52 protein-coding genes and 1 tRNA gene (1 of these 53 running past the window's edge) are annotated in these 57,671 nt (G+C 63.5%); 15 read left to right on the forward strand and 38 right to left on the reverse strand.

Features of this window, described 5'->3' with window-relative positions:
* The 10 genes from Q0799_RS01805 to Q0799_RS01850 form a co-directional block, all read right to left on the reverse strand.
* Positions 1 to 593 (reverse strand): response regulator (locus tag Q0799_RS01805; protein ID WP_298393576.1); only part of this gene is annotated, 593 nt, incomplete at its 3' end.
* A gap of 22 nt (positions 594 to 615) precedes the next feature.
* Positions 616 to 1,425, reverse strand: coding sequence for a CheR family methyltransferase (locus Q0799_RS01810; RefSeq protein ID WP_298393578.1), 810 nt, complete (start codon positions 1,423 to 1,425; stop codon positions 616 to 618).
* On the reverse strand, positions 1,425 to 1,934 hold the full coding sequence (locus tag Q0799_RS01815; RefSeq protein ID WP_090426276.1) for a chemotaxis protein CheW: 510 nt from the start codon (positions 1,932 to 1,934) through the stop codon (positions 1,425 to 1,427). Before Q0799_RS01815 ends, Q0799_RS01810 begins: the two co-directional genes overlap by 1 nt.
* 10 nt (positions 1,935 to 1,944) lie before the next feature.
* Positions 1,945 to 4,398, reverse strand: coding sequence for a methyl-accepting chemotaxis protein (locus Q0799_RS01820; protein ID WP_298393583.1), 2,454 nt, complete (start codon positions 4,396 to 4,398; stop codon positions 1,945 to 1,947).
* A 39-nt stretch (positions 4,399 to 4,437) separates the two neighbouring features.
* Positions 4,438 to 6,642, reverse strand: a complete 2,205-nt coding sequence (locus Q0799_RS01825; RefSeq protein ID WP_298393585.1) for a chemotaxis protein CheA — start codon at positions 6,640 to 6,642, stop codon at positions 4,438 to 4,440.
* Positions 6,643 to 6,653: 11 nt separating this feature from the next.
* The gene (locus Q0799_RS01830; protein ID WP_028995923.1) at positions 6,654 to 6,959 is read right to left on the reverse strand and encodes an STAS domain-containing protein; all 306 of its coding nucleotides are present in this window, start codon (positions 6,957 to 6,959) and stop codon (positions 6,654 to 6,656) included.
* A 10-nt stretch (positions 6,960 to 6,969) separates the two neighbouring features.
* Complete coding sequence (locus tag Q0799_RS01835) at positions 6,970 to 8,250, reverse strand: methyl-accepting chemotaxis protein (protein ID WP_298393587.1); 1,281 nt, start codon at positions 8,248 to 8,250, stop codon at positions 6,970 to 6,972.
* Between the two features lie 10 nt (positions 8,251 to 8,260).
* Positions 8,261 to 8,626 (reverse strand): response regulator, encoded by a 366-nt coding sequence (locus Q0799_RS01840; protein ID WP_028995925.1) that lies wholly within the window; start codon positions 8,624 to 8,626, stop codon positions 8,261 to 8,263.
* A 154-nt stretch (positions 8,627 to 8,780) separates the two neighbouring features.
* Positions 8,781 to 9,620: an HDOD domain-containing protein gene (locus Q0799_RS01845; RefSeq protein ID WP_298393590.1), complete on the reverse strand. Its 840-nt coding sequence runs from the start codon at positions 9,618 to 9,620 to the stop codon at positions 8,781 to 8,783.
* A gap of 83 nt (positions 9,621 to 9,703) precedes the next feature.
* Positions 9,704 to 10,327, reverse strand: a complete 624-nt coding sequence (locus Q0799_RS01850) for a TetR family transcriptional regulator (protein ID WP_298393592.1) — start codon at positions 10,325 to 10,327, stop codon at positions 9,704 to 9,706.
* Between the two features lie 131 nt (positions 10,328 to 10,458).
* On the opposite strand from Q0799_RS01850, the gene Q0799_RS01855 reads away from it, so the two are divergent.
* The 3 genes from Q0799_RS01855 to Q0799_RS01865 are packed head-to-tail and all read left to right on the forward strand — an operon-like array spanning position 10,459 to position 16,127.
* The gene (locus tag Q0799_RS01855) at positions 10,459 to 11,580 is read left to right on the forward strand and encodes an efflux RND transporter periplasmic adaptor subunit (protein WP_298393594.1); all 1,122 of its coding nucleotides are present in this window, start codon (positions 10,459 to 10,461) and stop codon (positions 11,578 to 11,580) included.
* A 9-nt stretch (positions 11,581 to 11,589) separates the two neighbouring features.
* A complete protein-coding gene (locus Q0799_RS01860; RefSeq protein ID WP_298393596.1) occupies positions 11,590 to 14,709 on the forward strand; it encodes an efflux RND transporter permease subunit in 3,120 nt (1,039 codons plus the stop codon).
* Positions 14,706 to 16,127, forward strand: coding sequence for an efflux transporter outer membrane subunit (locus Q0799_RS01865; protein WP_298393598.1), 1,422 nt, complete (start codon positions 14,706 to 14,708; stop codon positions 16,125 to 16,127). The genes Q0799_RS01860 and Q0799_RS01865 overlap by 4 nt, the downstream gene beginning before the upstream one ends.
* Positions 16,128 to 16,141: 14 nt before the next feature.
* On the opposite strand, the gene Q0799_RS01870 is transcribed toward Q0799_RS01865, so the two are convergent.
* From Q0799_RS01870 to rnr, 7 genes are all read right to left on the reverse strand, one after another.
* On the reverse strand, positions 16,142 to 16,708 hold the full coding sequence (locus tag Q0799_RS01870) for a biliverdin-producing heme oxygenase (RefSeq protein WP_298393600.1): 567 nt from the start codon (positions 16,706 to 16,708) through the stop codon (positions 16,142 to 16,144).
* Positions 16,701 to 18,164 carry a GAF domain-containing protein gene (locus Q0799_RS01875; protein ID WP_298393602.1) on the reverse strand — a complete coding sequence of 488 codons (1,464 nt, stop codon included), beginning with the start codon at positions 18,162 to 18,164 and terminating at the stop codon, positions 16,701 to 16,703. The genes Q0799_RS01870 and Q0799_RS01875 overlap by 8 nt, the downstream gene beginning before the upstream one ends.
* Positions 18,157 to 22,623, reverse strand: coding sequence for an EAL domain-containing protein (locus Q0799_RS01880; protein ID WP_298393604.1), 4,467 nt, complete (start codon positions 22,621 to 22,623; stop codon positions 18,157 to 18,159). The genes Q0799_RS01875 and Q0799_RS01880 overlap by 8 nt, the downstream gene beginning before the upstream one ends.
* A gap of 56 nt (positions 22,624 to 22,679) precedes the next feature.
* Entirely contained in the window at positions 22,680 to 23,567 is an 888-nt protein-coding gene (locus tag Q0799_RS01885) for a DMT family transporter (RefSeq protein ID WP_298393606.1), read from the reverse strand.
* 4 nt (positions 23,568 to 23,571) lie between these two features.
* Complete coding sequence (gene rlmB, locus Q0799_RS01890) at positions 23,572 to 24,303, reverse strand: 23S rRNA (guanosine(2251)-2'-O)-methyltransferase RlmB (protein WP_298393608.1); 732 nt, start codon at positions 24,301 to 24,303, stop codon at positions 23,572 to 23,574.
* Positions 24,304 to 24,369: 66 nt separating this feature from the next.
* Positions 24,370 to 24,909: a hemerythrin family protein gene (locus tag Q0799_RS01895; protein ID WP_298393610.1), complete on the reverse strand. Its 540-nt coding sequence runs from the start codon at positions 24,907 to 24,909 to the stop codon at positions 24,370 to 24,372.
* A gap of 119 nt (positions 24,910 to 25,028) precedes the next feature.
* The gene (gene rnr / locus Q0799_RS01900) at positions 25,029 to 27,269 is read right to left on the reverse strand and encodes a ribonuclease R (RefSeq protein ID WP_366940760.1); all 2,241 of its coding nucleotides are present in this window, start codon (positions 27,267 to 27,269) and stop codon (positions 25,029 to 25,031) included.
* 40 nt (positions 27,270 to 27,309) lie between these two features.
* Here rnr and Q0799_RS01905 point away from each other — a divergent pair.
* Both Q0799_RS01905 and Q0799_RS01910 read left to right on the forward strand, forming a co-directional pair.
* Positions 27,310 to 27,394: transfer RNA gene (locus tag Q0799_RS01905), tRNA-Leu, on the forward strand.
* 185 nt (positions 27,395 to 27,579) lie between these two features.
* Entirely contained in the window at positions 27,580 to 27,957 is a 378-nt protein-coding gene (locus Q0799_RS01910; protein WP_298393612.1) for a hypothetical protein, read from the forward strand.
* Between the two features lie 52 nt (positions 27,958 to 28,009).
* Here Q0799_RS01910 and Q0799_RS01915 read toward each other — a convergent pair whose 3' ends face one another.
* The 20 genes from Q0799_RS01915 to Q0799_RS02010 all read right to left on the reverse strand — a co-directional run bounded on the left by Q0799_RS01915 (position 28,010) and on the right by Q0799_RS02010 (position 47,291).
* Positions 28,010 to 29,317: an adenylosuccinate synthase gene (locus Q0799_RS01915; protein WP_298393614.1), complete on the reverse strand. Its 1,308-nt coding sequence runs from the start codon at positions 29,315 to 29,317 to the stop codon at positions 28,010 to 28,012.
* Positions 29,318 to 29,325: 8 nt separating this feature from the next.
* Positions 29,326 to 30,480: an ATP phosphoribosyltransferase regulatory subunit gene (locus Q0799_RS01920; protein WP_298393616.1), complete on the reverse strand. Its 1,155-nt coding sequence runs from the start codon at positions 30,478 to 30,480 to the stop codon at positions 29,326 to 29,328.
* Positions 30,477 to 30,662, reverse strand: a complete 186-nt coding sequence (locus Q0799_RS01925; protein WP_028995939.1) for a DUF2065 domain-containing protein — start codon at positions 30,660 to 30,662, stop codon at positions 30,477 to 30,479. Before Q0799_RS01925 ends, Q0799_RS01920 begins: the two co-directional genes overlap by 4 nt.
* Positions 30,663 to 30,671: 9 nt before the next feature.
* The gene (hflC, locus tag Q0799_RS01930) at positions 30,672 to 31,541 is read right to left on the reverse strand and encodes a protease modulator HflC (RefSeq protein ID WP_298393619.1); all 870 of its coding nucleotides are present in this window, start codon (positions 31,539 to 31,541) and stop codon (positions 30,672 to 30,674) included.
* The gene (hflK, locus tag Q0799_RS01935; RefSeq protein ID WP_298393621.1) at positions 31,541 to 32,851 is read right to left on the reverse strand and encodes an FtsH protease activity modulator HflK; all 1,311 of its coding nucleotides are present in this window, start codon (positions 32,849 to 32,851) and stop codon (positions 31,541 to 31,543) included. The genes hflC and hflK overlap by 1 nt, the downstream gene beginning before the upstream one ends.
* 37 nt (positions 32,852 to 32,888) lie before the next feature.
* Positions 32,889 to 34,043, reverse strand: coding sequence for a GTPase HflX (hflX, locus tag Q0799_RS01940; protein ID WP_298393623.1), 1,155 nt, complete (start codon positions 34,041 to 34,043; stop codon positions 32,889 to 32,891).
* A gap of 60 nt (positions 34,044 to 34,103) precedes the next feature.
* Positions 34,104 to 34,340, reverse strand: a complete 237-nt coding sequence (gene hfq / locus Q0799_RS01945; RefSeq protein WP_011288708.1) for an RNA chaperone Hfq — start codon at positions 34,338 to 34,340, stop codon at positions 34,104 to 34,106.
* Between the two features lie 88 nt (positions 34,341 to 34,428).
* Positions 34,429 to 35,760 (reverse strand): ribosome biogenesis GTPase Der, encoded by a 1,332-nt coding sequence (der, locus tag Q0799_RS01950; protein ID WP_298393626.1) that lies wholly within the window; start codon positions 35,758 to 35,760, stop codon positions 34,429 to 34,431.
* Positions 35,757 to 36,920 carry an outer membrane protein assembly factor BamB gene (bamB, locus tag Q0799_RS01955; RefSeq protein WP_298393627.1) on the reverse strand — a complete coding sequence of 388 codons (1,164 nt, stop codon included), beginning with the start codon at positions 36,918 to 36,920 and terminating at the stop codon, positions 35,757 to 35,759. Before bamB ends, der begins: the two co-directional genes overlap by 4 nt.
* Positions 36,917 to 37,558: a tetratricopeptide repeat protein gene (locus Q0799_RS01960; protein WP_298393629.1), complete on the reverse strand. Its 642-nt coding sequence runs from the start codon at positions 37,556 to 37,558 to the stop codon at positions 36,917 to 36,919. Before Q0799_RS01960 ends, bamB begins: the two co-directional genes overlap by 4 nt.
* Before the next feature lie 5 nt (positions 37,559 to 37,563).
* Complete coding sequence (gene hisS, locus Q0799_RS01965) at positions 37,564 to 38,853, reverse strand: histidine--tRNA ligase (RefSeq protein WP_298393631.1); 1,290 nt, start codon at positions 38,851 to 38,853, stop codon at positions 37,564 to 37,566.
* Positions 38,850 to 40,079, reverse strand: a complete 1,230-nt coding sequence (ispG, locus tag Q0799_RS01970; RefSeq protein WP_298393633.1) for a flavodoxin-dependent (E)-4-hydroxy-3-methylbut-2-enyl-diphosphate synthase — start codon at positions 40,077 to 40,079, stop codon at positions 38,850 to 38,852. The genes hisS and ispG overlap by 4 nt, the downstream gene beginning before the upstream one ends.
* Positions 40,080 to 40,082: 3 nt before the next feature.
* Positions 40,083 to 40,967 (reverse strand): helix-turn-helix domain-containing protein, encoded by an 885-nt coding sequence (locus tag Q0799_RS01975; protein ID WP_298393635.1) that lies wholly within the window; start codon positions 40,965 to 40,967, stop codon positions 40,083 to 40,085.
* Complete coding sequence (gene pilW, locus Q0799_RS01980) at positions 40,964 to 41,788, reverse strand: type IV pilus biogenesis/stability protein PilW (protein WP_298393637.1); 825 nt, start codon at positions 41,786 to 41,788, stop codon at positions 40,964 to 40,966. The genes Q0799_RS01975 and pilW overlap by 4 nt, the downstream gene beginning before the upstream one ends.
* A complete protein-coding gene (gene rlmN, locus Q0799_RS01985; RefSeq protein WP_298393639.1) occupies positions 41,785 to 42,876 on the reverse strand; it encodes a 23S rRNA (adenine(2503)-C(2))-methyltransferase RlmN in 1,092 nt (363 codons plus the stop codon). Before rlmN ends, pilW begins: the two co-directional genes overlap by 4 nt.
* Before the next feature lie 54 nt (positions 42,877 to 42,930).
* The gene (ndk, locus tag Q0799_RS01990) at positions 42,931 to 43,359 is read right to left on the reverse strand and encodes a nucleoside-diphosphate kinase (protein ID WP_298393641.1); all 429 of its coding nucleotides are present in this window, start codon (positions 43,357 to 43,359) and stop codon (positions 42,931 to 42,933) included.
* A 72-nt stretch (positions 43,360 to 43,431) separates the two neighbouring features.
* Complete coding sequence (locus tag Q0799_RS01995) at positions 43,432 to 44,106, reverse strand: hypothetical protein (RefSeq protein WP_298393643.1); 675 nt, start codon at positions 44,104 to 44,106, stop codon at positions 43,432 to 43,434.
* 110 nt (positions 44,107 to 44,216) lie between these two features.
* On the reverse strand, positions 44,217 to 45,500 hold the full coding sequence (locus Q0799_RS02000; RefSeq protein ID WP_298393645.1) for a TRAP transporter large permease: 1,284 nt from the start codon (positions 45,498 to 45,500) through the stop codon (positions 44,217 to 44,219).
* 3 nt (positions 45,501 to 45,503) lie between these two features.
* The gene (locus Q0799_RS02005) at positions 45,504 to 46,217 is read right to left on the reverse strand and encodes a TRAP transporter small permease (RefSeq protein WP_298393647.1); all 714 of its coding nucleotides are present in this window, start codon (positions 46,215 to 46,217) and stop codon (positions 45,504 to 45,506) included.
* Between the two features lie 69 nt (positions 46,218 to 46,286).
* Positions 46,287 to 47,291 (reverse strand): TRAP transporter substrate-binding protein, encoded by a 1,005-nt coding sequence (locus tag Q0799_RS02010; RefSeq protein ID WP_298393650.1) that lies wholly within the window; start codon positions 47,289 to 47,291, stop codon positions 46,287 to 46,289.
* Positions 47,292 to 47,417: 126 nt separating this feature from the next.
* On the opposite strand from Q0799_RS02010, the gene Q0799_RS02015 reads away from it, so the two are divergent.
* The 6 genes from Q0799_RS02015 to Q0799_RS02040 all read left to right on the forward strand — a co-directional run bounded on the left by Q0799_RS02015 (position 47,418) and on the right by Q0799_RS02040 (position 53,842).
* A complete protein-coding gene (locus Q0799_RS02015) occupies positions 47,418 to 49,397 on the forward strand; it encodes a PAS domain S-box protein (protein ID WP_298393652.1) in 1,980 nt (659 codons plus the stop codon).
* Positions 49,394 to 49,996 (forward strand): response regulator, encoded by a 603-nt coding sequence (locus Q0799_RS02020; RefSeq protein WP_298393654.1) that lies wholly within the window; start codon positions 49,394 to 49,396, stop codon positions 49,994 to 49,996. Before Q0799_RS02015 ends, Q0799_RS02020 begins: the two co-directional genes overlap by 4 nt.
* A 101-nt stretch (positions 49,997 to 50,097) precedes the next feature.
* Positions 50,098 to 50,424, forward strand: a complete 327-nt coding sequence (gene trxA, locus Q0799_RS02025; RefSeq protein WP_028995956.1) for a thioredoxin TrxA — start codon at positions 50,098 to 50,100, stop codon at positions 50,422 to 50,424.
* 159 nt (positions 50,425 to 50,583) lie between these two features.
* Positions 50,584 to 51,843: a transcription termination factor Rho gene (gene rho / locus Q0799_RS02030; RefSeq protein ID WP_298393657.1), complete on the forward strand. Its 1,260-nt coding sequence runs from the start codon at positions 50,584 to 50,586 to the stop codon at positions 51,841 to 51,843.
* Between the two features lie 91 nt (positions 51,844 to 51,934).
* A complete protein-coding gene (gene rpmE, locus Q0799_RS02035; RefSeq protein WP_028995958.1) occupies positions 51,935 to 52,159 on the forward strand; it encodes a 50S ribosomal protein L31 in 225 nt (74 codons plus the stop codon).
* A 60-nt stretch (positions 52,160 to 52,219) separates the two neighbouring features.
* Entirely contained in the window at positions 52,220 to 53,842 is a 1,623-nt protein-coding gene (locus tag Q0799_RS02040) for a hypothetical protein (protein ID WP_298393660.1), read from the forward strand.
* Between the two features lie 11 nt (positions 53,843 to 53,853).
* Here Q0799_RS02040 and orn read toward each other — a convergent pair whose 3' ends face one another.
* Positions 53,854 to 54,408 (reverse strand): oligoribonuclease, encoded by a 555-nt coding sequence (orn, locus tag Q0799_RS02045; protein WP_298393661.1) that lies wholly within the window; start codon positions 54,406 to 54,408, stop codon positions 53,854 to 53,856.
* Between the two features lie 57 nt (positions 54,409 to 54,465).
* Between orn and Q0799_RS02050 the strand changes: the two genes are divergently transcribed.
* The 4 genes from Q0799_RS02050 to Q0799_RS02065 all read left to right on the forward strand — a co-directional run.
* Complete coding sequence (locus Q0799_RS02050; RefSeq protein WP_298393663.1) at positions 54,466 to 55,716, forward strand: M48 family metallopeptidase; 1,251 nt, start codon at positions 54,466 to 54,468, stop codon at positions 55,714 to 55,716.
* Entirely contained in the window at positions 55,713 to 56,027 is a 315-nt protein-coding gene (locus Q0799_RS02055) for a cytochrome c (RefSeq protein ID WP_298393665.1), read from the forward strand. Before Q0799_RS02050 ends, Q0799_RS02055 begins: the two co-directional genes overlap by 4 nt.
* Positions 56,024 to 56,893 carry a ribosome small subunit-dependent GTPase A gene (rsgA, locus tag Q0799_RS02060; protein ID WP_298393667.1) on the forward strand — a complete coding sequence of 290 codons (870 nt, stop codon included), beginning with the start codon at positions 56,024 to 56,026 and terminating at the stop codon, positions 56,891 to 56,893. Before Q0799_RS02055 ends, rsgA begins: the two co-directional genes overlap by 4 nt.
* A gap of 76 nt (positions 56,894 to 56,969) precedes the next feature.
* Positions 56,970 to 57,671, forward strand: the 5' portion of a protein-coding gene (locus tag Q0799_RS02065) for a two-component system response regulator (RefSeq protein WP_298393764.1). Its footprint extends 381 nt past the window's final position; the window shows 702 of its 1,083 coding nt (coding positions 1-702); the start codon lies at positions 56,970 to 56,972; its stop codon lies off the right edge, out of view.

Raw genomic sequence — 57,671 nt, forward strand, 5'->3', positions numbered from 1 at the left:
ACGATACCGGGGCAGTCCACCGGTAGCTGGCGCAGCACCACCTCCAGGGCCTGGGTGCCGCCGGTGGACGTGCCCAGCGCCACTACGCGGTCGGTGGTGGTCAGGTGAGCGGCCGCTGCGCGTTCGCTCCTGACTGCCACAGCGGGCGGTGCTTCGACCGTCTTGCGCGGCATCGCGCGCGGCTGGCTGCGGGCGGCGACCTCGATCTGCCGGATCAGGTCGCCGGACATCTGCTGCAGGCTTTCGCGCAGGCCCAGCCTGGCCTTGGTGAACACGCCCACGGCGCCGGCGGCCAGCGCATCCAGGGTCACTGCGGCGCCGGCCTCGGTGAGAGTGGAGCAGATGATCGCCGGCGTCGGCCGTTCGGCCATGATCTTGCGCAGGAAGGTGATGCCGTCCATGCGCGGCATTTCCACGTCCAGCACCAGCACGTCTGGCCATTGCTTGTGCATCTTTTCCAGGGCGAACAGCGGGTCGGCGGCCTGGCCGATCACCTGGATACCCGGATGGCTGTCCAGGCAGGTGGTCAGTACCTGGCGTACCAATGCCGAGTCGTCGACGATGAAGACCTTGATCTGTGCGGCGCTGGGCATGGTGGCACTCCAGGCAGTGACGTCATTGGCGCTCGAAGACCGACGGGCGCAGGGTACGCAGCGGCAGGCCGAAACCGTGCAGGCTTTCGGCATGGCCGATGAACAGCAGGCCGCCCGGGCGCAGGCGCTCGAGCAGGCGGTTGACGATCTCGCGCTTCTGCTCGGCAGCGAAGTAGATCAGCACGTTGCGCAGGAAGATCACGTCGAACGGGCCGATGCCCTGCGGCAGCGGGCGCATCAGGTTGACTTCGGCGAAGGTCACCCGGTGACGCAGCGGCTGGCTGATGCGCAGCAACCCCTCGCTTTCCTCCACGCCGCGCAGGCAGTGACGCTTGAGCCAGCCGGCAGGGAACTGCCCGGCCTGGTCGATGGAATAGGTGGCGCTGCGCGCACGCTCCAGCACGCGGCGGCTGATGTCGCTGGCGAATACCGACCAGTCCTGGGTGCGGGCGTGTTCGGCCACGGTCATCGCCATGCTGAAGGCCTCTTCTCCGGAGGAGCTGGCCGCGCTCCACAGGTGCAGAGGGCGGCGCTGACTGGCTACCCATTCGCCGAGTACGGTGAAGTGCTGCGGCTCGCGGAAGAAGTAGGTCTCGTTGGTGGTCAGCAGGTCGATCACCGTGCGCCGCTCGTCCACCGACTCCGGCCGGTTGAGCAGTTGCAGATACTGGCTGTAGTCCTGCAGCTGCAGTGAGCGCAGGCGCCCCATCAGGCGCCCTGCGACCAGGGTGCGTTTCTGTTCGGCCATGCGGATGCCCGATTCCTCCAGCATCAGGCGCTGGAGGAAGCGGAAGTCTTGATCGTTGAGTCTGGGCAGGTGACCGCTGGGCATCAACTGGCCTGCTGCGCAAGGCTCAACTGGCGGATATCGTCGAGCGAGAGCACCCGGCGCACGTCGATGATGATGGTGAAGCCACCGTTGTCGCGAGCCATGCCGGCGATGAAGTCGGTGCGAATGCCGGCGCCGAACGGCGGCGCCTGTTCGACCTCGCCGGGCTCGATGTCGAGCACTGCGTCCACCGCATCGACCACCAGGCCGATGCGTTGCTGCTGCTCGTCCAGGTTCAGCTCGATGATCACGATGCAGGTGCGTTTGCCGGCCTGGGTCAGCTCGAAGCCGAAGCGCGCCGCCAGATCCAGCACCGGTACCACGTTGCCGCGCAGGTTGATCACGCCGTGGATGAAGCCCGGCATCATCGGCACCGTGGTCACCTGGCCATACTCGATGATTTCCCGCACCAGCTCGATGGGCAGGGCATAGCGCGCGTCACGCACGCGAAACGACAGGTGCTGCACGCTGTCCGGTGGGGCCACCTGATGGCTGGCGGATAGACCATTCATGCCGCTGCCCTCAGTTGAAGTTGACGAACTGGCCTTCATCGGCCGGTGCCGCAGACACCTTGCGTTCGCTGTTGCGGCGCAGTTCACGCACGTTGCTCGGGCTGCGCTCCTCGCGCCGTGGTGCCAATGCCTTGGCGGGGCTGGCGGTGCCCAGACGGAAGTAGCTGATCAGCTCCTGCAGCTGGCTGGCCTGGGCGTTCATTTCCTCGGCGGTGGCGGCCAGCTCCTCGGAGGCCGAGGCGTTCTGCTGGGTGATCTGGTTCATCTGACCCATGGCGATGTTGATCTGCCCGGCGCCGGTGCTCTGCTCCTGCGAGGCGGCGGTGATCTCCTGCACCAGGTCGGAGGTTTTCTGGATGTTCGGCACGATCTGGTCGAGCAGGGCGCCGGCCTGTTCGGCCAGGTGCACGCTGTTGCTGGCCACGCCGCCGATTTCCTGAGCGGCCACCTGGCTGCGCTCGGCGAGCTTGCGCACCTCGGCCGCGACCACGGCGAAGCCCTTGCCGTGGTCGCCGGCACGCGCTGCTTCGATGGCCGCGTTGAGCGCCAGCAGGTTGGTCTGGTAGGCGATGTCGTCGATGATGCCGATCTTGTCGGCAATCGACTTCATCGCATCGACCGTCTTGCCCACCGCGTCGCCGCCCTCGACGGCTTCCTTGGCCGACTTGGTCGCCATGTTGTCGGTGACCTTGGCGTTTTCCGTGTTCTGGTTGACCGAGGCCGTCATCTGCTCCAGCGAGGCCGTCGTTTCCTCGACCGACGCCGCCTGCTCCGACGACGACTGGGACAGCGATTGCGCCGTTGCCGAGACCTGGCCCGAGGCGTTGGACAGTGCATCGGCCGCGGTGATGATCTGACCGATGGTTTCGGACAGACGAACAATGGTGTTGTTGAGCGCGTCCTTCAGCGTGGCGAAGTCACCCTGATACGACTTGGTGATCGTCTGCGTCATGTCGCCCTGCTCCATCGCCGCCATCACGCGCTGCACGTCCTGGATCGGCGAAACCACGGCATCCAGCGTGTCGTTGACACCCTGGACGATCTTGCGGAAATCGCCCTCGTGCTGGCTGGCGTCGGCACGGGTTTCCAGCTTGCCGGCGACGGCTGCCGCCGACAGCATGTTGGCGTCGGCCACCAGCTTGTTGACCGCCTCGATGCAGGTGTTCAGGTTGTTCTTGATGGTGTTGAAATCGCCGTTGTACGAGTCGGTGATGCGCTCCGGGATATCGCCCTTGGAGATGCGGTCCACGTAATTCGCGGCAACGTTGAGCGGCCCGATGACCGAATCCAGGGTGTCGTTCACGCCCTTCACCACGCGCTGGAAATCGCCCTGATGCCGGCTGGCATCGGCACGCGTGGACAGCTTGCCCTCAACCGCAGCCTGCGACAGCATCGCCGCATCGGCCACCAGGGCATTGATGGCATCGATACAGGTATTCAGGTTGTTCTTGATGACATTGAAGTCACCGTTGTAGCTGTCGGTGATCTTGGCCGGAATCGCACCGCGGGAAATATCGTCGACATACTTGGCCGCCACGTTGAGCGGGCCGATCACCGCATCGAGCGTGTTGTTCACGCCGATCACGATCCTTTGATATTCGCCCTGATACTGGCTGGCATCGGCGCGCGTTGCCAGCTTGCCATCGACAGCCGCCTGGGCCAGACGACCGGCTTCGCTGCTCATGTTGCGCACGGCGGTCACCGCCTTGTCCAGCGAACGCAGCACCTGGCCGACCTCGTCCTTGGCGCTGGCGTCGATCTTCATCGACAGATCGCCGGCGGCGATCTTGTCGGCAATGATCACCGCTTCGCCGACCGGACGGGTGATGCTGCGCGTGATGACGAAACCGAAGATCGCGGTCAGCAACGCCGCGATGACCGCCAGCGTCAGCATCAGGTTTTCCGCGCTCTGCGCCAGTTCGGTTGCCTCGCGACCGGTCTGTTCGACCATGTTCGACTGGTATTTGATCATTTCCTGCAGGGCGCCGATGTAGTCCGCCTGCGCCTTGCGCATGGTGCTGGTCAGGACCGCGACGCCTTCCTCACGGCGACCTTCGCGGAAGAAGGCTGACGCCTTCTGCAATTCAACGACATAGGCAGCGCGCACTGCCGCGACGGTCTTCAGGATTTCCCGCCCTTTTTCGCTGGTCACGGTCTTGTCGAGCTGTTCGAGTCGCTCCGTGATGATCTTGCTCTGCTCCGGAATCCGGTCGAGTTCGCGGGCGGCATCTTCCTTGGAATTGGCCAGCGCAGCATTGCGGATGACCCGGGCGACCACGTTGAGGGCATCGATGACATCGTTGGCCTGGACCGTTTTCGGATATTTGTCCTGGACCAGGTCCTGGACCTGCATCTCGAGCGCAACGAGACGGCTATAGCCGATCACCGCGATGGCGATCAACAAGACCAGGGTGACCGTGAAGCCGATCCCGAGCCGGATACCGATTTTTAGATTGTTCAACATGAAGAACTCCTGAATCGAAGCAGACGAAAACTGAAGGGGTTAATTGGCCGCTGTCGAGCGGGGCAAGGCACTATTGGCATTCATGTCGCGCTCTTCCTGACGCACGTTGCGCTGTACCAGGGCCTGGACATCGAGGATCAGGGCAACTTCCCCGGTCCCCAGGATGGTCGACCCGCCGATCCCGCGCAGGTGGCGGAAGATGGTGGACAAGGGTTTGATCACGGTCTGGAACTCGCCCATCAACTGATCGACGACGATTCCCGCCTTCTGGCCGGCAAACTGGACGACAACGATGTTCTCGCGCGCCGGCCGGTCGCCGCCGATCTCGAACATGTCGCGCAGACGGACGAAGGGCAGAACCTCGCCGCGCAGGTTGAGGAAATCGCGATCCGCCGACATGTCCGTGAGTTCGATACACTCGATGACCATGTCCAGCGGAATGACGTAGGCGGACTTGCCGACGCCGACCAGGAAGCCGTCGATGATTGCCAGCGTCAGCGGCAGGCGGATGGTGAAGGTCGTCCCGACGCCTTCGGTCGAACTCACTTCGCAACTGCCGCGCAGGCTCTGGATATTGCGGCGCACCACATCCATGCCGACACCGCGGCCGGAAATGTTGGTCACCTGCTCGGCGGTCGAGAATCCCGGCTCCCAGATCAGGTTGATGATTTCCTGATCGCTCAGTTGCTGGGTTGGTTGGACCAGGCCCTTGTCGATGGCTTTCTGCAGGATTTTTTCGCGTGGCAGGCCACCGCCGTCGTCGACCACCTCGATCACGATGCTGCCCGAATCGTGATAGGCGTTGAGTTCAAGACGACCGTGGCGCGATTTGCCCCGGGCCTCGCGCACATCCGGTTTCTCGATCCCATGGTCCATGGAATTGCGCACCAGGTGCATCAACGGATCGCCGATCTTCTCGACGACCGACTTGTCGAGCTCGGTTTCGGCGCCGGTGATGACCAGATCGATTTCCTTGCCCAGTTCGCGCGAGGCGTCGCGGACGACGCGGTTGAAGCGGTTGAAAGTCTCGCCGATCTGGACCATGCGCAACTGCAGCGCCGAATCGCGAATGTTCTCGACCAGGCGCGACAGGATCGATGTCGATTCGACCAGCTCGCTCTGGCCGCTGCGCTGCGCCAGCAAATTGGCCGACGCACCGGCAATCACCAGTTCGCCGACCAGATCGATCAACTGATCGAGCTTGTCCGCCTGCACCCTGATCAGGCGGGCTTCGACCGCCTTTTTCTCGGAAACCTGGGTCTGCTTGCTGACCGCCGCCTCGACCACTTCCTTCTGCACCACTTTCTGGTCCACCAGGATTTCGCCGATCGGCAGTGCCTCGGCCTCGCTGTCCCCCGCCGGATCGGGCAGGCGGCCGCGCTGCTGGGAACTGAGGGCCTCATCGAGTTCGGCCTGGGTCAGGGCGCCGCAACGCAGCAGCATCTCGCCCAGACGCATGTCGTCTTCGGGCAGTTCCTTGATCAGCTTCAGGTACTCGGACAACTTGCTGTTCGGCGGCAGGATGCGCAATTCGCAGTCATCGCGGCAGAAATCGAAGACCTGCTCGATCTCGGCCTTGGAAGCGCGGGTCTGCAAGCGGATCTCGAAGCCCAGGTAGCACGACTCCGGGTCCATCTCGGCAGCTTCGGGCATGGCATCGGGAATGGTTTCGAGCGCGATGATCTCGCCCAGCGAAGCCAGGAAGCGGATGAAGGACAGGGGGTCCATACCGCCACGCATCATGTGCGGGCCAAAGCGTACGGAAATGTGCCAGCTGTCGGTATTGACCACGCCGCCGCCGGAAGCCTCGACATCGGCCTGCGCCTCGACCACGCTGCCGCCGGAAACCGGTGCAGCCGGTGTCGTGTAGGCAACCAGTTCCTCGAGCAGGGCGTCGCCGGCAGCCTTGATCTCGGCCTCGGGTTCCGCCGCCCCTGACTCAAGCACATCCATCAGGCGCCCGAGATGGTCGCAACAGCGCAGCAGCAAACCGGTCAGGTCGCTGGAAACCTGGATATCGCTGTTACGCAGGCGGTCGAGCACGTTCTCCACCTTGTGCATGAAGCCTTCGATGAAGTGGCACTCGATGACCCCCGAAGCGCCCTTGACGGTATGCGCGGCCCGGAAGATGCCGTTGATGTTGTCCTGGTTGTCGGGTTGCTGTTCCAGTTCAAGCAGCCCGCTTTCCATGGCCTGCAACTGCTCCCGACCTTCCTGAATGAATACGCTGGTCAGTTCATCCACGAATCTGCTCCTTAATGCTGCTCATGTGCGGTAATGACGACCGGATCACCGAAAAAAGCGGCGAGATTGCAGAAATCGAGTGTCTGGCGCACCACCGGGCTGTGCGCGACGATGGACATCTGCTTGTCCAGTCGCGCCGCTTCGCGCTTGGCCAGGATCAGCAACTGCAATCCGGCCGAATCGATTTCGGCAACCTGGGAAAGATCCAGCTCCAGGCCGTCGGCGGCATCCAAGGCAGCCACCAGCTGGTTCTTCTGGTCGAGCGCGTTGTAGATGGTCATGTCCTCGACAATGACCAGGCGGTTATTGCTCCCCATACAACCTCCGTCAGAACAGTTCGATCTTTGCCGACCCGCCGGATGCCTTGGCATTCACGCTGGGTGACTGGTGCAAGGCTTCCTGATGACTGATCCGCTGTGCATCCATGACGTACTTGCCGTACAAGTCGTCGAGGTGCTCGGCCAGCGGCACATATTCGAAGGTTTCGCCTTCGGCGTCGCGAATGCGCCGGGCCAGGGTGTCGGCATGCTCGTCGAGCTTGCGCAAGGCATTGGAGACGATTTCGATCTGCTGGCGGGTGATGTCCTGGAACTGGACGCAGGCCAGCACATCCATGAACATCCGGGCCAGTTCGCCGCTGGCTTCGCGGACCGTACGCAACACGTTGAGGTCATGATCGAGCAGGGTCTGGTAACCCTCGCCCAGACTGCCGAGCTGGGCGGCAAATTCGGTCAGGGCCGCACGCTCGCCTTCCACGCTGGAATGCGCAAGCTTGTCCTGGAACTGGGTGCGGATCGAGCTGGCAACCCCGTTGATCCCCTCGTTGATCTTGTTGACCGCGACATCGGTCTCGGTCGACAGCTTGCGTACCTCGTCGGCAACCACGGCAAAACCCCGCCCGGCTTCGCCGGCCCGAGCGGCTTCGATGGCCGCGTTGAGCGCCAGCAGATTGGTCTGGCTGGAAATATCCTTGACCAGCCGGACCAGCGTACCCAGGCCTTGGGCCTCATTCACGATCTGCTCGATGCGCTGCTGATCGAGTTGCGCTTCCTCGATCCGCTTGCGGATGTAGGAATCCATTTTTTCGATCAGCGCACGATTGCCCTGGATATCCTCCTCCGAGCTGTTCGCCAGTTCGCTCGATGTCCTGGCCGTTTCCGCGACGAAATTATCCAGAGTGGTCACTACCGAATCGATGGCCTGCAGGCGTTCCGTAATGTCGTAAGCGGCTTTTTCGGTGGCGGCAACAATCCCGTCCAGCTGCCTGCGCAACACTTCGTTGAAATTGCGCACGCCGGCCAACTCCCGGGCAACCTCCTCGCTGACCGTCTCGACATTGCTGATCTTGCCGACGATTTCCTCCTGCTGCGTCGTCATCCCCAGCATCGCATCGCGGTACACCGCCAGGGAGACCAGGCGTTGCGCCAGGTAAGCCGCCAGCACCAGGAAGACAGAACCAACGGCATCGCCCAGCGGATTGCTGAATCCCAGGCCGGGCAGCAAGATCTCGTGAAACCATTCGTTGAGCAGGTAGACCACGACGAAGGCAACTGCCGCCACCAGGAGCGCAACGATCAAGCCCCGACGTTTCAGGTTATCGATCGGCATGTCAATGACCTCAGCGCAGGACCAGCTTGATGGTATTCAGCAGTTCGTCCGCGGTCGCGGGCTTGACGATCCAGCCCGACGCACCGGCCGCCTTGGCCTCCAGCTTGCGCGACTGTTGCGACTCGGTGGTCAGGAACAGGATGGGAATGAACTTGTAAGCCGGCAGCTTGCGCACTTCCTTGATCAACTCGATCCCGTTGATGCCGGGCATGTTCAGATCGGTGATCAGCAGGTCGACCTTGACGCCGGCCTGGAATTTCTTCAACGCCTCTTCACCGCTTCCGGCCTTCTCGGTGGCGTAACCCGCCTTGCCGAGAATGTTCGAAATGCTGAGCAGGATGGTGGCTGAATCATCGACTAGGAATATTGTTTTCATTGCGTGCAGACTCTTATTGGGGTTGCTGGGCTGTTCTTGATGCCGCCCGGAGAACGACGAACTTATGGTACAAGCAAAATTAATTATTACAAACCACAAAAACCGCAATATCCAGCAGGTTATTCATAACAATTTCAGCTTTGCCGGAAAGCTCTCAAAAACGCAAGGCATCGGAGAGTGAATCGACCTCCCGCCGGGACTCTTCGAGAATTTCGGTGAGCAATTCCTCGCCGATCAGCAACTCGATTTCGGCACTCCCGCGGGATGGTGAACCACCATCGACCCGGACATGCAGCGGCGACGGGACCGGACACAATTCCTCGGCCAGCAGCAGCGTGTCGCCAAGGGTCGCCGGCGGCATCCCCAGATAACCATCCCAATAGGTGTCGACCGCCGCCCTGATGTTCTCCGGAACATTCAGCACCCGCAGCAGCGGCTCGCCGATCGTGCGCTCGCCGCTTTCGATCCATTCGGCAAAATCGTCGCCGAGGATACCGGGGTAATCCTGGCTGCGCGAAAGCAGGTAAAACCCCGCGACTTCATGGACGATACCGGCGAACATCGCCGCCTCCGGATCGAGCCGGGTAACCCGGCGGGCCAGCACCCGCGCCAGCGCCGCCACATGGGCACTGTGCGCCCACAGTTTCTCCGCCAGTGCGCTGGCGTCCGCCGGTATCGAATTCCCGGCCATCTGCCGCGCGACGACTGCCATGGCCAGGGTGCGCACCGTGGCCAGCCCGATCCTGGCAATGGCCGAGCGCAGATCGTCGATTTCCCGCCCGTAGGGGTTGTAGGCCACCGAATTGGCCAGTGCGACGATGCGCGCCGACAACACCGGCTCGGCCTGCACCAGTTTGGCGACGGCGTCGATGTGACAATCGGGATCGGCCAGCATGTCGCGGATGCGCAACGCCAGCCGGACGCTGGTCGGGAAGACCACACCGTGCTCGCTGATCTGCGCAGCTATTGCCGAGAAAACCTGTGCCTTGTCCAAGATACCCCCCCCTGCCGGCAACGGTATCAGATCATCGAATCTCCTGCTACCGCAATATCCCCGGCACAAGGGGAATCAGGCGTTCAGGGCACCCGCCGCCGCAGGGCCATATGCGCCGAAACCATGCCGGCAATCTCGGATTCCATACCACTTCCCCGGCGGCAGCCGAGCAACAGGTGGAGCAGGCCGCTGGTGAAGGCCCAGGTATCGCGGGCAACCACATCCGGATCAAGCCCGGCCCGAAGATAACCCTTCTCGGCCGCCAGCCGGTACATGCGCAGGATCTTGTCGAGGAATTCCTGCGCCGGCCGACCGACTTCCTGTTCGATGCTGGCGAATTCATCGACATATTCACAGCGCGAGATCATGATCTCGAAAACCTCGCGAAACTCGGCATTCTCCACCAGCACCCGGAAAAACTGGCGGATCGAACCCTCGATGGCATCCAGCGGATTGTGTAGCGCAGGATCGTAAAGGATGGCATCGGTACTGCCGATCATCGGCGCGAACATGGCGTCGCGCATTGCAAAAAACAGCTCGGCCTTGTCCTTGAAGTGCCAGTAAACCGCACCGCGGGTGACACCGGCCTCACGGGCGATGCGGTCAAGCGAGGAACGACTGACGCCACACGCGTGAAATACGCGTCGGGCAGCATCGATGATCTCCTGACGCGTCCGCTCGGCTTCTTCCTTGGTTTTCCTGACCATTTCCTTCTCCTGTTGCCTGCTGCTTTCCCCGGGCGGACGCCATGGTAAATCGCCTGCCCGATAAAACGAAATGTTTTACATACATTCGTGTCTGTATATAATAACGCAAAAATTTCCCGGAGCCCCAACTCATGAAAACGCTGAAGCCCACCTTGCTTGCCTTGGCCATCTGTACCCTCGGCCTCGCCGCCTGTTCCGATCAACAAGGGGCTGCCGGCCCGCAGATGGGGCCGATGCCGGTCACCGTCCTGGAAATGCAGCCGCGTACCGTACCGACCTCGATCGAGGTCATGGCACAGACCGAAGGCGCGCGCGAGACCGAAGTCCGCGCCCGGGTCGGCGGCATCCTGATCCGCCGCCTTTATCAAGAAGGCGAGGTGGTCAAGGCCGGCCAGCCGCTGTTCCAGATTGACCGGGCACCGTTCGAGATCGCCCTGGCCGAAGCCCGCGCCCGCGCCGACCAGACGGCGCGCGAGAAACAACGCCTGAAAGGCCTGGCCGAAGCCCGGGCAATCAGCCAGAAGGATTACGACGACGCCGTCTCGGCCGATGCGATGGCCCAGGCCGCGCTGCGCCAGGCCGAACTCAACCTGTCGTGGACCACCGTGACCGCGCCGGTCGCCGGCACCAGCGGGCGCGCCGTGCGTTCCGAGGGCAATCTGGTGAATACCGGCAGCGACAGCCTGCTGACCTCGATCTACCAGACCAACCCGATGTGGGTCAGCTTCTCGCTGGGCGAGAGCGATCTGGCCAAACTGCCGGCCGGCCGGGTCCGCGACGAAGACGTGCGCGGCGTCGAGCTGATCCTGGCCAACGGTCAGGTTTATGGTCAGCCGGGCAAACTCAACTTCGTTGCCGCCAATCTCGACACGACCCTCGGCACCCAGGCGTTGCGCGCCGAATTTGCCAACCCGGAACAGCAACTGCTGCCCGGCCAGTTCGTCCGTGTACGCCTGCTCACCGGCGAACGCGACGGCGTTTTCCTGATCCCGCAGACGGCGGTGATCCAGAGCGAACAGGGTAACCTGGTGATGACCGCCGACGCCGAGAACAAGGTCGCCCCGCGCCCGATCAAGACCGGTGAATGGTACGGCAAGGACTGGGTGGTGCTCGGCGGACTGCAGCCGGGCGACAAGGTCATCGTCGACAACCTCATGAAACTGCGCCCCGGCGCCCCGGTCGCGCCGCATCCGCCGGCCGCCCCGGGCAAGCCGGCCGGCGCCGCACCTGCCGCAACGGCCAAGGCCGAGTAAGGGGCAAACATGTCTAAATTCTTCATCAACCGACCGATCTTCGCGTCGGTCATCTCGATCATCATCGTCATTGCCGGCCTGGTCGCCGCGCAGGTACTGCCGATTGCCCAGTACCCGCAGATCGCCCCGCCGACAGTGATGATCACCGCCACCTATCCCGGCGCCTCGGCCGAAACCCTGGCCCGCACCGTCGCCGCACCGATCGAGGAACAGTTGAACGGGGTCGAGAACCTCGCCTACTTCACTTCCTCGGCGTCGGCCAACGGCAGCGTCGCCATCACCGCCACCTTCGACGTCGGCACCGACGTCGATACCGCGGCGGTCAACGTCAACAACCGGGTCAAGGCCGCCGAAGCCCGCCTGCCCGAGGAAGTCCGGCGCAACGGCGTGATCGTGCAGAAGCGCTCGAACGACATCCTCAAGGTGATCGCGCTCGACTCCGAAGCCGGCAAGTACAACACCCTGTTCCTGTCGAACTACGCCAGCCTGAACATCGTCGACGAACTCAAGCGGGTTCCCGGCGTCGGCGACGTGACCATCTTCGGCGCCCAGGACTACTCGATGCGCGTCTGGCTCAAGCCCGACCGCATGGCCCAGCTCGGCGTGACGACGGCGGAAATCGCCAGCGCCATCCGCGCCCAGAACGCCCAGAACGCCGCCGGCAAGATCGGCCAGGAACCGGCGCCGGACGACCAGATGCTGGTGTACACGGTGACCGCCAAGGGCCGCCTGCTCAGCGAAGAGGAATTCGGCAACATCGTCATCCGCGCCAGCGGCCCCGGCGGCCTGCTGCGCCTCAAGGACGTCGCCCGCATCGAGCTCGGCGCCTACAGCTACGACCAGCAGGTCACCCTCGACGGCCAGCCGACCATCGCCATGGGCGTCTTCCTGCAGACCGGCGCCAACGCGCTGGACGTTGCCAAGCGCGTCCGGGTCAAGATGGAGGAACTGAAGACCAAGTTCCCCGAAGGCATGGGTTACATCATCCCGTTCGACACCACGCGCTTCGTCTCGGCATCGATCAACGAAGTCGTCTGGACGCTGATCGAAGCAGCGCTGCTGGTCATCGCCGTCGTCTATCTCTTCCTGCAGAGCTGGCGTGCGACCTTGATCCCGATGGTGGCGGTGCCGATCTCGCTGATCGGCACTTTCGCCGGGCTGTGGCTGTTCGGTTTCTCGATCAACACCCTGACGCTGTTCGCCATGGTGCTCGCCATCGGTATCGTCGTCGATGACGCGATCGTCGTGCTGGAGAACGTCGAGCGCCTGATGAGCGAGGAGAAACTGCCGCCCAAACAGGCGGCGATCAAGGCCATGCACCAGGTGCAGGGCGCGCTGGTGGCCATCGTCCTGGTACTGTGTGCGGTGTTCGTGCCGGTCGCCTTCCTCGGCGGCATCGCCGGCCAGCTCTACAAGCAGTTCGCCGTCACCGTGGCGGTCGCCGTCTTCCTTTCCGGCGTCGTCGCACTGACCCTGACGCCGGCCCTGTGCGCCCTGCTGCTCAAGGCCCAGCACAGCCCGAACCGCTTCTTCGCCGGCTTCAATCGCATGTTCGACCGGCTCACCGACAACTATGTACGCACCGTCGGCTTCACCCTGAAGCACGGCATCGTCGGCGCCCTCATCTTCGTCGCCGTGATCGGCATCAGCACCCTGTTCTTCCGCGTCATTCCCGGCAGTTTCGTGCCCTCGGAAGATCAGGGCTACCTGATCTCGGCGCTGATGCTGCCCGACGGCGCGACGCTCAAGCGCACCCAGGCGACCGGCGAGAACATGCGCGAGATGATTGCCCAGGACCCGGCCGTCCGCCACACCTTCGTGGTTTCCGGTTTCGACCTGATCGGCGGCGGCAACAAGCCCAACGCCGGCACCATGTTCGTGCCGCTCAAGGACTGGTCGGAACGCGACGCCAAAGCCCAGGACCTGGCCGGCAAGTTCATGGGCATCGGCATGATGCAGGCCGACGGCATGGGGCTGGTGTTCAACCCGCCGCCGATCATGGGCCTGGGCAGCGCCGGCGGTTTCGAGGTCTATGTACAGAACCGCGTCGACGGCGATGCCATGAAGCTCAACGAAGTCGTCCAGAATTTCATGGCCGACCTGCAGAAACACCCGGAATTCACCCGTATCTCGACCTTCTTCCGCCCGACCGTGCCGCAACTGTTCATCGAGGTCGACGAAGCCAAGGCGCTGGCGCTGGGCATTCCGCTGGCCGACGTCTATTCGACGCTGCAGAGCACCATGGGTGCGCTCTACGTCAATGACTTCAACAAGGCCGGCCGCGTCTATCGGGTGCAGTTGCAGGCCGAAGCCAATTACCGGATGAAGCCGGACGACATCGGCAAGGTCTACGTGAAGAGCACGGCCAGCGGCAAGATGATTCCGCTGTCGGCGATCAGCACCGTGAAGAACGTCGTCGGCCCCGAACAGGTCGAGCGCTTCAACGGCTTCGTCGCCGCCAAGGTGATGGGCGATTCGAAACCCGGCATCAGCTCGGGCGACGCCATCCGCATCGTCGAGGAAGTCGCCGCCGCGACCCTGCCCGACGGCTACGGCATCGCCTGGACCGGCCAGGCCTACCAGGAAAAGCAGACCTCCGGTTCGTCGATCCAGGCGTTCGCCTTCGCCATCATCATGGTCTTCCTGATCCTTGCCGCCCAGTACGAGAAGTGGTCGCTGCCGCTGGCCGTGGTCATGGCCGTCCCGTTCGCGCTGATGGGTGCGCTGACGGCGATCTGGCTGCGCGGCATGCCCAACGACATCTACTTCCAGATCGGTCTGGTCGTGCTGATCGGCCTGGCGTCGAAGAACGCCATCCTGATCGTCGAGTTCGCCGCCCAGAAATACGCCGAAGGCCTGAGCGTCAGGGATGCCGCCCTGGCTGCCGCCCGCCTGCGCCTGCGCCCGATCATCATGACCTCGCTGGCCTTCGTGCTCGGCGTCGTGCCGCTGGTCAAGGCCACCGGCGCCGGCGCTGCCGCCCGCCAGTCGATGGGTACCGGCGTTTTCGGCGGGATGATCGCCGCCACCTTCATCGCCACCATTTTCGTGCCGCTGTTCTTCCTCTGGCTGGAGCGCGGCAAGCAGATCGACCCGACGCACCTCGACGTCGAAGAGGAGAAAGCATGATGCGCCGCCCGCTGTTCCGCCTGACCCCGCTAGCCCTGGCCGTGTTGCTCTCCGGCTGTGCCGTCGGCCCGGACTACCTGCGCCCGGCCAACTGGCTGCCGGCAGCCTTCAAGGAAGCGCCGACCGCCGTCGCCGAGACGAAGACCGACAATCCGGCCATCGTCCAGCAGTGGTGGACGCTGTTCAACGACACGACCTTGAACGAACTGGTTGACCTGGCGCTGCGCCAGAACGCCGACCTGCGCAGCGCCGTCGCCCGCGTCGAGCAGGCCGATGCCGCCGCCCGCGAGGCCGGCGCCAGCCTGTTCCCCAACGTCGACGCCCAGGCCGCCGGCAGCAACACGCACCTGAGCGAGAAGACCGCCACCTGGTCGGTCAATTCGCCGGAAGTGCTGCGCGCGCGCAGCGCCGGGCTCAGCCTGTCCTACGAACTCGATGTCTGGGGCCGCGTCCGCCGCAGCAACGAGGCCGCCCGCGCCAGCCTGCTCGCCAGTCAGTACGGTCGCGACAGCATCCGCCTGTCGGTGGCCGGCCTGGTCGCCGCCAACTACCTCAACCTGCGCGCCCTCGACGCCCAGCAGGCGATCACCGCCGAATCGCTGAGCAGCCGCGAGGAAAGCGCGAAACTGGTGAAGACCCGGGTCGATGCCGGCCTGGTGTCGCCACTCGACCAGTACCAGGCCGACGGCGCCCTGGCCGCGCTGCAGGCCCAGCAGGCCGAACTGCGGCGCAGCCGGGCGTTGCTCGCCCACCAGCTGGCGCTGCTGACCGGCAAGCCCGACCTGGAAATCGCCGCGGGCCCCTTGTCGGCCATCCCGCTACCGCCGCAACCGCCGGCCGGCCTGCCGGCCGACCTGATCGAGGCCCGCCCCGATGTCCGCCAGGCCGAACAGCAGCTGATCGCCGCCAACGCCAACATCGGCGTCGCCAAGGCCGCCTACTACCCGAAATTCTCGCTGACCGGCGTGCTCGGCAGCGAAAGCAAGACGCTGTCCGACCTGTTCTCCAGCGGCGCCGGCACCTGGTCTGCCGGCCTGTCGCTGCTGATGCCGATCTTCGATTTCGGCAAGACCGGCGCCCGCGTTGACCAGGCCAAGGCACTCAACCAGCAGTCGCTGATCGCCTGGCAGAAAACGCTGGAAACAGCGTACAAGGAAGTCCGCGACGCCCTGGTCAGCCTGAACGAACTGGGGATCGCCGAAGGCGCGCAGGAAAATCGCGCCGACAACGCCCGCAAAGCCCTCGACCTGGCCCGCCTGCGCTACGACGCCGGCTATTCCGGCTACCTGGAAGTGCTCGACGCCCAGCGCAGTGCCAACGAGGCGCAACTGGCCGCCGTTGCCACGCGTCAGGCCCGCCTGAATGCGGCCGTCGAGCTATTCAAGGCACTGGGCGGCGGCTGGCGCGCCGGCGCCTGAAATCGCGTTCCCGGTCAGGCTGGCCCGGTCTCGGCGGCCAGCCCGATCAACGAGGAAAAAACCAGGGATGCACCGTCGCCGACGGCATCCACGGCATTTTCCTCATGCAGCGTATCGGTCAGCACGCGCAGGAGCAGCTGCCAGTGCGTCCCGCCGGCAAAGGCATTGAAATAGGCCAGCGAACCGGCGAAGTCCTCGCCCAGGCAACGGCATAGATGACCGCCCAGCACCTGGCCGCCCAGCGCCGACCCCTCGACGGCATAAACCACGCCGAGCAGCCCGGCCGCAGACGCCGGCAGGCAGACTTCGGCAGCGACCGGAAGCGGCGCCCCCAACGTGGCCAGATCGACAGCCAGCAAGGCGCGTCGCGGCCGGTAGAAATGGGCGAAAGGCGTCGCCGCCAGACGCCGCATGAGTTCATCTTCCAGACCGTGGTAAAAGGCATGGAAGATACTCAGCGCCTTCGTCACATCGGCAGGCGAGACATCGTCCCGGGTCAGGCGGCTGAACGCGGCACAGCGCTCCAATTGACGGTGCAGGACCGACGTCCTCGCCCGCAGGCGGCTCAGCGGATCAGTCACGGCGGCCCAGCTGCATCAGCAATTCACGCAGTTTGAGACCGAGCAGCCGGGCTTCGTTATCCCAGGGACGACTGCGCCCGAGGCGCTTCTCCACCCATTTCTCGAAGGAACGCCGCGGCGCAATGCCGTACACCCCGTCATGGCGCTCCACGGGTTTGTCGGGATTGCCGCCCCAGGCCACATCGTGGATGTGCTCGTGCCGCGTCAGGTAGACCCGCAACATCAGGCCGTCCGCCGTTTTCGCCTTGACCGCGAGCACACCGGCCACGCGCGACAACGGACAATCCGGCAACTGGCGCGACAGGGATTCGGCCAGCCAGACCGGATCGATCTGCTGACCGACGAACCAGTCGTCGATATGCGACAAGGTGTCGGACTCGAATCCTTCCCCCCAGTCCACATGCCCTTCGTTCAGGCACAGTTGCACGCCATCGACACCGAACTCCGCCGCCAGCCAGGTTCCGAGGCGCGGCCAAGCGGCGACGATATCGCCGGCTTCGTGCACGATCTCCCGGGCCTCGCCGAAACGGCGCACCAGACCGTCGAGCAACTGCATGCGGCGCTGGGCAAAGTAGGCCGCCAGACCCAGCGTATGCGAGCGCACTTCCTGCGACGCCTGGCTGAGTCTGCCCAGCCCGACCTGGCACGGCATCGCGTTATGGCAGGCGACCAAACCCCACAATTGCCCACCGACGACAATCGGAAACGACAGCGACGCACCGACCCCCATGTTGGACAGATAAACGGCATGGACCGGCGAAACGCTGCGCAGGTCCGAATAACTCAGATCGGGCGGGATATCGTCGCGCCCGAGCAGGGGCACGGGTGTCGCCAGCGCATCCGGGATCAGTCGCCAGGGATTCTGCTGGTAGAGCACGCGGGCAATCTGCGGGATGTCGCTGGCCGGGAAACGCAAACCCAGGTAAGTACCCTCCGCGCCTTCCTGGCGTACTTCGGCCAGCACCTCGCCGTCCCCGTCCTCGAGGAAGCGGTAGTACATGACCCGCTGGAAGCCGGTATGGATGCAGACCTTCTCGATCAGCGCCTGACGCTGCGCCTCGACTTCATCGTGGCTGGCCGGCGGCACCACACCCTGGGTCGCGATGCTCGGGAAAACCGGGTCCTCGCAACAGGGAATCAATTCGGCGACGATCCGCCCCTGGGCATTGCGGGTCAGCACCACGTCAAGCCGGCCATCGCGACCATTCAGGGCGGCCTCGTACTGCAGGCGGCTGCCTGCCCGTTCGCCGAGTTCGCCGGCCATCTCGGCCAGCGGTGCCGGCATCGGCGCATCAAGTGCGACGATGAAATCGTCCGCCAGCAACTGGGCGGCGTTGGTCGAGAAATGACTGATCCGCGATTGCTCGTCGATCACCAGCAGGGCGCCATGCGGCTGTATGGCCCCGGAAAGATGCAATTCTTCCTTTTCGCATTCGTCGATGAAACGTCTATCCACCTTCAACCCTCGCCAACAAGTCCTCGAAATCAACCGTTTCCAGCGGCCGCGACAAATGGTAGCCCTGCACCACCTCGCAACCATGGCTGGTCAGCCACTGCATCTGCCTTTCGTTTTCCACCCCTTCGGCCACCGAGCGCAGGCCCAGCGCCTGCGCCAGCCCGAGTACCGCGCGGGCAATCGCCTCGTCGTCCGTATCGCTGCCCAGGCCATCGACGAAGCTCTTGTCCACCTTGAGTTCGGCGAGCGGCAGACGCTTGAGATAGATCAGCGAGGAATAGCCGGTCCCGAAATCATCGACACTGATGGCCACGCCGCTCTGGTGCAGACGATTGAGATTGCCGATCACCGCCTCGCTGTTCTCGAGCAGGGCGCCTTCCGTGATTTCCACCTGCACCAGGCCGGCCGGAACGCCGCTGTCCTGCAAGGCAAGCACCAGGGAATCGGCCATGTCGGCCTCGCGCACGTTGCGCGGCGAACAGTTGAAGGCGATCGGCGGCACCTTCAGCCCCAGCTTCAACCAGGTCGCGATCTGGCTCAACAGGAGTTTCTGCACCATCCGCGTGACGTCCTTGATCAATCCGCAGGCTTCGCACACCGGAATGAATTCCCCCGGTGAAACGTCGCCCAGCTCGGGGTCGCGCCAGCGCAGCAGAGCCTCCGCGCCGACCAGGGGATGGCCGGACTGAAGGCTGAACTTGGGTTGATAGACCAGGCGCAGCCGCCCCAGATCCAGCGCTGCCCGCATCGCGCTTTCCATCGTTGCCCGCTTGAGCAGACGGACGTGCAGGTCGGGAACAAAAAATTCGACCCGGTTGCGCCCCAGTTCCTTGGCCCGGTACATCGCGGTATCGGCCGCCTTGACCAGTGCATTGCTGTCCTGCCCGTCCTCCGGGAAGAAGGCGACGCCGACGCTGGCCGAGACAAACAGCTGGCGCCCCTGGATATCGAACGACGCCGCCAGCTCATCGACGATACGTCGCGAAATCCGGCCCGCACCCTCGGCGTCGCAATCGGAGAGCACCGCCGTGAATTCGTCGCCGCCCAGCCGGGCCACCGTATCGACATCGCGCATCACCTGCTGCAGGCGGTTTGCCGCCTGCCTCAGCAGTTCGTCGCCGATGTCGTGACCCAGGGTGTCGTTGATGTCCTTGAAGTTGTCGAGGTCGATGAACATCAGCGCCAGCCGTTCCTGCTTCCGCCGGGCCTGGGCCAGGGCGTGACGCAGGCGGTCCTGGAACAGGGTGCGGTTGGGCAGCCCCGTGAGCACGTCGTGGGCAGCCAGATACTCGGCCTTGCGCTGGGCATTCTTGATGTCGGTGATGTCGGAAAAGACCGAGACGAAATGCTCGACCCGTCCATCGGCGTCATCGACCCGGTTGATCGTCAGCCACTCGGGGAAGACCTCGCCGCTTTTCCGGCGATTCCAGATTTCGCCCTGCCAGAAACCCTTGTCGCGCAAGGCACCCCACATGGCCGCATAAAAATCGGCACTGTGCCGGCCCGACTTCAATAAACGTCCGACCTGCTTGCCCACCGATTCCTCGATGCAATAACCGGTAATTGCCGCGAACGCCTTGTTGGTCGTCTGGATCACACCCTGCGGGTCGGTCACGACGATGGCTTCGCCCGCCTGGTCGAAAACCCGAGCGGTGATCCGCAACTGCTGTTCGGCCAGCTTGCTGACCGAAACATCTTCGGCTTCGAAAATCAGGGCCACGGGATTGCCCGACGGGTCGTAAAGACTCTGGTGCACGGCGCGCAGGTAACGAACGCCGCGGACATCGTTGATCTCGTACTCGACGGTCACCGCCATCCGGCTGCGCAGCGAGGACACCGTGCTATCCCACAGATTGACTGCCAGTTGGTGATCGAACAGCGAAAAATCGTTCTTGCCGAGTACGTCCTGATCTTCGAGGCCGAAGAACTCGATGAAACGGCGGTTGGCGTAAATGTAGTTGCCGGACACATCGCGCATGGCGAAGATCACCGTGGTGTTCTCCATCAGCGCATTGAGCCGCTCCTCGGACTGGGACAGGGCTTCCTGGGTGCGGACAATGTCGGTCACATCGATGAAGCTGACCACCAGGGAACTGATGCTCCCGGTTTTCCCGAGCCCTGGGGAAATCAGTACCCGCAGGTCGCGCTTGTCCACCTGGACCAGGATCTGCTCGCGGTCGCCGTGGGCCAGCGCCCGCCCCAGCCAGGTTTCCATCTCGCCCAACGCTTCCGGCAGGCGCAGGCGCGAAAGATGCTGGCGCAGCGCCGTCGACCGGAGATCGAAGCGCCGCGCCGCCGGCGCGTTGAAGCGGCTCAACTGCAACGAACGATCGAAGACCAGGACCGGATATTCCAGCGCATCGTAGAGATGGGCGTAATCCTCCGACAGGCGCGACAGTTCGATGGTCTTGACGTTGAGTTCTTCGTTCAGGCTGACCAGTTCCTCATTGGTCGCCTGCATTTCCTCGTTGGCGGCCTCGAGTTCCTCGTTGGTCGCCTGCAATTCCTCGTTGGCGGCCTGCGACTCCTCGTTGAGGGCCTGCATTTCCTCGTTGGCGGTCGCCATTTCCTCGACCAGCGCCTGCAGATGCTCGCGCGTGGTCAGCAGTTCGTCTTCAAGCTGCTGCGTGGTGCTGGGTTGAACTTCCTCGACCGCGACTTCCTTGACCGCTTCCGGGGCAAAGATGACCAGCAGCAATTCGCCCGAACCGTCGGATACCGGCTCGACGATGATGCGCAGGTAGTCGCGGCCCAGACGCCGCCGCCGGCCCTTCTGGGTCGAGTTCTGCTGCTGGCAGCGACGCAGCAGCGTCAACACCTCGCCGCGCAGATCGGGGACCACGACATCGCCCAGTAACAGGCGCGACGCGCCGACCGGGAAGTGCATGAGCTTTTCAACTTCGCCCGCAGTGTGCAGGACATTCCCTTCCCGGTCACAGATGGCCACGGTCAGGCCGAAATGCGACACCAGCCCGGAGAGCAGCAATTCGAGCCGCCGGTCGCGCCGCTGCACCGTCGTCCGCAACGAACTGACCGGCAGGCTCGAGGAGGTCGGGATGATCGGCATCGAATCGCCCTGCTTGCGGAACAGGCGCTCGCGGCGATCGATGGTCGAAAAATGCTGCTCGGCCTGGGCGATGCTTTCCGAACGCCCAAGGAAAAGATAAGCGTCGGCGGCCAGCCCGAAGTGGAAAATCTTCAGCACCTTGCTCTGCAGCGGCGCATCGAAATAAATCAGCACGTTGCGGCAACTGACCAGGTCAAGACGCATGAAAGGCGGGTCGCTGACCAGGTTGTGACGGGCAAACACGATCATGTCGCGCAATACCTTGCCGGCTTCGTAGGTATTGCCGATCTGCTTGAAATAGCGGTCGAGCTGGTCCGGCCCGACTTCGCTCATCGAGGCGGCGGCATAAACGCCGCGGCGGGCGACGTTGAGCGCCTCGTCATCGACGTCGGTGGCGAAAATCTGGACCCGGTACTGCTCCAGCTTGTCGCCGAGCGCGTCGGCAAACAGCATGGCAATCGAGTAGGCCTCCTCGCCGGTCGCGCAACCGGCGACCCAGACCCGGATTTCGCTGCCCGGCGCCTTGCGCGCCACGATGTCGCCAACCACCCGCCGCAAGGCGGCAAAAGCCTCGCGGTCACGAAAGAATGCGGTCACCGAGATCAGGATGTCGCGGGCCAGCAACTCCAGTTCTTCGGGATGGCGCTCGACCCAGCGCAGGTAAGCGGCCAGGTCCTCCCCGCCGGTGGCGAACTGGCGACGACGGATGCGCCGCATCAGGGTGCCGACCTTGTAACCGGAAAAATCGAACTGAAGCCGGTCGCGCAGGCTGACCAGCAGATTCTGCAGCAGGTCCGGCGGCGCCTCGACTTCGCTGCCGGCCGGCGGCAGCTCCAGCAGACGGGGGATCTGGTCGGCGATTTCTTCCGGCGTCAGCACATGATCGACCACGCCGGCCTCGATGGCTGCCCTGGGCATGCCGTCATACTTGGCGCTATCCGGCCGCTGGGCCAGCGTGAAACCGCCGGCCGCCTGAATCGCCCGCAGACCGGCAACGCCATCCGAACCGGTGCCGGAAAGCACGACGCCGATGGCGGCATCGCCCTCCTCGGCGGCCAGCGAGATCAGGAACTGGTTGATCGACGGCTTGGGAACGACCTCGGGCGCCGCCGTCATCAGGCAGAAGCAGCCTTCCCGGATCAGGGCATTCGAGTTGGCCGGAACGACGTAGATGACTCCGGCCTCGGGCACGTCGCCCTGTTCCATTTCCTTGACGTGCAGGGAGGTTTCACGGCCGAGTATCTCGACCATCATGCTCCGGTAACTCGGCGACAAGTGTTGCAGAACGACGTAAGCGCACGGCAGGCCGGGCTTCAAATGGCTGATCAACTGCGTGATCGCTTCCAGACCGCCCGCCGACGCACCGATGCCGGCAATAGCAACACTGCCCATGTGGATTCTCCCTGTTTCGGGATATCGTATCAGAGTTGCTTGGTATTACCTTCGGCTTAGGAAAAAGTTCCCGAGGCCCGCTGCCGCAGGGCCAGCCCTTCGTTGAAGATCAGTGCGAACAGGACCAGTCCGCCACCGGCCAGCACGCTCACGGCGGGCTGTTCGCCGGCCCACAGCCAGGCCCAGGCAACGCCGAAAATGACTTCGAGCAGCGCCAGCAGGGCGATTTCCGGGGCAGGCAGGACACGCGTCAGGCGAACCACCAGCAGGCAGGGGATGGCCAGTTGCACGACACCGAGCAAGGCCAGCAGGCCGAGATCATGGGTCGTTGCCTGCAACGGCCAGGCCAGCGGCAGGGTGCACAAGGCCGACAGCACGGCGCCGATGAGCACGGCCGGCAGCATGTCCGGCCCGGCATCGCCCCCCTGACCGGTCTTCTGCAGCAGGGTCCAGTTGACCGCCGCCGCCAGGGGGACCGCGCAGGCCACCAGCGAACCGAGCAGGCGCGCGCCGGCCGGGGCTTCGGCGCCGAACATCCAGGCAATGCCCAGCCCGGCCAGCGCGATCGCCAGCCAGGTCCGCAGCGGCAGGCGCTGCTTCAGGAAGAAACGGGCAAACAGCGCGGTGATCATCGGCCCGAGGGCCATCGTCACCAGCACCATGGCGACCGTGGTCATGGTGATCGCCAGCATGAAGGCGGTAAACATCACCGCCCAGCACAGGCCGGAAATCCAAACGATGCGCGGCGCGTTCAGCAGGCCGGCCCACAACCCCGGCCCGCGCAGCCAGGTCAGGCCGATGGCCAGCGCCAGTGCGTTGAAGCCGCTACGCCAGAAATTGACCTCGAAGCCGGCAGCGGCTTCCAGGTGACGGGCAACGACCCCGGCGATGCTCCACAGCAGCGTCACCAGCACCATCAAGGCGACGGCACGACGATGGGTCATGAATTCAGCGACGTCGGCGACGGGCTTCGAACAGGCAGACACCGGCGGCAACCGAGACGTTCAGGCTGTCGACGCTGCCATGCATGGGAATGCTGACCAGCTGGTCGCAGGTTTCCCGAGTCAGACGGCGCATGCCCTCGCCTTCCGCGCCCATGACCCAGGCGGTGGCCTGCGGCCATTCGGCAGCGTAAAGATCCTCGCTGGCTTCGCCGGCCGTGCCGATCACGCAGATATCGCGCTCCTTCAGTTCGCGCAGCGTGCGCGCCAGGTTGGTGACCATCACGTAGGGCACGGTTTCGGCCGCGCCGCAGGCGGTCTTGACGGCCACGTCGTTGAGGCCGGCGGCCCGGTCCTTGGGCGCGATCACCGCATGGACACCGGCGGCGTCGGCGACGCGCAGGCAGGCGCCGAGATTGCGCGGATCGGTGACGCCATCGAGGACCAGCAGGAAGGCCGGCTCCTCCAGCGTATCGAGCACATCGTCGAGATGCGCCGGCTTGCGCGCGCCTTCGATGCGGGCAACCACCCCCTGGTGCCGACCGCCGCCGGCCAGATCGTCGAGGCGCTTGCTATCGGCGAGGATGAACTTCACCCCCTGCAGTTCGGCGTGCTTCAACAACTCGCGGGCACGGGCATCTTGCCGGCCGGCGTCGATCAGGATTTCCTTCAGCGATTCGGGATCCTGGCGAAGCTTGGCGGTAATGGCATGAAAGCCGTAGATCAGGCGCGATGTCATGGCGGACTATCCGGAGGAAGGAGCCGAATTCTACCGCGCCGCACCGGATCGGTGCGAATCCGGTATTCAGTCCGACTGCCCGACCTTGACCACGCCCTGCTCGTTGTTCAGCCAGCGGACCAGCATCAGGTCGTGCAAGCCGATGTGGTTATCAACCCAGCGCCCGAGCAAGGCATCGAGTTCGCGGATACGGCGGACGGTTTGTTCGCTGTCGAGCCGGGAGACGATTTCCTGGACTTTCTGGGCAATCGCCGCATGATCCTCGATGTGGGCATCGCACAGGGCCTTGTCGGTCATCGACATCAGGGCGTCGCGCATGATGCGCTCTTCCGTCGCGAAATGATCGAGGATGAAGGCAAACAGGTCGCCAAGCTGACTGACGACTTCCTTCTCGCAGGCGTTCTGGCGCAGGCGATCGCAGCCGCGGCAACTGTCCAGGCGGTCCGGATCGACACAAACCCGACGCAGGTTTTTCATGATCCCGAGCAGCAGACGATGTTCGTCGTCGATCAGGTAATTGCCCGTTTCCAGCGCCGGCGGCAAATCCGCCATGATCTGTCCAAGTTGTGATTCGACCACCAACGGAGCGTCAGCTTCGTACCTCATCCTGCCCTCAAGATGCATGGATCAAACAAACATTTTATCACTTTGGTCATATGCCGATCCACGGCACACGAAAATGGGGCGCATTGAATGCGCCCCTGTGCCGCAGTTGCAACAGGCGGTCAGCGACGACGCCGGGCGACGGTTTTCTTGCCCGCGGTTTTCTCCGCCGTCGCCGTTTTTGGCTGGTCACGGACGAGCACGAAGTCGATCTTGTTCGATTCGAGGTCGGCGCGAACCAGCTTGACCCGCACCCGGTCGCCGAGACGGAAGCGTTCGCCGCTGCGCTCGCCGAGCATCTGGTGCTTGATGTTGTCGAACTGGAAGTAGTCCTGCCCCAGTTCCGAGACGTGAACCAGACCTTCGACATAGACCTCGTCCAGCGCAACGAAAATGCCAAACGCGGTGACTGCCGAGATCGTCCCGGCAAAAACCTCGCCGATGCGCTCCTTCATGAAGAAGGTCTTCAGCCAGTTCTCGACATCGCGCGTCGCTTCGTCGGCGCGCCGCTCGGTCGCCGAGCATTGCAGGCCGATGTCGTCCCAGGGCTTGCTCGGCTCGTATTTCTCGCCGGCCAGCACGGCCTTGATCGCACGATGCACGAGCAGGTCCGGATAACGTCGGATCGGCGAGGTGAAGTGCGTGTAGTGCTCGTAGGCCAGGCCGAAGTGACCGACGTTGTCGGGGCTGTACATGGCCTGGCGCAGCGAGCGCAGCATCACCGTCTGCAGCAGCTGGAAATCCGGCCGCGGCTTGATCTTCTCGAGCAGGGCGGCGTAGTCCTTGGCACGCGGATCGTCGCCGCCGCTCAAGGCCATCCCGAACTCGCCGAGGAAGGTGCGCAGGTTGCGCAGCTTTTCCTCGGACGGTCCCTCGTGGATGCGGTACAGGCAGGTCTGCTTGTGCTCGGCGAGGAAGTCGGAGGCGCAGACGTTGGCCGCCAGCATGCATTCCTCGATGATGCGATGGGCGTCGTTGCGCACCACCGGGACGATGTTCTCGATCTTGCCCTGATCGTTGAACAGCATCTGCGTTTCGGTGGTCTCGAAATCGATCGCGCCACGCTGGCCGCGCGCCTTGTGCAGGGCGGCGTAGAGCTTGTACAGGTTGTGCACGTGCGGCAGCACCGCCTGTTCGGCATCGCCTTGCGGCTTGCCCTCGCCCGACAGCCAGGACCAGACCTTGTTGTAGGTCAGCCGCGCATGCGAGCGGAAGACGGCCGGATAGAAACGGTACTTGCCGATCTTGCCGGCGGCGCTGATCGACATGTCGCAGACCATGGCCAGGCGTTCGACGTCGGGATTCAGCGAACAGATGCCGTTGGACAGCTTTTCCGGCAGCATCGGGATGACCCGGCGCGGGAAGTACACCGAATTGCCGCGCTCCAGCGCTTCCTTGTCGAGGGCCATGCCGGGGCGCACATAGTGCGAGACATCGGCAATCGCCACCACCAGACGCCAGCCGCGCCCCTGCTTTTCGCAAAAGACGGCGTCGTCGAAGTCGCGGGCAGTCTCACCGTCGATGGTGACCAGCGGCAATTCGCGCAGGTCCTCACGGCCCTTGAAGTCCGTCTTGCGCACCTTGTCCGGCATCTGCTTGTTTTCCTCGAGCGCCGCCTTGGAAAACTCGAACGGCAGGTCGTGCTTGCGCAGGGCAATCTCGATCTCCATGCCCGGATCGGCATAATTGCCGAGCACCTCGACGATGCGCCCGATCGGCTGGGAAAACTTGCTGGGCTGCTCGATGATCTCGACCATCACCACCTGGCCGGACTGGATCTTGAGCTTGGATTTCTTTTCCGGCGGCACCAGGATGTCCTGGGCGATGCGCTTGTTTTCCGGAGCAACGATGACGACGCCGTGTTCGACGAAAACGCGGCCGACCAGGCGGGTATTCACCCGCTCGGTGACTTCGACGATGCTGCCTTCCGGCCGTCCTTTACGGTCGGTACCGGTGATCCGGACCAGCGCCCGGTCGCCATGCAGCACCTTGCCCATCTGCCGCTGATCGAGAAAGATGTCGGCGCTGCCGTCATCGGGCACCAGAAAGCCGTAACCATCCTGGTGTCCCTGGATGCGCCCAGCGGTCAGGCTGGCCCGTTCGGGCAGGATGTAATCGCCTTTGCGGTTACGCAGCAACTGGCCCTCGCGCTCCATGGCACCAAGGCGGCGCTGGAACATTTCGCGCTCGACACTGGCGATATCGAGCAGATCGACCAGATTGGCAAAGCTCAGGGGACGACCTTCGTCGGTCAGGGTTTGCGTCACGTATTCGCGCGACGGCAAAGGGAATTCATAACGTTTGCTCTCGCGCTCGAAAAATGGATCGGCACGACGTATCTTCGACAACTTCTTTCTTGACATCACTTTTTCTTTCTCTATAATGGCGGCTCTTCGCACCTGTGCCCAGGTGGCGGAATTGGTAGACGCACTAGTTTCAGGTACTAGCGCTGAGAGGCGTGGGGGTTCGAGTCCCTTCCTGGGCACCAGCGATTTTGACAGAAGGTCTTGCTACGGCAAGGCCTTTTTTCATTTCTGGCGCACGCGTCGACAAAGCGAATTGTCTCACAGCACAAGCTTCCCCGAGCTTAACAATTACTAACATCTGGTTGCAGCAAGCGCGCCAGCGGCTGGCTATCCTGACCTCGTGCCAACACCATTGACGAGGTTCATCATGAAACGACTTGCCAGCACCCTGCTCGCTGCCGCCCTGGGCATCGGCCTGACCGGACAGGCCAGCGCCGGCCCGGATCGCCACTGGCGCAACGACCATCGCCCCCAGATCAGCCACCATCATCACTACCATGCGCCGCCACCACGTGCCAGGAAGCATCATCACCACCGCAACGACTGGGTTGGTCCGGCTGCCGTGCTGACCATCGGCGGCCTGGCCATCGGGACCGCGCTCTATCATGCCAACACGCCACCGCGCGTCGTCCATGGCGCACCGCCCCCGCCGGGTGGCAACTGGTTCTACTGCCGTTCGTCCGGACAATACTATCCCTATACCCAGGCCTGCCCGGAGGGCTGGCAGGCGGTTCGTCCGCACTGAAAGACAAAGCGGGCCAGACGGCCCGCTTTGCATTGCCCGGGAACAATCCGGATTACTTGAACGGATGCTGCTTGAGGATGGTCTCGTCGCGCTCGGGACCGGTCGACACGATGGCGATCGGCACCTCGCAGAGTTCCTCAAGGCGGTTCAGGTAGGCCTGGGCGTTGACCGGCAGGTCTTCCCAACGCTTGACGCGGAAGGTCGTCCCTTCCCAACCCGGCATGGTTTCGTAGATCGGCACGCAACGGGCGACGTCGTCGGCACCGATGGGCAGCAGATCGACAACCTTGTCGCCCAGCTGGTAACCGGTGCAGATCTTGATTTCCTTGAGGCCGTCGAGCACGTCGAGCTTGGTGATGCACAGGCCGGTGAGTCCGTTGATGCGGGCCGAACGGCGCAACAGCGCAGCATCGAACCAGCCGCAGCGGCGCTTGCGCCCGGTCACCGTACCGAATTCCTTGCCCACCGAGAACATCTGGTGACCCGGCGTGCCTTCGGTATCGATATCCAGTTCGCTCGGGAACGGACCGCCGCCGACGCGCGTGCAGTAGGCCTTGGTGATGCCCAGCACATAGTGCAGCATGCCCGGGCCGACACCGGCACCGGCAGCCGCCTGACCGGCAACGCAGTTGGACGAGGTGACGAAGGGATAGGTACCGTGGTCGATGTCGAGCAGGGTGCCCTGGGCGCCTTCGAACAGCATGTTGTGGCCGGCCTTGTTGGCATCGTAGAGCGCGGCGGATACGTCCACGACCATCGGCCGGATCACTTCGGCATCGGCCATGGCCTGGTCGTACACAGTCTGGAAGTCGACCGGGTCGGCCTTGAAGTACTGGGTCAGCACGAAGTTGTGGTATTCCAGCACTTCCTTGAGTTTTTCGGCGAAACGCTCCGGATGGAACAGGTCATAGACGCGCAGGCCGCGGCGCGAAACCTTGTCCTCGTAGGTCGGGCCGATGCCCTTGCCGGTCGTGCCGATCTTCTTGTCGCCGGCCTTGGCCGCTTCGCGCGCCTTGTCGATGGCCGAGTGGTAGGGCAGGATGATCGGGCAGCCGGGGCTGACCTTGAGGCGGGAACGGACGTCGATGCCGCCCTTTTCCAACTCGGCGATTTCCGAGATCAGGTGATGGATGTCGAGCACGACACCGTTGCCGATGTAGCAATCGACACCGGCGCGAACGATGCCCGAGGGCACCAGGTTGAGCTTGTAGACGTTGTCGCCGACGACCAGCGTATGGCCGGCATTATGACCGCCCTGGAAACGCACCACGCCCTGGGCGTGGTCGGTCAGCCAGTCGACGATCTTCCCCTTCCCTTCGTCGCCCCACTGGGTACCGACGACGATGACATTCTTGGCCATTTTCTCTCTCAATCCTCTTGTATAGCTTCAATGATCCAGCGCCCGCCGACCTGGACCAGCTTGCGGTCGCATGACGGGCCTTCGCAGGCGGTCTCGCCCGGCAACAGTTCGACGACGGTCTCGCCATGCTCGCGCAGCGCAGCAATGTGCGAAGCCAGCAACTTGTCGGCACCGGCATACGGGGCGAGCACACCGCGGACCGGCTTGCCGGCCGGCGCCAGTTGCGCCAGCTGACGCAGGTCCAGCGAAAAACCGGTGGCCGGACGCGCCCGGCCAAAGGCCTTGCCGGCGCCGTCGTAACGCCCACCAAGCGCGATCGCCGCCGGGAAGCCCGGGCAGTAGGCGGCAAAGACGATGCCGTTGTGATAGTGATAACCGCGCAGGTCAGCCAGATCGATGGAGAACGGCAGTTCCGGCGCGCTCGAAATCAGGTGGCGCAGTTGTTCCAGCGCGGCACGGATGGCCGGCAGGTCGGGCAGGCAGGCCACGGCGCGATCAACGGTTTCCGGCCCGCCGTAGAGCGTCGGCAGCGCCAGCAGCGCCTCGCGGAACGGCGACGGCACGGCAGCGGTGGCCTCGGCCAACCCCGGGACATCCTTATCGCGCAGCAGCGCCAGCAACTCGGCTTCGGCATCGCCCGGCAGACCGGCGGCTTCGACCAGGGCGCGGAAGATGCCGACATGACCGAGGTCGATGCGCGCCAGCGGCAGCTTGACCCGGTCGAACGCGGTCGCCATCAAGCGGACGATTTCCAGGTCGGCTTCGACGCCGGCATAACCATACAGTTCGGCCCCGAGCTGAACCTGCTCACGACCGGCCGAAACGTTGGCCGGCAGCGTGTGCAGGGTGCTGCCGCAATAGCACAGACGGGTCACGCCCTGATGGTTGAGCAGATGCGCATCGATACGGGCCGCCTGCGGCGTCATGTCGGCGCGGACGCCCATGGTCCGCCCGGACAACTGATCGACCAGCTTGAAGGTGCGCAGGTTCAGATCCTGGCCGGTACCGGTCAACAGGGAGTCGAGGTATTCCAGCATCGGCGGCATGACGTACTCGAAACCGCGAACGCGGAAATGATCGAGCAGATTGCGACGCAGGGTTTCGATGCGAGCCGCTTCGGACGGCAGGGCATCGGCAATGTATTCGGGAAGCAGCCAGTTCATGAGAAGACTATCAGCAGGACGAGTCCGATCAGCATCGAGGTCAGACCGATGAAACGGATCTGACCGTCGGACAACTGGATCAGGCGGCGAAAGGTTTCACGCCAGGCAGCCGGCGCGATGAACGGCATCGCGCCTTCCAGCACCAGCATCAGCGCAAACGCCAGCAACAGGGTCGAGGTCATTGACGATGATCAGCGGCCGATGTTCTTCATGTACTTGAAGAAATCGGAATTGGGTTCAACGACCAGCACGTCGCTCTTGTTGGCAAAGCTGTTGCGGTAAGCCTCGAGACTGCGATAGAAGGCATAGAACTCGGGGCTCTTGCCGAAGGCTTCGGCATAGGTCGCCGCGGCCTTGGCGTCGCCCTCACCCTTGATCTTCTGGGCTTCGCGATAGGCTTCGGCGATGATCACTTCGCGCTGACGATCGGCATCGGCTCGAATCTTTTCCGCCTCGGCCGCACCTTCGGAACGCAGTTCGTTGGCCACGCGCTTGCGCTCGGCTTCCATCCGGCTATACACGGCGCCGCTGACTTCGTCCGGCAACTCGACCCGCTTCAGGCGGACGTCGACGATCTGCACGCCGATACGGCGGGCGTCGATATCGGCCTTCTCGCGCATCTGGTTCATGATCTTGTCGCGCTCGCCGGAGATGACGTCATTGACCAGGCGCTTGCCGAACTCCTCGCGCAGACCGGCGTTTACCGTCTGGCTCAGGCGGGTACGCGCCCGGGTCTCGTCGCCGCCGACCGAGATGTAGTACAGATTGGGATCGACGATGCGCCACTTGATGTAGGAATCGACCAGCACGTTCTTCTTTTCCGAGGTGATGAAACGCTCGGGATCGGCGCTATCCAGCGTCAGGATGCGACGATCAAAGAAACGGACGTTCTGGATCATCGGAATCTTGAAGTTCAGGCCCGGTTCGGTAATCGTCCGTTTGACCTCACCCAGCTGGAACACCAGCGCATATTGCCGCTGATCGACGGTGAACACCGACATCGACAGGACAACCAGGATCAGGGCGACGATGCCGCCCAGCACATTGAGACGCGAACTCATCAGCGAGCCTCCCGTTCACGCGTTCCCAGCGAACCGGCACGCGTATTGGCATTCAAGGGGTTACCACCGACAGCGGGGAAACTTTCGGATTGCGGCGGGACGCCGCCGGCAAAGGCCGACGACTGGCGCGTCGCCGCGGCGGCCGAACCGCCGCCGTCGATCATGCCCTGCGGGGCCGCGGCGGCGCCACTGGCCGCCCCCATCAACTTGTCGAGCGGCAGGTAGAGCAGATTGCCCTGGCCCTTGGCGTCGACCATGACCTTGGTGGTGTTGGCGTAGATCTGCTGCATGGTTTCCAGGTACATGCGCTGACGCGTGACCTCCGGCGCCTTGGCGTACTCGGTCTGGATCTGGCGGAAGCGCGAGGCATCACCCTGGGCGGTGGAGATCACCCGTTCGCGGTAACCCTGCGCTTCTTCCATCAGACGGGCCGCGGTACCGCGGGCCCGGGGAATCACGTCGTTGGCGTAAGCCTGACCTTCGTTCTTCTGACGTTCGCGGTCCTGACCAGCCTTGACCGCATCGTCGAACGCCGCCTGCACCTGCTCGGGCGGCTGGGCATTCTGCATGGTGACCTTGGAAATCAGGATGCCGGCGTTATAGCGGTCCATGATCTCCTGCATCAGGCGGGCCGCATCGCTGGCGATCTGCTCGCGGCCTTCATAGAGCACGAAGTCCATCTTGCTCTTGCCGACAATTTCACGCACGGCGGTTTCCGCGGCGCCGATCACGGCCTCTTCCGGATGACGGTTGTTGAACAGGAACTCGACCGGATCCTTGAGGATGTACTGCACCGCGAACTGGATGTTCACGATGTTTTCATCGTCGGTCAGCATCAGGGCTTCCTTGAGCACCTTGTTGCGTTCGGTGCCGCGATAGCCGATCTCGACGGTACGCACGCCGGTCAGGTTGACCAGTTCGTGCGACTGGATCGGATACGGCAGACGCCAGCGCAGACCGGGCTCGGTGGTTTCGGTCAGTTTGCCGAACTGGAGCACGACGCCGCGCTGCGAGGCATCGACGATATAGAAGCCGGACGCCAGCCAGACGATGGCGATCAGGCCGACCAGCAGGCCGAGGCCGCCGCTCAGGAACTTGGGATTGAAGTCGACCGGCGGCATGCGCGGACCGTCGCCGCCATTGTTGCCACCGCCGCCGCCCTTCTTGCCCATCATGCCGGACAGTTTGCGGTTGAAGTCCCGCCACAGTTCTTCGAGGTCGGGCGGTCCATCGTTGGGGCGGCGCGGACCGTTGCCGTTCGGCTTGTCGTCGCTGCCGCGATTGCCCCACTGCGGGTCGTTGATCGACATGAGAATACCTAGGGTAGGAATCATGGGTCTCGGGGAGTCAATAGGAGAAATCGGATTGTGCCAGACGTGCCGCCTCGTCGAGCGCCTTGCGGCGCGATTCGGCTTTTGCACGGGCATGTTCGGCCAGCGCCTGGCGTAATAGTTCCATACCGTCGCCGGTGCGCGAACTGATGCGAACGCGGGAGATATTACCATATTCGTCCCGATCGACCCCGGACGTGGCCTCGGTCAGGTCGATCTTGTTCCAGACGATCAGTTGCGGCACGTCGCGCGCACCGATTTCCTCAAGTACGCGGGCCACTTCGAGCATCTGCTCGTCGCGGGCATGACTGGCACTGTCGACGACATGCAGCAGCAGGTCGGCATCGACCGCCGCTTCCAGCGTCGCGTGGAAGGCATCGACCAGCGAGTGCGGCAGATCGCGGATGAAACCGACGGTATCGGAAATGACGATATTGCCGGCCTGCTCGATCCACAGCTTGCGCGACGTGGTATCGAGTGTGGCGAACAACTGGTCGGCCGCATAGACGCCGGCGTGGGTCAGGGTGTTGAACAGGGTCGATTTGCCGGCATTGGTGTAGCCGACCAGCGAAACATTGAGCACGTCGCCGCGCCGCCGGGCCTTTCGTTGCACGCCGCGCTGCCGCGACAGCTTGTTCAGTCGCTCCTTGAGCAACTTGACGCGGTTGCCGAGCAACCGGCGGTCGGTTTCAAGCTGGGTTTCGCCCGGACCGCGCATGCCGATCCCGCCGCGCTGCCGCTCCAGGTGAGTCCAGCCGCGCACCAGACGGGTCGCCAGATGTTCGAGTTGCGCCAGCTCGACCTGCAGCTTGCCTTCGGCACTGGCCGCGCGCAAGGCGAAGATGTCGAGGATCAGGCTGTTGCGATCGACCACCCGGCACTTCAGGGCCTGCTCAAGGTTGCGCTGCTGAACGGGCGACAGGGCGTGATTGAAGATGACCAGCTGGGCATCGGCGGCGGCGATCATGGCCGCCACCTCATCGACCTTGCCTTTGCCGGCAAAGGTCCGGGGATCGGGACTGTGCCGTCGTCCACGGACTTCGGCAACGACCTGGCCACCGGCCGATTCGGTCAGCAGACGGAGTTCTTCAAGCTGGTCCTCGACATCGACCTGCCCGAAATCCAGTTGCACGATGACGGCGCGCTCGCCGGCGGCGGGGCGCTCATGCATGGGGAAATCCTGCGGGAGAAAACGCCGTCCCGCAGGCGCGGGACGGCGGGATGAAGCGTCTTATTCTGCGGCCTGCTCTTGCTGGAGATTTACCGGACGGGCCGGCACGACCGTGGAAATGGCGTGCTTGTAGACCATCTGGGTCACGGTGTTCTTGAGCAGAACGACGTATTGATCGAAAGACTCGACCTGACCTTGCAACTTGATGCCGTTCACCAGATAGATGGAAACGGGAACATGCTCGCGGCGCAGGGCGTTAAGGAAGGGGTCTTGTAAGAGTTGCCCTTTATTGCTCATGGTGTGGACTCCATGTGTGTTGTTATGAGGGTCCTAATGTACCCAAATTAGAAGAATGGTGTTGGAAATTTTGTGGTTAATTTGTGACTCAGCGACGCTCCTTGTCGGCAAAGGGATTCTTGCCCGCGACGAACTGGATGCGCAGCGGCGTCCCCTGAAGGTGGAATGCCTCCCGGAAGGTGTGTTCCAGATAACGGCGATAACTGTCGGCGATCTGATCCACCGCATTGCCGTGCACCACGATGATCGGCGGGTTCGACCCGCCTTGGTGGGCATAGCGCGGCTTCGGCCGGAACAGGCCGTGCTTGGGCGGTGCCTGACGGGCAATGGCGTCGGCCAGCACCCGCGTCAGGCGCGGCGTGGACAGCTTGGTCATGGCCGCGCCGTAGGCGGCATCGACCGACTTGAACAGGTTGACCAGACCGACGTTTTCCAGCGCCGAGATGAAATGGAACTTGGCGAAATCGAGGAATTTCAGCTTGCGCTGCAGGATCTGCCGGGTCTGTTCGCGGACGTAGGAATCGAGGCCGTCCCACTTGTTGACGGCGACGACCAGCGCCCGCCCGGACTGGACGATGAAATCGGCAATATGCGCATCCTGGTCGGAAATATCGGCGCGGGCATCGACCATCAGGATGACCACGTTGGCATCCTCGATCGACTGCAGGGTCTTGATCACCGAGAACTTCTCGATGGTTTCGAAGACCTTGCCGCGCTTGCGCATGCCGGCGGTATCAACCAGCACGTATTTGCGCCCGTTGCGCTCGAAATCGATCTCGATCGAGTCGCGGGTGGTGCCGGGTGCATCGAAGGCGATGACCCGCTCTTCGCCAAGCAGGGTGTTGATCAGCGTGGATTTCCCGACATTCGGACGACCGACGATGGCCACCCGGATGGCATCCGAATGCCATTCGTCGTCTTCCGGCTCAGGGAAGCTTTCCAGCGCCATGTCGATCAGCCCGCGCACGCCTTCGCCATGCGCGGCGGAAATGGCATTCGGTTCGCCCAGACCGAGTTCGTGGAAATCGGCCTCGACCATGCCGCTGTTCAGGCCTTCGGCCTTGTTGACCGCGACGAAGACCGGACGGTCGAGCCGCCGCAACTTGTTGGCGATTTCCTTGTCGTGCGGCGTCAGGCCGGTACGCCCGTCGACCACGAAAATGACCGCGTCGGCTTCGGCAATCGCCTGCTCGGTCTGACGCGCCATTTCATGCAGGATGCCTTCCTTGACCAGCGGCTCGAAGCCGCCGGTATCGACGACCAGGAAGGGTTTCTTGCCCAGCTTGCCATGACCGTAGTGACGATCTCGGGTCAGACCCGGAATATCGGCAACGATGGCATCGCGGGACTTGGTCAGGCGGTTGAACAGCGTGGATTTGCCGACATTGGGCCGACCGACCAGAACGATAGTAGGTTTCATTGAATCTCGATTGCCCTGACATCACCACCGGATGACTGGGTCAGGAAACTGTTGCCCAGCAACTGGGGCGGGACCCGCACGGCGCTGCCGTCGGTCTTGAGGCGACCGACAAAAGCCCCCTCCTCGCGTGACAGGAAATGGACATAGCCTTCGACGTCGCCAACGACCACCACGTTGCCACGCACCGCCGGCGCCGTCACATTGCGCTGGCGAAGCTTGTCCTGCTTCCACAGGCTGCTGCCGCTGAGGCGATCCAGACCATAGACCACGCCATTGTCGTCGGTAACGAACAGGTAACGCCCATCGAGCACCAGTCCGCGCGCCGACGAAAGATCGCGCGACCAGATCAGGCTGCCGCCCTGCGCCATGTCGAAGCAGGCAACCTTGCCCTGGAAGGCCACGGCGCAGATCTGGGTGCCGTCGATGGCCGGCGGCGACACGATGTCTGCCACACGGTCAAGTTCGGTCGTGCCCTTGGGCTGGGCCACCGCCCCCTCCCAGACCGGCGCGCCATTGGCCAGCGAAAGCGCCATCAGCTTGCCGCCGGGAAAACCGGCGAATAGGTAACGGTCGGCGAAGACCGGCGCACCCACACTGCGCACCGACAAGGCAGGCATAGGCCGCTCGTACATCCATTTGCGCGCACCGTCGCGCGCATCGAGCAGGAAGATGCGGTTATCGCCGCTACGCACCGCCACGCCCTCGCCGCTCACCGCCGGCGCCGCCAGCACTTCGCTGCTCACCTGCGACTGCCACAGCGGCTTGCCGCTTTCAGCGTCGAATGCCAGCACGCCGCCCTTGGCGGTGCCGACGACGACCATGTGGATATCGGCGCCAACACCGGCCGACAAGGCTTGCCCGGCATCGGTCTTCCACACGATGCGGCCGGCTTCGATGCGATACACCCCGCCCTTCTGATCGGCGACGAATACCGCATTACCGACGACAGCCGGCGAGAAAACCGCACCGCCGGCCTTGCCCACGCCCTGTGACCAGACACTGCGCACCGCCAGCGTATCGGCCGACAGCTCAGGCAGCGGCGCCATTTTCGGCGCGCGGGAAGAAAACGGATTGATCGCGTCAAAGGCGTTGTTCAGCGTCGAACACCCCCCCAGCAAGAAGGCACCGGCGATGGCCAGCGGCATCAGGCGGCGACTCATGCTGCATCTCCAAGACTGTCGAGTTTCTGCTGCAGCAATTCGCGCGCCGGGCTGGCGGCCTTGGCTGCCGCCTGGTCGAGCGCCGCCTGGTAGGCCGTGCGCGCATCCGCCGGTTTACCCTGGGCTACCAGGATGTCGCCGCGAAGTTCCTGGAAACGGGCCTGGAAAGCCGCTGCCGAGGTCGCCTCGAGTGCCTTCAGGGCCTCGTCGTAGGCCTGCTCGTCGAGCAGCACCGCCGCCAGACGCAAACGGGCGATATCGCGCAATTCGTCCTTGGCGTTGTCTACCACCCAGGCGAGCTGCGCCTTGGCCGTCTTCAGGTCGCCGGCATCGAAGGAATGCCGGGCCGCCAGCAAGGCACCGAGCGAAGCGTAGCCGCTGCGCCCGAACTTGGCCGTCAATTCGCCCGCCGACGCCTTGATGCGCTGTGCGTCGCCCTGCTGGACGGCCTGTTCGAGCGCGGCAAAGACCGTCGCTGCCTTGGCCGTCTCGTTGTTCTGGTACCAGTTCCAGCCTTGCCAGCCGACAACGGCCAGCGCCGCGGCGGTCACCAGCGAGGTAACCAGGTTGCCGTACATCTGCCACCAGGTTTTCAGGGTATCGATCTGTTCCTGCTCTTCGAGGTCGTAATGCGCCATGCTGCTTATTCCTCTTCGTCCGAATCAATCATGTGGTCGATGATGGCTTCCGCCAGTTCGTCGACCTTCAGTTTACGTTGTTCCACGCCTTCTTCGCGCAGCGCCTTCAGTTGTGCCTCGCCGGTCGCCGCTTCGTCGTCGCCGATGATCACCGCGAAAGCGGCGCCGCTGCCGTCGGCCTTCTTCATCTGCGACTTGAAGGAGCCGCCGCCGCAGTGCAGCAGCACGTCCAGCCCCTGGTCGCGCAGACCTTCGGCAACACGGAAAGCCAGCCGGCCGGCGGCTTCACCCTGGTGCACGACATAGACGTCGGGCGCCGGCTCGGCCGGCGCGCCGCCGGAATCCTTGATCAAGGCGATCAGCCGTTCGACGCCCATGGCAAAGCCGCAGGCCGGCGTCGGCTTGCCGCCGAGTTGTTCGACCAGGCCGTCGTAGCGCCCGCCGGCGCAGACCGTGCCCTGGGCACCGAGCTTGTCGGTGACCCATTCGAAGACGGTCAGGTTGTAGTAATCGAGACCTCGCACCAGGCGCGGGTTGATCGTGAACGGCTGGCCGGCATCGCGCAGCACCTGCTGCACGCCCTCGAAGTGGGCCAGCGACTCGGCGCCGAGGAAGTCGATCAGCTTTGGCGCCGCGGCGCAGATGTCCTGCAGCGCCGGGTTCTTGGTGTCGAGGATGCGCAGCGGGTTGGTGTACAGACGACGCTTGGCGTCCTCGTCGAGCACGTCAACGTGCTGTTCCAGGTAGGCGATCAGCGCGGCGCGATGTTCGGCGCGCTCGCTCGGCTGACCGAGGCTGTTGATCTGCAGTTCGATGCCGTCGAGGCCGAGGTCGGCCCACAGGCGGGCGCCCATCAGGATCAGCTCGGCATCGATGTCCGGCCCGGCGATGCCGAAAGTCTCGACACCGACCTGATGAAACTGGCGATAACGCCCCTTCTGCGGCCGCTCGTGGCGGAACATCTGGCCGATGTAGTAGAGACGCTGCGTCTGCCGCGCCGCCAGGTTGTGCTCGATGACGGCACGGACGCAGCCGGCCGTGCCTTCCGGGCGCAGCGTCAGCGCCTCACCGTTGAGGCCGTCGATGAAGGAATACATTTCCTTCTCGACGATGTCGGTGACTTCGCCGATGGCACGCTTGAACAGCGGCGTCGGCTCGACGATGGGCATGCGGATCGGCCGGTAGCCGTAGCCCTTCAGCCAGGTGCGGACGGTGTCCTCGAACAGTTCCCAGAATGCCGCTTCTTCCGGCAGGATGTCGTTCATCCCGCGCACGGCTTGCAAAGTCTGACTCATGCTTGCAGTTTCTTCTTGTAGGTGCGCTGGACGTAGCGCTCGATGATGTCCTTGAATTCGGCGGCGATGTTGTCGCCTTTCAGGGTAACGGTCTTCTCGCCGTCCTCGTAGACCGGCGCCGACGGCGCTTCACCGGTGCCCGGCAGCGAGATGCCGATGTTGGCGTGCTTCGATTCGCCCGGACCATTGACGATGCAACCCATGACGGCCAGCGTCATGTTCTCGGCGCCGTCGTAATGCAGCTTCCATTCCGGCATGCGGGCGCGCACGAAGTCCTGCACCTCGCCGGCCAGTTCCTGGAAGAAGGTCGAGGTCGTCCGGCCGCAGCCGGGACAAGCCGCGACCATCGGCGTGAACGCGCGCAGGCCCATGGTCTGCAGGATTTCCTGGGCAACGATGACTTCCTGGCTGCGCGAGCCGCCCGGTTCCGGCGTCAGCGAGACGCGGATGGTGTCGCCGATGCCTTCCTGCAGCAGCACCGACAAGGCGGCGGTCGACGCGACGATGCCCTTGGAGCCCATGCCGGCCTCGGTCAAGCCCAGATGCAGCGCGTAATCGGCGCGCCGCGCCAGTTCGCGGTAGATGGCGATCAGGTCCTGGACGCTCGACACCTTGCACGAGAGGATGATCTTCTCGCCGGCGAGGCCGACTTCCTCGGCCCTGGCAGCGGATTCGAGGGCCGAGGTGACCATCGCGTGGCGCATCATCTCGGTCGCATCGAGCGGCTCGGCACGCTTGCTGTTCTCGTCCATGATCCGCGCCAGCAGTTCCTGGTCGAGGCTGCCCCAGTTGACGCCGATACGCACCGGCTTGTCGTAGCGGCAGGCGAGCTCGACCATCTGCGCGAACTGCTCATCCTTCTTCTTGCCGAAACCGACGTTGCCCGGATTGATCCGGTACTTGGCCAGCGCCTCGGCGCAGGCCGGGTGCTCGGTGAGCAGGCGGTGGCCGTTGTAGTGGAAGTCGCCGATCAACGGCACGTTGCAGTTCATCTTGTCGAGATGATCGCGGATCTTCGGCACGGCCGCCGCCGCTTCCATCGAATTGACGGTGATCCGGACCAGTTCGGAACCGGCGCGCGCCAGTTCGGCGCACTGAATGGCCGTGGCCAGGTAATCGGCGGTATCGGTATTGGTCATCGACTGGACAACCACCGGCGCATTGCCGCCGAGGCGGACATGGGCAATATGGGTTGCGCGGGTCGGACGCTTGCTGATTGCGCTCAAGGCTTACTCCAGAACCAGACGGGCAACATCGCCACGGGTATGCGGTTCGAGATTGACGACCTGCCCCCGATGCAGGAGCTTGACGCCCGGCGCATAGCCGATCGTCACGGAAAGCGGCCCCCGACCTTCGACAGTCTGTTCGGTACCGGCGATCAGACGCTGGGAAAAGATAACGGTGTCGTCGCGATCCCGCACCTCCAGCCAGGACGCCTGGCTGAGCACGAAACGCAACTGCGAGGTAGCCACTGCGGCTTCAGCCGGCACGGCTGGCGCGGGCTGCGGCGTCGCGCCTTCGGCCGGCGCCGCCTGCGGCGCGATCAATTGCTGCGCCGAGGTATCAGGCGGAAACAAGGTTTCCTGGGCCGGCGCGGCAGGCGGCGGCGCCGGCTCGACGGCCACCTCGGTGCCCCCGAGCAAACCCTGCCAGGCGTCACGCAATGCTGTCAGATCGTTTGGCAGCAGGAAATAGGCGAGCGCAGCCAGAATCAGCAGCAAGCCGCCGATACCGACCACCAGTCCATCGCGCGACTTCGAGGCGCTGCTGATCCGGGCCGGGGCGGCGGCGGGGACGGCCAGGGTATCGACCGGTTTTTCCAGCAGGTTTTCCAGGCGTTCCATCAGCGGCGCCGGATCAATATCGACCAGCCGCGCGTAATTGCGCACGAATCCACGGATGAATGTGGTTCCGGGAAGCACCGACCAATCGTCGCGCTCCAGCGCCTCGACCTGGCGCTGCCCCAATTTCAGCGCCTGGGCAATATCCGCCACCGGCAGCGAGCGGCTCTCACGCGCATTGCGCAGCAGTGTGCCAACGGACGGCAACGCCTCGGGCATTGCCTCCTGAGCCTGAACCTCGACGGCTTCGGCGTTGTCGATTTGATCGCTCATTCAAAATTACCCTTGAGGAATTCCTGGTATTCCGCCGAGGTCGGATAACGGGTGCGCAACTGGGAGGCAAAACCGCTTTCCGCCCGCTGATCGCCCGACTTGCGTTCGAGCCTGATGCCCAGCCACAAAGCCTCGGCGGTCGGCGGCTCCATCATGCGCAGGGCATCGTTCAAGTACAGCCTCGACTCCTGGAGATTGCCGCGCTTGAAAAAGATGGTAGCCAACCCGACACGCGCCTGCACCGCACCGCTGCGCGAAACGCGAACAGCCTGCAGCAGGTAGGTTTGCGCCTGATCCAGGTCGCCGGCCTTGAGCAGACAGGTACCTGCGTTGGTATAGGCGCGATCCGGCGTTTCGTACAGGGGATCGCGCAAGGCGCGGTCGAAATACTGGATGGACTGGCTCACCCTGCCGGTATCACACAGAAACCAGCCGTAGTTGTTGTTCACTTCGGGATCTCCCGGCGCCAGCGAGAGCGCCCGGGCAAAATCGGCCTCGGCCTTGGGAAATTCACGCAGGGAGGCATAGACCAGCCCGCGCACGCTGTTGGCCGGGTAGAAGCGTGAATCGATCTGCAACGCCATCGCCAGATGCTCCAGCGCGATGGCCGGACTGCCCGACTGGAAGTAAAGCGAACCGAGTTCGGTATGTATCTTGGCCCGGCTACGCGGATCCGCCACCGAAATGGTCGTGTCGCCGGCCCCGCCGACCTGCGCCGGCTGCGGCGACGGCGCGAAATCGACCTGGGCGGCGGCCTGAGCGGCAAAGCCCAACGACGCCAGCAAAGCGAGAAGCCGGAACGGCCGGTAGCAGCGCATCATGTCCTCAACTCCTGAATGGGAATCAACGTCCCGGCGGTACGCCGGGTCTTGTCCTTGACCTGTCCGGCCAACTGACCGCAAGCCGCATCGATATCGTCGCCGCGCGTCTTGCGCGTGGTGGTGACGATGCCGGCCTGCAACAGGATTTCACCGAAGCGACGTACGCGATCCGCGGGCGAGCGGCGGAACGGCGACCCCGGGAAGGGATTGAAGGGAATCAGGTTGAACTTGCACGGCACGTCGCGCACCAGCGCCAGCAGTTCGCGGGCATGCGCGTCGCTGTCATTGACCCCGGCCATCATCGTGTATTCGAAGGTGATGAAGTCGCGCGGCGCTTTTTCGAGGTAGCGCCGACAGGCGGCCATCAGTTCCTTGAGCGGGTATTTCTGGTTGATCGGCACCAACTGATCGCGCAGCGCATCGTTCGGCGCGTGCAGCGACACCGCCAGCGCCACCGGACAATCCTCGCGCAGCCGGTCGATGGTCGGCACCAGCCCCGAGGTCGACACCGTGACCCGCCGCCGCGACAAGCCGTAGGCGTTGTCGTCGAGCATCAGGCGCAGGGCCTTGATGGTGTTGTCGTAATTGGCGAGCGGCTCGCCCATGCCCATCATGACGACGTTGGAGATCACCCGCTCGTCGCCATGAACGGCGCCCAGTGCCTTGTTGGCCTGCCAGAGCTGGCCGATGATTTCCGCCACCGTCAGGTTGCGGTTGAAACCTTGCTTGCCGGTCGAACAGAAGGCGCAATCGAGCGCACAGCCGGCTTGCGTGGAAATGCACAGGGTACCGCGCTCATCCTCGGGAATGAACACCGTCTCGACCGCATTGCCGTTGCCGACATCGATCAGGAACTTGCGCGTACCGTCGTCCGACAACTTGTCGGACACCACCGTCGGCGGCGCCACGACCGCCCGCGCCTTGAGCTTCTCGCGAAGACTCTTGGCGATGTCGGTCATGGCATCGAAATCCGCCACCCCGGAACGATGCATCCAGCGCAGCACCTGGCGAGCCCGGAAGGGCTTTTCACCCTGCTCGGCAAACCAGGCGGTCAGGCCGTCGGCATCGAAATCAAGAAGATTCTGCATCAGCATCCCGAGGCGTCGACCCCGCCGAAACGGCGAGCCCGACGACAGGCAAAATTAACGACCTGCGTAGGTGTTCATGCCCGGGAAGAAGAAGGCAACTTCCACGGCAGCGGTTTCCGGGGCGTCGGAACCATGCACGGCATTGGCGTCGATCGACTCGGCGAAATCGGCGCGGATGGTGCCCTTCTCGGCCTTCTTCGGGTCGGTGGCGCCCATCAGTTCGCGGTTCTTGGCAATGGCGTTCTCGCCTTCCAGGCACTGGATCATGACCGGACCGGAGGTCATGAACGAGACCAGATCCTTGAAGAAGGGACGCTCCTTGTGCACGGCGTAGAACTGGCCGGCTTCCTGCTCGGACAGCCAAGTCATGCGGGCGGCGATGACCTTGAGGCCGGCGCCTTCGAAACGGGAGTAGATCTGACCGATGACGTTCTTCTTGACGGCGTCGGGTTTGATGATGGAAAGGGTGCGCTCGATAGCCATGAATTTGCTCCGAAAAAGCTAGTCGGTTGAAAAACGGGGAATTTTAGCAGATAAGCCGAGGTCTTGACCGCCTCACTGAACCTCGGCCGCCTTCAGCAAGGGTTCGCGCAGCAGGGAAAAATCGCGCGGCGCCACGTACTGCAGCAGTTCCTTGCCGTCGGCATCGACCACCACATCAAGCCCCTTATCCGGATAAAGCAGATGGACGCGCTTGTCGGAAACCTGCAAACGCTCGGCTGGCTCGCCGAAACGCTGGACGATGGTCGCCTCGTCGAGATTGACCGTCGGAATCACACTGATCGCCTTGACCCGCATGGCATCGGCGGCGGCAAGATCGTCCGGGTGCAGACGAATCTTGCGCGTCGTGCTTTCCATGTGCTCCGCCTTGAGGGCACGCTCGCGCATGGCAATGATGACTTCGGGCGCGACATCGACGACCAGGATCACCCTGGCCAGCACGAAACCCAGCGGCAACTGGCCGTAGTAGGCTTCCAGCGAACCGACTTCGCCGGGGGCCGCGATGATCGCCACTTCCGGCTCGCCCCCCAGAACGGCACGCACCTCGCCCAGTGTCTGCAACCCCGGACGCACGCCGAAAACACGAGCACCTCCCTGACCATCGACTTCGATCTGCCAGGGCAGGTTGGCATTCGGATCAAAACCCTCTTGCTTGCCGGTACCCGGGATCAGGAAAGGAACGATCAGCGCGGCCAGGATCAGCGCCACCATGGACAGGGCAAATTTCATGAGCAGTCAGGCTTTCAATACAAGGCAGCGATTGTGCCACAGGCAGGAGAGCACGAAATGAAAAAGGCCGCGCTTCCGGAGAAGCGCGGCCCGTTTCGATCAGCGGATCGCTACATCATGCCGAGCGTACGCGGCAGCCAGAGCGAGATATCCGGGATGTAGGTGATGAAGATCAGGAAGACCAGCATTGTGTACAACCACGGCAACACGGCCTTGGTCATTTCGCTCATGCCGGCGCGGGTGATGCCGCTGGCAACGAACAGGTTGAGACCGACCGGCGGCGTGATCATGCCGATTTCCATGTTCACAGTGATGATGATGCCGAAGTGGATCGGATCGATACCCAGAGCCACAGCAACCGGGAACAGGATCGGCGCCAGGATCAGGATGATCGACGACGGCTCCATGAAGTTGCCGGCGATCAGCAGCAGGATGTTGACGATGACCAGGAAGCCCACCGGACCGAGACCCAGATGGATGATCCAGTCGGCGATGCCCTGCGGAATCTGCTCGGAGGTCAGGATGAACGAGAACAGGATGGCGCTGGCGATGATGAACAGCAGCATCGAGCTCATGTTGGCCGAATCGAGCAGCACCTTGGGAATCTGCTTGAAAGTCAGATCCTTGTACACGAACACCGCGATGAAGAAGGCGTAGACCGCGGACATGGCCGCCGCTTCGGTCGGCGTGAACATGCCGGAGTAGATACCGCCCATGACCACGACGATCAGCATCAGCCCCCAGAAAGCTTCGCGGAAGGCCTTGAAGCGGGTGCCCCAGCTCGCCTTCGGCAAGCGCGGATAACCGCCCTTGCGCGCCTGCCACCAGGTCGTCGCACCGAGCGCCAAGGCCAGCAGCAGCCCCGGAATGACGCCGGCCATGAACAGCGCGCCGACCGACGAATTGGTCGTCACCGCGTACATCACCATGACGATGGACGGCGGGATCAGGATGCCCAGACCACCGGCCGAGGCCACCACACCGGCGCCGAAGCGCATCGGGAAGCCCTGCTTGATCATGGCCGGAATCAGGATCGAACCGATCGCCACCACGGTGGCCGGCGACGAACCGGACACCGCCGCGAACAGCGCGCAAGCCAGCACCGCCGACATGCCGAGACCGCCGGTCAGGTGACCGACCATCGAGGTGGCAAAATTGATCATGCGCCGGGCGACGCCGCCGTGGGTCAGGAAGTTGCCGGCCAGGATGAAGAACGGGATCGCCATGATCTCGAACTTCTCGATGCCGGTGAACATCTTCAGGGCCACCGAAGCGATCGGTGTATCGGTAAAGGCGAACATGAAGCCGAGCACAGTAAGACCCAGCGCCACGCCGACCGGCATGCCGATCACCATCAGGGTGAGAAGGATGCCAAAAATGATGACTGCGCTCATGGCTTACTTCTCCTCTTTCTTGTCGCGGGAGGGATGCTGTTTCTCCCACTCGCTGTCGCTCAGACCGGCATGCGCGTGCTCGCGCTGCTCGGCGATGGCGATGGCCTCGCCGACCACCAGGACCTCGCCCTCTTCCAGACCTTCGACGTGACCATGGTCGTGCGTCGGCAATTCACCGGTGTTGGCGAACTTGATCATCACCTGGACGAAGCGGAAGCACATCAGGAAGGAACCCAGCGGAATCGCCGAATAGACGATCCAGGTCGGCCATTCGAGATCCGGCGTAACCGGCCCTTCGAAGAAATGTCCGGGGTCCATGCCCAGACTGCTCAGCGTGACGTAAGCCATGCCGTTTTCCCAGACGAAGTAGGCACCGAACAGGCCAATCACACCGGTGAACAGGATGCCGCAGGCCAGACCGAGCAGGATCATGCTGCGCCGCGGCTTGTCGGACAGCTTGTTGATCAGCAGATCGACCCCGACGTGGATGCCGGTACGCACACCGTAAGCGGCGCCGAATTTCGCCATCCACACGAAAAGAATGATGCAGAACTCCTGCGCCCAGCCCATATCGATGGACAGCAGCCAGTCCTGAACGCCCGGGATATCGAACCCGGTACCGTAGCGATGCACCACGGAAACGAAGATCACCACGGTGGCCAGTGCCATCAGCGAACCGATGATGAATTCTTCAAGAAAATCGATGAGTTTTCCCATGACCCCTCTCCTTGCAAAAACGCCCGCCGCCACCATTGGCAACAGCGGGCGCCCAGAGGACTGAAACGATTACAGCTTGTTCGGATTGAAGCCGGTAGCCTTGTAGACGGCGTCGATGGTCTGCTTGCCGATACGGCTTTCCATCTTCTTGTGCACCGGCACCAGGGCCTTCTTGAACTCGGCACGCTCGGCGGCGGTCGGCGTATGGATCTGGGTCTTGCCGCTCTTGCGGACATTTTCCAGCGAGGTGTCGTTCTCGATCTTAGCGATCTGGTTGGCGTAACGGGTTGCCTGCACCATGGCCTCGTCAAGCTGTGCACGGATGTCCGCCGGCAAGCCGTCCCAGAACTTCTTGTTCACGATGACCGCGTAGCCCAGGTAACCGTGCTCGGTCAGCGTCAGATGCTTCTGCACTTCGTGCATCTTCTGCGTGTACAGGTTGGAAATCGGGTTCTCGGTACCGTCGACCACGCCGGTCTGCAGCGCCTGGTAAACCTCAGAGAAGGCCATCACCTGCGGCAGGGCGTTCAGAGCACGAATCTGCTCCTCAAGCACCTTCGACGACTGGATGCGCAGCTTCTTGCCCTTCAGGTCAGCCGGCGTGCGGATCGGGGTATTGGCGGAGAAAGACTTGAAACCGTTGTCCCAGAAAGCCAGGCCGCTGATCCCCTTGGGCTCGAGCTTGGCCAGCAGTTGCTTGCCGACCGGGCCGGTGGTGACCTTGTGCAGATCGGCGTAGCTGTCAAACATGAACGGCAGGTCGAAAACTTCGAAATCGCGCACGCCCAGCGGGCCGAACTTGGCCAGCGACGGGGCCAGCATATGGACGGCACCCAGCTGCAGCGCTTCCATTTCTTCCTTGTCCTTGTACAGCGTCGAGTTGGCATAAACCTCGACCTTGACCTTGCCCTTGGTCAGCTCGGCGGCTTTCTGGGCAAAGAAGTCGGCAGCCTTGCCCTTGGGCGTGTCGTTGGCGACTACGTGGCTGAACTTGATCACGATCGGCTGTTGCGCATAGGCGCCGAGCGAAACGGCGCAGGCAAACAGGCCGACGAGAAGCTTGGAAACTTTCATGGATATCTCCTCCAAAGATTTGTTGGTCGCGAGAATCGGATTGCGACTGGGCGGAAGTATTACGAAACGGGTAACTCCTGCGTATTGTGGATATCCACATTCGACCCGGCGGGTTAACATCGCGCCATGGACTCACAGAGCACCCCGATCCTTACCGAAAAGCGCCACCTACCCTGGCTGCTGGCCCTGCCGAAATTCGGCATCGTTCTGCTGATGGCGGCCCTGCTCGCCCTGCTCTGGCTGCTCCAGCACTCGGAACGCGAAGAACAGCGCAACATTCTGATCAAGGATGTCCTGTGGCTGGAGCAGAACCTGCGCTTTCACCTCGAAGGCAACCGCGACTTGCTGCAGCAACTGGCCGTGGACATGACCGAGCCGCAAGAGCGCGAACGCCTGTTCCGCCTCCGCTCGACCCATTTACTGAAGAACAGTCCGGAAATATCCCAGATCAGCTGGCTCGACCCGCAAGGCCGAGCGCTGACCTCGCTGCCCGGCTACGACGCCGGCGGCGAAGCCAAAGCCATCCCCGGACACCGCATCCGCGCCTTCGACGTTGCCCGACGGCTGAGCAAACCGGCCTACAGCGAGCCTTATTTTTCCGCCGCACGCGAAAGCCTGATCGATCTGCTGGTGCCGATTTACGACGAATCGCGGCTGACCGGCATGCTGCTCGCCACCTACCCGCTCAACGATCTGCTGACCAACCAGGTTCCCTGGTGGTTCACCGAAAAATACAAGCTGGAAATTGTTGACGACAACGACACGCTCTACGCCACCAAGACGCACCTCGAAGGCACCAACGCCGACAGCTACCAGATTCCGTTCGACCCGCCCGGCCACGGCCTGCGACTGAAAGTCAGCAATTACCCCAGCGATCAGAGCACCTTGCAGCGATTGCTGACGATTTCCATCCTGCTGCTCGCCGGGGGCGTGTTCTGGAGCCTGTGGCTGGTGCGTGACCTGATGCACAAGAGCACGCGGGCCGAGGAGGCCCTTCGCGCCGAGCACGCTTTCCGGGCGGCCATGGAAGACTCGCTGACCGTCGGCATGCGCGCCCGCGACCTCAAGGGACGGGTCATCTACGTCAACCCGGCGTTCTGCAAGATGACCGGCTTCGCGCCCGACGAGCTGGTCGGCCATGAACCACCGATGCCTTACTGGGCGCCCGAACATCTTGAAAACACCGAAGCCATGCACCGCGCAGTCATGGCCGGCGAAGCCCCCAGCGACGGTTTCGAGATCACCTTCATGCGCAAGAACGGCGAGCGCTTCCAGGCGCTGGTATACGAGGCCAAGCTGATCGACGGCAACGGCCAGCATACCGGCTGGATGGCGTCGGTCCTTGATATCACCGAACGCAAGAACGCCGAGGAACTCGCCCGCCAGCAGCAGGAACAACTGCAATTCACCGCCCGCCTGGTGACTCTGGGCGAAATGGCTTCGACCCTGGCGCACGAACTGAACCAGCCGCTGGCGGCCATCGCCAGCTACAACACCGGCTGCCTGAACCTGCTGAACAGCGACAACCTCTCCTGCGCCGAACTCAAACCCGCACTGGAGAAAATCGGGGTCCAGGCCCAGCGCGCCGGCAAGATCATCCGTCGCGTCCATGATTTCGTACGCAAGAGCGAGCCCAAGCGCGCGCCCTGCGCCCTCGGCGAAGTCATCGACGACTGCCTGGGCTTCGTCGAGCCGGAAGCACGCAAACGGCAAATCCGCATCGAAGCAGACATCCCCGATCTGCCGTTGCTGCCGGCCGACCGGTTGATGCTCGAGCAGGTCCTGCTCAACCTGATGCGCAACGCCATGGATGCGATGAGCGAGACACCGACGGCCTACCGGCTGCTCCGGCTGAACGTCCGGGCGGACGGCAACGAGGTCCGCGTCAGCGTTGCCGACAATGGCTGCGGCATTGCCCCGGATATCGAGGACAAGCTGTACACCGCCTTCTTCACCACCAAGCAGGAGGGCATGGGGGTCGGCCTGTCGATCTGCCGCTCGATCATCGAATTTCATCGCGGTCGCCTGTGGGCGGAACAGAACACCGCCTCGCCGACCGGAAACGGTACGATATTCATCTTCACCCTGCCCCTGGAAAGCGCATGAACACACCCCGTGCCCACCTGGTCGACGACGACGAAGCCATCCGCGACGCATTGAGCTGGCTGCTCAAGTCCCGCGGTCTGCCCTTCGCCGTCTACGAATCCGCCGAGGATTTCCTGGCCGGATGGACGCCGGCCACCAGCGGCTGCGTGGTCCTCGACATGCGCATGTCAGGGATGAGCGGACTCGACTGCTTCGACGCGCTGCTCGATCGCGGCTCGACACTGCCGGTCATCTTCCTGACCGGCCATGGCGACGTGCCGCTGGCCGTGGCAACGCTCAAGCGCGGCGCCTTCGATTTCTTCGAGAAGCCGCTGAACGACAACGAACTGGCCACCCGGATCGAGGAAGCCATGGCGCTCGACGCCCGCCAGCGCGCCGAAAGCGCCACCCAGGACTCGGTCAATGCCCGGGTCTCGCGACTGACCACCCGCGAGCGCCAGATCATGGAACTGGTGCTCGCCGGAAAATACAATAAGGTCATCGCCGACGAGCTGAACATCAGCATGCGCACCGTCGAAGTGCATCGCGCCAACCTGTTCGACAAGATGCAGGTCAAGACGGCCGTCGAGCTGGCCAATCTGTTCAAAACGGGGCGCTGACGCTTCCCATGCCGGGCTTTTTTCGCTAGCATCGCAAAACACTTATCGGGCCGAACGCCCCATTCCAAACGTATATAGACCCCTGAGACCACGAGGCACACATGAGCGAGCACATCCACTACGTCACCGACGACACTTTTGAAGCCGAGGTGCTGCAGGCGCAGCAACCGGTGCTCGTCGACTACTGGGCCGAATGGTGCGGCCCCTGCAAGATGATCGCCCCGATCCTCGACGAAATTGCTGCCGAATACGCCGGCAAGCTCAAGGTGGCCAAGGTCAACATCGATGAAAACCAGCAGACGCCGGCCAAGTTCGGCATCCGCGGCATCCCGACGCTGATGATCTTCAAGAACGGTAATGTCGAAGCCACCAAGGTAGGCGCCCTGTCCAAGTCGCAACTCGCCGCCTTTATTGACAGCACGCTGTAATCTCCGTAGTCTCCCGCCCTGAAGGTGCAACGCGCACCTTCAGGCTGACGCAAACGGCCACGCGCCCCGGCGTCTCTTCCCTCCCAAGCCCTCTAGCTCCTGCGCCCCGATCTTCGGGCTGTCGCCCGCGCTTACATTCCGGCGCCACACACACTCCCAATGCAACTCTCAGAACTCAAGACCTTACACGTCAGCAAACTGCTGGACATGGCGACCGAACTCGCCATCGAAAACGCCAACCGCATGCGCAAGATGGAGTTGATCTACGCCATCCTCAAGACCAAGGCGAAGAACGGCGACACCATCTACGGCGACGGTACCCTGGAAGTGCTGCCGGACGGCTACGGTTTCCTCCGCTCGTCGGACACCTCCTACCTGTCCAACCCGGACGACATCTACGTTTCCCCGTCGCAGGTCCGTCGCTTCAACCTGCGCACCGGCGATACGGTCGAAGGCGAGATCCGCACCCCCAAGGACGGCGAACGCTACGTCGCCCTGACCAAGCTGCAATCGATCAACGGTTTCCCGCCGGAAGCCAACAAGAACAAGATCATGTTCGAGAACCTGACGCCGCTGCACCCGACGCGTCACCTCAAGCTCGAACGCGAGATCAAGTCCGAGGAAAACATCACCAGCCGGGTCATCGACATGATCGCCCCGATCGGTTGCGGTCAGCGCGGCCTGCTGGTGGCCCCGCCGAAGACCGGCAAGACCGTGATGCTGCAGAACATCGCCCACGCGATCACCGCCAACCATCCGGATGTCGTGCTGATCGTCCTGCTGATCGACGAACGCCCGGAAGAAGTCACCGAAATGACCCGTACGGTCAAGGGCGAGGTCGTCGCCTCGACCTTCGACGAACCGGCTTCGCGCCACGTCGCCGTTGCCGAGATGGTCATCGAGAAGGCCAAGCGCCTGGTCGAGCACAAAAAGGACGTGGTCATCCTGCTCGACTCGATCACCCGCCTCGCCCGCGCCTACAACACCGTGCAGCCGGCCTCCGGCAAGGTGCTGACCGGCGGCGTCGACGCCAACGCCCTGCAGAAGCCGAAGCGCTTCTTCGGCGCCGCGCGCAACATCGAGGAAGGCGGCTCGCTGACCATCCTCGCCACGGCGCTGATCGACACCGGCTCGCGCATGGACGAAGTGATCTACGAAGAATTCAAGGGCACCGGCAACTCCGAAATCCACCTCGACCGCCGGATGGCCGAGAAGCGCATGTACCCGGCAGTCAACGTCAACCGTTCCGGCACCCGCCGCGAAGAGCTGCTCCTCAAGCCGGACGTGCTGCAGAAGATGTGGGTGCTCAGGAAACTCTGCTACCCGATGGACGACCTCGAAGCGATGGAATTCCTGCTCGACAAGGTCAAATCGACCAAGGGCAACGCCGAATTCTTCGACGCCATGCGTCGCGGCTGAAAAATGTATTGCAAGCGCGTGATTATTCAACGATAATCTCGCGCTTCCCAGATCGGCCAATACCGCCGGTCGCTCGCTTAAAGGATATGAAATGAAAGCCGACATTCACCCGAATTACCACGACGTGCAAGTGACCTGCTCTTGCGGCAACGTCTTCACCACCAAGTCCACGATGCCGAAGAACGACTTCCACATCGAAGTCTGCTCTGCCTGCCACCCGTTCTACACCGGCAAGCAGAAGATCGTCGACACCGCCGGCCGCGTTGAAAAGTTCAACCAGAAGTTCGGCGCCATGCGCGGCAAGGCCGCTGCCTGATCGGTTTGAATTTCGCCAGAAAGGGCAGCCCATGGGCTGCCTTTTTCATTTGCGCATCCCATGCCTGAGCAACTGTCCCTGATCCGTCGCGGCATCCACCTGCCTCCTGCCGGCTGGGCGCTGGCCGGCATGCTTGCCTTCTACGTGCTGGCCGGGCTGTTCGGCCGCGACCCGTGGAAGGGTGAAGACGCGATCCACATCAGCACGGCCTGGCAAATGTTGTCCACCGGCGACTGGCTGGCCCCGTCGCTGGCCGGCCGCCCCTTCCACGAACCGCCATTGTTCTACTGGAGTGCGGCGCTCACCGGTCTGCTCTTCGATTGGGCCCTGCCGGCCCACGAGGCAATGCGCCTGGCCAGCGGCATCTGGATCGCGCTGGCGCTGACCGGGCTTTACTACGCCGGCCGCGAACTCTACGGCACCGACAGCGCCGCCGCCAGCCCGCTGCTACTGGCCGGATGCGTCGGCCTGCTCTTCCACGCCCACGATGCGCAACCCATGCTGATCGCACTGGCCGCCTACGCCGGCGGTCTCGGCGCGCTCGCCACGATCGGTCGCAAACCCCGCCTGACCGGCATTTTCTACGGCCTGGCGCTGGCCGCCTGCCTGCTTGGCGCCGGCATCGCGCCAACCCTGCCGCTGCTCGCCATCGCGCCGCTGGCCTGGTGGCTGTCACCGGATCGCCGCAAAGCGGCACACACCCTGCTGATCGGCCTGGGCATCGGGATCGCGCTCGCCGCGCCCTGGCCCCTGGCCCTGCTCAGCCAGCAACCCATTCGCTTCGAAGCCTGGCTGCTGACCGAACTGGCGCCGCTGAAAACTCCGTTTTCCGCTGGCGGCCTGGGGCTGTTCCTGGCACTGCTCCCGTGGTTCGCCTTCCCGGCCCTGCCCCTTGCTGCCTGGACCCTGTGGTCGAGGCGCGGGCAGTGGCGCGCGCCGGCTCAGTTACTCCCCCTGGCATTCTTCCTGCTGACCTCGCTGCTGCTGGCCTGGGCCTACCGGCCGCGCGAAATTCCGGCCCTGCTGCTGCTACCGTCGATCGCCCTGCTGGCCACGCCGGGCGCCCTGAGTCTGCGCCGGGGGGCGGCCAACGCCTTCGACTGGTTTGCCATGAGCATCTTCAGTTTCTTGGCCGTGCTGGTCTGGGTCAGCTGGGCGGCAATGACCCTGGGATTCCCGCAACGGCTCGCGGAACGGGTTGTCGAACTGCGTCCGGGCTTCGTCGCCGAGTTCGACCTGCTCGGACTGCTGATCGGGATCGCCGCCAGCATCTGGTGGATCTGGCTGATCGCCAATGCACCGCGCTCGCCCTATCGCAGCCTGACACACTGGACACTGGGTTTCACGACCTGGTGGCTGATGGCAACCGCACTCATCCTGCCCTGGTTCGATTACGGCAAGAGCTACCGTCCGGTCGCCGAAGCAGTCGCCGGCAAGCTGCCCGCCGACAAGACCTGCCTGGCCGAGCGCAACCTGAATGCCACCCAGCGCGCCTCCTTCTCCTACTTCGTCAACCTGGCGCCCGTCGAATACGACAGCCACTCGGGCAAGGCCTGCGACTGGCTGCTGGTCACCGGTAGCTCAAACGCCCAGCTGGCCGCACCTGACGCCGGCTGGACCCAGGTCTGGCAGGGCAATCGCCCCGGCGAGCGGCGCGAGCGTTTCCGCCTCTACCGCCGCTGAGACAGGCCGGTTCAGCCGGCCGACTTGATCAGGAAATGCTCGCGGTAATACTTGAGTTCGTCGATCGACTCGTGGATGTCGGCCAGCGCGGTATGCCGGCCCTTCTTCTTGAAGCCCTTGTAAATCTCCGGCTGCCAGCGCTTGCACAACTCCTTGAGGGTGCTGACGTCGAGGTTGCGGTAATGGAAGTAGGCTTCGAGCGTCGGCATGTAGCGGGCCATGAAGCGGCGGTCCTGACCGATGGAATTGCCGCACATCGGCGAATGCCCCTTGCCTGAATACTTCTGCAGGAATGCCAGGGCCTCGGCCTCGACGGCGGCCTCGTCCATGGTGGAAGCGCGGACCTTGTCGATCAGGCCGGAACGTCCGTGCGTTTTCTGGTTCCAATCGTCCATGGCGGCAAGTGTCTCGTCGGACTGGTGTACCACCCAGGAAGGCGACTCGGCGACCATCTCGAGTTCGGAATTGGTCACCACGAACGCCATTTCGATGATGCGGTCGCTATCCGGGTTCAGACCGGTCATTTCCATGTCCACCCAGACGAGGTTGTTTGCATTGCCTGCCATATAATTGCCCGAAACTTTAAAAACGCCATTTTCTCACAGCTTCCCCGACATCCGCCCGTGACCGAGAATTTCACCCTCTTTTTCCTTTGCATCCTGAGCCTGACCGTGCTCACCCGCCTGTGGCTGAAGTTGCGCCACATCCGCCACGTCGCCGCGCACCGGACACGGGTTCCCGCGGAATTCGCCGAGCGCATCACGCCGGCTTCCCACGAAAAGGCCGCCAGCTACACCATCGACCGCAGCAAGGCGGCGATGCTGGCCACCGTCGTCGAGACAGCGGTACTGCTCGCCTTCACGCTCGGCGGCGGCCTGGCCTGGCTGCACGACTTCTGGTCGGCACACCTCGAAGGCATTGCCTACGGCCTGGCCATGATTCTCGCCGTGATGCTGATTTCCGCGGTGATCGACCTGCCGCTGTCGCTGTACAGCCAGTTCGTCATCGAGGCGCGCCACGGTTTCAACCGCATGACGCCGGCCCTGTTCGTCTCCGACCTCGTCAAGCAGACGCTGCTCGGGCTGGCCATCGGCGCCCCGGTGATCGCCGTCGTGCTGTGGCTGATGAGCGCAATGGGCAACCTCTGGTGGCTGTGGGTATGGCTGTTCTGGAGCGCCTTCAACCTGCTCGTGCTGTTCGTCTACCCGACCTGGATCGCGCCGCTGTTCAACAAGTTCACACCCTTGCCCGACGGCGAGATGAAAACCCGCATCGAAGCCCTGCTCAAGCGTTGCGGTTTCCGCAGCAGCGGCTTATTCGTGATGGACGGATCGAAGCGCTCCAGCCATGGCAACGCCTATTTCACCGGTTTCGGCAACAACAAGCGCATCGTCTTCTTCGACACCCTGCTCGAACGCCTCAGCCCGGCCGAAATCGAAGCCGTGCTGGCGCATGAACTCGGCCATTTCCGCAAGCGTCACATCGTCCAGCGCATCGTGCTGGTGTTCTCGGTCTCGCTCGCCTTCCTCTGGCTGCTCGGTCAGTTGATCGACGCCCCCTGGTTCTACGCCGGCCTCGGCGTGCCGGCGCAGAGTACTGCGCTGGCGCTGATCCTGTTCTTTCTGGTGGTGCCGGTCTTCCTGTTCCCGCTGACCCCGCTGTCCAGCCAGTTCTCGCGCAAGCACGAGTTCGAAGCCGATGCCTACGCCGCCGAACATGCCTCGGCCAACGATCTGGTGCATGCCCTGGTCAAGCTCTACGACGACAATGCCTCGACACTGACGCCGGACCCGCTACACTCGCTGTTCCACGATTCCCACCCACCAGCCGCCCAGCGCATCGGACGACTGCAACACCAGGAGACAAGCGCATGAAAACGACCAGCCCGATGCTCGCCGCCGCCCTGCTGTCCTTTCCGGCCTTCGCCGCCGACCCGTGGGGCAACGCCGACGCCAAGGCCGGCCAGGCCAAGCACGATGCCCAGTGCGTGGCCTGCCATGCCAAGATGTACGGCGGCGACGGCAGCACCATCTACACCCGCCAGGGACGCATGCTGTCGACCAAGCTCGACATCCTGCAACGGACCGCTGCCTGCAACGCCCAGATGAACACCGGCTGGTTTCCGGAAGAGGAAGCCGAAGTCGCTGCCTACCTGAACCAGACCTACTACCACTTCAAGGAATGATGCACGGCCGGGTCGTCGCCGCCCACGGTCGGCAATACATCGTCGAGACCGGGGACGGCACGCGCCTGCCCTGCTTTCCGCGCGGCAAGAAAAGCGAAGTCGCCTGCGGTGACGAGGTCGAGTTCGCCCGCAGTTCGGCCGACCAGGGCGTGATCGAAAAGATCCTGCCGCGGCGCAGCCTGCTCTACCGTTCCAACGAAATCCGCCAGAAGCTGATCGCCGCCAACGTCGACCAGCTGGTCGTCGTTGTCGCCAGCGAACCGGCCTTCTCCGACGACCTGGTGACCCGCGCCCTGATCGCCGCCGAAAGCGAGGACATCGAAGTCCTGATCGCCCTCAACAAGTGCGACCTCACCGACCGCCTGGCCGAAGCCCGGCGCCAGACCGCCGTTTTCACCGCCCTCGGCTACCGCGTACTCGAACTGTCGGCCTTGCACCACGCCGACGACCTGCGCCCCCACCTGCAGGGCCGGACCAGCGTGCTGGTCGGCCAGTCGGGCATGGGCAAATCGACACTGGTCAACGCCCTGATCCCGGAAGCCCGCGCCGCCACCCGCGAAATCTCGCAGGCGCTCGATTCCGGCAAGCACACGACGACCCACGCCACGCTCTACCACCTCGACGCCGACAGCCACCTGATCGACTCGCCCGGCCTGCAGGAATTCGGCCTCGGCCACCTAGGCCGGGGCGAGATCGAGTACGCCTTCCGCGAATTCCGTCCTTACCTGGGCCAATGCCGCTTCCGCGACTGCCGGCACGACCGCGAGCCGGACTGCGCGCTGCGCCCGGCCGTCGAATCCGGCACCGTGGACAAGAGCCGTTTCGCCAGCTATCGCCGGCTGGTCGGCCTCGAGCCGGCGCCCTGAATAAAAGGGCAGTAGCCAGAACCGGCCGCACGGGCCATAATCCCCCTACAACCACTGCCCTGGCGGGAGAACCGAGATTCAAGCGCAGCCGACCATCCTGATCGTCGACGACGTTCCCGAGAACCTCAGCGTCCTCGGCGAACTTTTGCAGCCGATTTACCACGTCCGGGCGGCCAACTCGGGGCAGCGTGCACTGCAGATCGCCAATGCGAACCCGCCGCCGGACCTGATCCTGCTCGACGTGATGATGCCGGGCATGGATGGTTACGACGTGCTCGCCGAATTGCGCAGCGTCGCCACGACCCGGGACATTCCGGTGATCTTCGTCACGGCGATGGACGGCACCGACGACGAGGAGCGCGGACTCGACTGCGGGGCGGTGGACTACATCACCAAGCCGATCCGGCCGGCCATCGTGCTCGCCCGCGTGCGCACCCAGCTCGAACTCAAGCGGGCCCGCGACATGCTCAGCGACCACAATGCCTTCCTGGAAAAGGAAGTCGCCCGGCGCATGGCGGAAAACCAGCTGATCCAGGAAGTCAGTATCCACGCCCTCGCCCACCTGGCGGAAACGCGTGACCCGGAAACCGGCAACCACCTGCGCCGCACCCAGGAATACGTGCGCACACTTGCCAATGCCCTGCAGCATCACCCCCGCTTCAGCGCCTATCTCGACCGCCGCACCATCGATGCGCTGGCGCAGTCGGCACCGCTGCACGATATCGGCAAGGTCGGCATTCCCGATCACATCCTGCTCAAACCCGGCAAGCTGACGCCG

The organism is uncultured Azonexus sp. (assembly GCF_937982035.1).
In the GTDB taxonomy this organism is placed as follows: Bacteria; Pseudomonadota; Gammaproteobacteria; order Burkholderiales; family Rhodocyclaceae; genus Azonexus.

Coding starts and splice junctions, on each gene's coding strand:
- Q0799_RS01810 (WP_298393578.1), bottom strand. CDS start 1,425: ATGCCCAGCGGTCACCTGCCCAGACTCAACGATCAAGACTTCCGCTTC.
- Q0799_RS01815 (WP_090426276.1), bottom strand. CDS start 1,934: ATGAATGGTCTATCCGCCAGCCATCAGGTGGCCCCACCGGACAGCGTG.
- Q0799_RS01820 (WP_298393583.1), bottom strand. CDS start 4,398: ATGTTGAACAATCTAAAAATCGGTATCCGGCTCGGGATCGGCTTCACG.
- Q0799_RS01830 (WP_028995923.1), bottom strand. CDS start 6,959: ATGGGGAGCAATAACCGCCTGGTCATTGTCGAGGACATGACCATCTAC.
- Q0799_RS01835 (WP_298393587.1), bottom strand. CDS start 8,250: ATGCCGATCGATAACCTGAAACGTCGGGGCTTGATCGTTGCGCTCCTG.
- Q0799_RS01840 (WP_028995925.1), bottom strand. CDS start 8,626: ATGAAAACAATATTCCTAGTCGATGATTCAGCCACCATCCTGCTCAGC.
- Q0799_RS01850 (WP_298393592.1), bottom strand. CDS start 10,327: ATGGTCAGGAAAACCAAGGAAGAAGCCGAGCGGACGCGTCAGGAGATC.
- Q0799_RS01855 (WP_298393594.1), top strand. CDS start 10,459: ATGAAAACGCTGAAGCCCACCTTGCTTGCCTTGGCCATCTGTACCCTC.
- Q0799_RS01860 (WP_298393596.1), top strand. CDS start 11,590: ATGTCTAAATTCTTCATCAACCGACCGATCTTCGCGTCGGTCATCTCG.
- Q0799_RS01865 (WP_298393598.1), top strand. CDS start 14,706: ATGATGCGCCGCCCGCTGTTCCGCCTGACCCCGCTAGCCCTGGCCGTG.
- Q0799_RS01880 (WP_298393604.1), bottom strand. CDS start 22,623: ATGGGCAGTGTTGCTATTGCCGGCATCGGTGCGTCGGCGGGCGGTCTG.
- Q0799_RS01885 (WP_298393606.1), bottom strand. CDS start 23,567: ATGACCCATCGTCGTGCCGTCGCCTTGATGGTGCTGGTGACGCTGCTG.
- rlmB (WP_298393608.1), bottom strand. CDS start 24,303: ATGACATCGCGCCTGATCTACGGCTTTCATGCCATTACCGCCAAGCTT.
- Q0799_RS01895 (WP_298393610.1), bottom strand. CDS start 24,909: ATGAGGTACGAAGCTGACGCTCCGTTGGTGGTCGAATCACAACTTGGA.
- rnr (WP_366940760.1), bottom strand. CDS start 27,269: ATGTCAAGAAAGAAGTTGTCGAAGATACGTCGTGCCGATCCATTTTTC.
- Q0799_RS01910 (WP_298393612.1), top strand. CDS start 27,580: ATGAAACGACTTGCCAGCACCCTGCTCGCTGCCGCCCTGGGCATCGGC.
- Q0799_RS01915 (WP_298393614.1), bottom strand. CDS start 29,317: ATGGCCAAGAATGTCATCGTCGTCGGTACCCAGTGGGGCGACGAAGGG.
- Q0799_RS01920 (WP_298393616.1), bottom strand. CDS start 30,480: ATGAACTGGCTGCTTCCCGAATACATTGCCGATGCCCTGCCGTCCGAA.
- Q0799_RS01925 (WP_028995939.1), bottom strand. CDS start 30,662: ATGACCTCGACCCTGTTGCTGGCGTTTGCGCTGATGCTGGTGCTGGAA.
- hflC (WP_298393619.1), bottom strand. CDS start 31,541: ATGAGTTCGCGTCTCAATGTGCTGGGCGGCATCGTCGCCCTGATCCTG.
- hflK (WP_298393621.1), bottom strand. CDS start 32,851: ATGTCGATCAACGACCCGCAGTGGGGCAATCGCGGCAGCGACGACAAG.
- hflX (WP_298393623.1), bottom strand. CDS start 34,043: ATGCATGAGCGCCCCGCCGCCGGCGAGCGCGCCGTCATCGTGCAACTG.
- hfq (WP_011288708.1), bottom strand. CDS start 34,340: ATGAGCAATAAAGGGCAACTCTTACAAGACCCCTTCCTTAACGCCCTG.
- der (WP_298393626.1), bottom strand. CDS start 35,760: ATGAAACCTACTATCGTTCTGGTCGGTCGGCCCAATGTCGGCAAATCC.
- bamB (WP_298393627.1), bottom strand. CDS start 36,920: ATGAGTCGCCGCCTGATGCCGCTGGCCATCGCCGGTGCCTTCTTGCTG.
- Q0799_RS01960 (WP_298393629.1), bottom strand. CDS start 37,558: ATGGCGCATTACGACCTCGAAGAGCAGGAACAGATCGATACCCTGAAA.
- hisS (WP_298393631.1), bottom strand. CDS start 38,853: ATGAGTCAGACTTTGCAAGCCGTGCGCGGGATGAACGACATCCTGCCG.
- Q0799_RS01975 (WP_298393635.1), bottom strand. CDS start 40,967: ATGAGCGATCAAATCGACAACGCCGAAGCCGTCGAGGTTCAGGCTCAG.
- pilW (WP_298393637.1), bottom strand. CDS start 41,788: ATGATGCGCTGCTACCGGCCGTTCCGGCTTCTCGCTTTGCTGGCGTCG.
- rlmN (WP_298393639.1), bottom strand. CDS start 42,876: ATGCAGAATCTTCTTGATTTCGATGCCGACGGCCTGACCGCCTGGTTT.
- ndk (WP_298393641.1), bottom strand. CDS start 43,359: ATGGCTATCGAGCGCACCCTTTCCATCATCAAACCCGACGCCGTCAAG.
- Q0799_RS01995 (WP_298393643.1), bottom strand. CDS start 44,106: ATGAAATTTGCCCTGTCCATGGTGGCGCTGATCCTGGCCGCGCTGATC.
- Q0799_RS02000 (WP_298393645.1), bottom strand. CDS start 45,500: ATGAGCGCAGTCATCATTTTTGGCATCCTTCTCACCCTGATGGTGATC.
- Q0799_RS02005 (WP_298393647.1), bottom strand. CDS start 46,217: ATGGGAAAACTCATCGATTTTCTTGAAGAATTCATCATCGGTTCGCTG.
- Q0799_RS02010 (WP_298393650.1), bottom strand. CDS start 47,291: ATGAAAGTTTCCAAGCTTCTCGTCGGCCTGTTTGCCTGCGCCGTTTCG.
- Q0799_RS02015 (WP_298393652.1), top strand. CDS start 47,418: ATGGACTCACAGAGCACCCCGATCCTTACCGAAAAGCGCCACCTACCC.
- Q0799_RS02020 (WP_298393654.1), top strand. CDS start 49,394: ATGAACACACCCCGTGCCCACCTGGTCGACGACGACGAAGCCATCCGC.
- trxA (WP_028995956.1), top strand. CDS start 50,098: ATGAGCGAGCACATCCACTACGTCACCGACGACACTTTTGAAGCCGAG.
- rho (WP_298393657.1), top strand. CDS start 50,584: ATGCAACTCTCAGAACTCAAGACCTTACACGTCAGCAAACTGCTGGAC.
- rpmE (WP_028995958.1), top strand. CDS start 51,935: ATGAAAGCCGACATTCACCCGAATTACCACGACGTGCAAGTGACCTGC.
- Q0799_RS02040 (WP_298393660.1), top strand. CDS start 52,220: ATGCCTGAGCAACTGTCCCTGATCCGTCGCGGCATCCACCTGCCTCCT.
- orn (WP_298393661.1), bottom strand. CDS start 54,408: ATGGCAGGCAATGCAAACAACCTCGTCTGGGTGGACATGGAAATGACC.
- Q0799_RS02055 (WP_298393665.1), top strand. CDS start 55,713: ATGAAAACGACCAGCCCGATGCTCGCCGCCGCCCTGCTGTCCTTTCCG.
- rsgA (WP_298393667.1), top strand. CDS start 56,024: ATGATGCACGGCCGGGTCGTCGCCGCCCACGGTCGGCAATACATCGTC.